General features: G+C 72.8%; 47 protein-coding genes. 22 read left to right on the plus strand and 25 right to left on the minus strand.

Annotated features, from left to right (window positions below):
* Window positions 1-1493: helix-turn-helix domain-containing protein (locus AKI01S_RS29795; protein WP_218009869.1), on the plus strand; the 1493-nt coding region annotated here is incomplete at its 5' end.
* A gap of 1 nt (window position 1494) precedes the next feature.
* Here the strand turns inward: AKI01S_RS29795 and AKI01S_RS29800 are convergent.
* The 3 genes from AKI01S_RS29800 to AKI01S_RS29810 form a co-directional block, all read right to left on the minus strand.
* Window positions 1495-2394 carry an alpha/beta fold hydrolase gene (locus AKI01S_RS29800; RefSeq protein ID WP_245681832.1) on the minus strand — a complete coding sequence of 300 codons (900 nt, stop codon included), beginning with the start codon at window positions 2392-2394 and terminating at the stop codon, window positions 1495-1497.
* 71 nt (window positions 2395-2465) lie between these two features.
* Window positions 2466-5099 (minus strand): helix-turn-helix transcriptional regulator, encoded by a 2634-nt coding sequence (locus tag AKI01S_RS29805; protein WP_067825210.1) that lies wholly within the window; start codon window positions 5097-5099, stop codon window positions 2466-2468.
* Window positions 5100-5265: 166 nt separating this feature from the next.
* Window positions 5266-5586: a hypothetical protein gene (locus AKI01S_RS29810; protein ID WP_067825212.1), complete on the minus strand. Its 321-nt coding sequence runs from the start codon at window positions 5584-5586 to the stop codon at window positions 5266-5268.
* Between the two features lie 517 nt (window positions 5587-6103).
* On the opposite strand from AKI01S_RS29810, the gene AKI01S_RS29820 reads away from it, so the two are divergent.
* Window positions 6104-6967, plus strand: a complete 864-nt coding sequence (locus AKI01S_RS29820; RefSeq protein WP_067825216.1) for a helix-turn-helix domain-containing protein — start codon at window positions 6104-6106, stop codon at window positions 6965-6967.
* A gap of 19 nt (window positions 6968-6986) precedes the next feature.
* Window positions 6987-7193, plus strand: a complete 207-nt coding sequence (locus AKI01S_RS29825; protein WP_084000385.1) for a DUF397 domain-containing protein — start codon at window positions 6987-6989, stop codon at window positions 7191-7193.
* Between the two features lie 8 nt (window positions 7194-7201).
* On the opposite strand, the gene AKI01S_RS53750 is transcribed toward AKI01S_RS29825, so the two are convergent.
* Window positions 7202-7948, minus strand: coding sequence for a DUF6879 family protein (locus tag AKI01S_RS53750; RefSeq protein ID WP_245681833.1), 747 nt, complete (start codon window positions 7946-7948; stop codon window positions 7202-7204).
* Between the two features lie 56 nt (window positions 7949-8004).
* The gene (locus tag AKI01S_RS29835) at window positions 8005-8886 is read right to left on the minus strand and encodes a helix-turn-helix domain-containing protein (protein ID WP_067825220.1); all 882 of its coding nucleotides are present in this window, start codon (window positions 8884-8886) and stop codon (window positions 8005-8007) included.
* Between the two features lie 66 nt (window positions 8887-8952).
* Here AKI01S_RS29835 and AKI01S_RS29840 point away from each other — a divergent pair, with 66 nt between their 5' ends.
* The 4 genes from AKI01S_RS29840 (at window position 8953) to AKI01S_RS50965 (ending at window position 11097) form a co-directional block, all read left to right on the plus strand.
* Window positions 8953-9228 carry a hypothetical protein gene (locus AKI01S_RS29840; RefSeq protein ID WP_067825223.1) on the plus strand — a complete coding sequence of 92 codons (276 nt, stop codon included), beginning with the start codon at window positions 8953-8955 and terminating at the stop codon, window positions 9226-9228.
* 198 nt (window positions 9229-9426) lie between these two features.
* Window positions 9427-9879 carry a glycine-rich domain-containing protein gene (locus tag AKI01S_RS29845; RefSeq protein WP_067825225.1) on the plus strand — a complete coding sequence of 151 codons (453 nt, stop codon included), beginning with the start codon at window positions 9427-9429 and terminating at the stop codon, window positions 9877-9879.
* Window positions 9880-9889: 10 nt separating this feature from the next.
* Window positions 9890-10723, plus strand: coding sequence for a protein kinase family protein (locus AKI01S_RS29850; RefSeq protein ID WP_067825227.1), 834 nt, complete (start codon window positions 9890-9892; stop codon window positions 10721-10723).
* 71 nt (window positions 10724-10794) lie between these two features.
* Window positions 10795-11097: a hypothetical protein gene (locus tag AKI01S_RS50965; protein ID WP_157420241.1), complete on the plus strand. Its 303-nt coding sequence runs from the start codon at window positions 10795-10797 to the stop codon at window positions 11095-11097.
* A gap of 110 nt (window positions 11098-11207) precedes the next feature.
* Here AKI01S_RS50965 and AKI01S_RS29855 read toward each other — a convergent pair whose 3' ends face one another.
* Window positions 11208-12125 carry a zinc-binding dehydrogenase gene (locus AKI01S_RS29855; RefSeq protein WP_084000382.1) on the minus strand — a complete coding sequence of 306 codons (918 nt, stop codon included), beginning with the start codon at window positions 12123-12125 and terminating at the stop codon, window positions 11208-11210.
* 184 nt (window positions 12126-12309) lie between these two features.
* Here AKI01S_RS29855 and AKI01S_RS29860 point away from each other — a divergent pair, with 184 nt between their 5' ends.
* A complete protein-coding gene (locus tag AKI01S_RS29860) occupies window positions 12310-13080 on the plus strand; it encodes a MerR family transcriptional regulator (protein WP_067825228.1) in 771 nt (256 codons plus the stop codon).
* Between the two features lie 21 nt (window positions 13081-13101).
* Here AKI01S_RS29860 and AKI01S_RS29865 read toward each other — a convergent pair whose 3' ends face one another.
* The 6 genes from AKI01S_RS29865 to AKI01S_RS29890 all read right to left on the minus strand — a co-directional run bounded on the left by AKI01S_RS29865 (window position 13102) and on the right by AKI01S_RS29890 (window position 20503).
* Window positions 13102-14316 carry a serine hydrolase domain-containing protein gene (locus AKI01S_RS29865; RefSeq protein ID WP_067825230.1) on the minus strand — a complete coding sequence of 405 codons (1215 nt, stop codon included), beginning with the start codon at window positions 14314-14316 and terminating at the stop codon, window positions 13102-13104.
* 127 nt (window positions 14317-14443) lie between these two features.
* A complete protein-coding gene (locus tag AKI01S_RS29870) occupies window positions 14444-15904 on the minus strand; it encodes an aldehyde dehydrogenase family protein (protein ID WP_067825233.1) in 1461 nt (486 codons plus the stop codon).
* A gap of 103 nt (window positions 15905-16007) precedes the next feature.
* Window positions 16008-16466: a carboxymuconolactone decarboxylase family protein gene (locus AKI01S_RS29875; protein WP_245681834.1), complete on the minus strand. Its 459-nt coding sequence runs from the start codon at window positions 16464-16466 to the stop codon at window positions 16008-16010.
* Window positions 16467-16480: 14 nt separating this feature from the next.
* Window positions 16481-16939 carry a carboxymuconolactone decarboxylase family protein gene (locus tag AKI01S_RS29880; protein ID WP_067825237.1) on the minus strand — a complete coding sequence of 153 codons (459 nt, stop codon included), beginning with the start codon at window positions 16937-16939 and terminating at the stop codon, window positions 16481-16483.
* Between the two features lie 74 nt (window positions 16940-17013).
* A complete protein-coding gene (locus AKI01S_RS29885) occupies window positions 17014-17481 on the minus strand; it encodes an RrF2 family transcriptional regulator (RefSeq protein ID WP_174567429.1) in 468 nt (155 codons plus the stop codon).
* Window positions 17482-17497: 16 nt separating this feature from the next.
* Window positions 17498-20503: an AfsR/SARP family transcriptional regulator gene (locus AKI01S_RS29890; protein WP_067825240.1), complete on the minus strand. Its 3006-nt coding sequence runs from the start codon at window positions 20501-20503 to the stop codon at window positions 17498-17500.
* A gap of 97 nt (window positions 20504-20600) precedes the next feature.
* Between AKI01S_RS29890 and AKI01S_RS29895 the strand changes: the two genes are divergently transcribed.
* From AKI01S_RS29895 to gdhA, 3 genes are all read left to right on the plus strand, one after another.
* Window positions 20601-21491, plus strand: coding sequence for an NAD(P)-dependent oxidoreductase (locus AKI01S_RS29895; protein ID WP_067825242.1), 891 nt, complete (start codon window positions 20601-20603; stop codon window positions 21489-21491).
* Window positions 21492-21659: 168 nt separating this feature from the next.
* A complete protein-coding gene (locus AKI01S_RS29900; protein WP_067825244.1) occupies window positions 21660-22988 on the plus strand; it encodes an MFS transporter in 1329 nt (442 codons plus the stop codon).
* Between the two features lie 73 nt (window positions 22989-23061).
* Complete coding sequence (gene gdhA / locus AKI01S_RS29905) at window positions 23062-24384, plus strand: NADP-specific glutamate dehydrogenase (protein ID WP_157420247.1); 1323 nt, start codon at window positions 23062-23064, stop codon at window positions 24382-24384.
* Here the strand turns inward: gdhA and AKI01S_RS29910 are convergent.
* Entirely contained in the window at window positions 24377-24733 is a 357-nt protein-coding gene (locus AKI01S_RS29910; protein WP_067825246.1) for a winged helix-turn-helix transcriptional regulator, read from the minus strand. The genes gdhA and AKI01S_RS29910 overlap by 8 nt on opposite strands.
* Window positions 24734-24792: 59 nt before the next feature.
* Here AKI01S_RS29910 and AKI01S_RS29915 point away from each other — a divergent pair, with 59 nt between their 5' ends.
* Entirely contained in the window at window positions 24793-25407 is a 615-nt protein-coding gene (locus AKI01S_RS29915) for an NAD(P)-dependent oxidoreductase (RefSeq protein ID WP_067825248.1), read from the plus strand.
* 206 nt (window positions 25408-25613) lie between these two features.
* On the opposite strand, the gene AKI01S_RS29920 is transcribed toward AKI01S_RS29915, so the two are convergent.
* Window positions 25614-26846: a GNAT family N-acetyltransferase gene (locus AKI01S_RS29920; RefSeq protein ID WP_067825250.1), complete on the minus strand. Its 1233-nt coding sequence runs from the start codon at window positions 26844-26846 to the stop codon at window positions 25614-25616.
* Window positions 26847-27003: 157 nt separating this feature from the next.
* Here AKI01S_RS29920 and AKI01S_RS29925 point away from each other — a divergent pair, with 157 nt between their 5' ends.
* Window positions 27004-27702, plus strand: a complete 699-nt coding sequence (locus tag AKI01S_RS29925) for a DUF5995 family protein (RefSeq protein ID WP_067825252.1) — start codon at window positions 27004-27006, stop codon at window positions 27700-27702.
* A 21-nt stretch (window positions 27703-27723) separates the two neighbouring features.
* Here AKI01S_RS29925 and AKI01S_RS29930 read toward each other — a convergent pair whose 3' ends face one another.
* Complete coding sequence (locus AKI01S_RS29930) at window positions 27724-28305, minus strand: TIGR03086 family metal-binding protein (protein WP_067825254.1); 582 nt, start codon at window positions 28303-28305, stop codon at window positions 27724-27726.
* A 126-nt stretch (window positions 28306-28431) separates the two neighbouring features.
* Between AKI01S_RS29930 and AKI01S_RS29935 the strand changes: the two genes are divergently transcribed.
* Window positions 28432-28995 (plus strand): PadR family transcriptional regulator, encoded by a 564-nt coding sequence (locus AKI01S_RS29935; protein WP_067825256.1) that lies wholly within the window; start codon window positions 28432-28434, stop codon window positions 28993-28995.
* On the opposite strand, the gene AKI01S_RS29940 is transcribed toward AKI01S_RS29935, so the two are convergent.
* The 3 genes from AKI01S_RS29940 to AKI01S_RS29950 all read right to left on the minus strand — a co-directional run bounded on the left by AKI01S_RS29940 (window position 28985) and on the right by AKI01S_RS29950 (window position 31306).
* Window positions 28985-29755, minus strand: coding sequence for an SGNH/GDSL hydrolase family protein (locus tag AKI01S_RS29940; RefSeq protein ID WP_067825258.1), 771 nt, complete (start codon window positions 29753-29755; stop codon window positions 28985-28987). The two genes, AKI01S_RS29935 and AKI01S_RS29940, sit on opposite strands and share 11 nt — an antisense overlap.
* A 69-nt stretch (window positions 29756-29824) precedes the next feature.
* Window positions 29825-30622 (minus strand): class I SAM-dependent methyltransferase, encoded by a 798-nt coding sequence (locus AKI01S_RS29945; RefSeq protein ID WP_067825260.1) that lies wholly within the window; start codon window positions 30620-30622, stop codon window positions 29825-29827.
* A 54-nt stretch (window positions 30623-30676) separates the two neighbouring features.
* Window positions 30677-31306 carry a class I SAM-dependent methyltransferase gene (locus AKI01S_RS29950; protein ID WP_067825262.1) on the minus strand — a complete coding sequence of 210 codons (630 nt, stop codon included), beginning with the start codon at window positions 31304-31306 and terminating at the stop codon, window positions 30677-30679.
* A 175-nt stretch (window positions 31307-31481) separates the two neighbouring features.
* Between AKI01S_RS29950 and AKI01S_RS29955 the strand changes: the two genes are divergently transcribed.
* The 4 genes from AKI01S_RS29955 to AKI01S_RS49555 all read left to right on the plus strand — a co-directional run bounded on the left by AKI01S_RS29955 (window position 31482) and on the right by AKI01S_RS49555 (window position 34037).
* Window positions 31482-32240 (plus strand): SDR family oxidoreductase, encoded by a 759-nt coding sequence (locus AKI01S_RS29955; protein ID WP_067825264.1) that lies wholly within the window; start codon window positions 31482-31484, stop codon window positions 32238-32240.
* A 19-nt stretch (window positions 32241-32259) separates the two neighbouring features.
* A complete protein-coding gene (locus AKI01S_RS29960; RefSeq protein ID WP_067825266.1) occupies window positions 32260-32706 on the plus strand; it encodes a nitroreductase family deazaflavin-dependent oxidoreductase in 447 nt (148 codons plus the stop codon).
* A gap of 46 nt (window positions 32707-32752) precedes the next feature.
* Window positions 32753-33214 carry a DUF7919 family protein gene (locus AKI01S_RS29965; protein ID WP_067825268.1) on the plus strand — a complete coding sequence of 154 codons (462 nt, stop codon included), beginning with the start codon at window positions 32753-32755 and terminating at the stop codon, window positions 33212-33214.
* A gap of 286 nt (window positions 33215-33500) precedes the next feature.
* On the plus strand, window positions 33501-34037 hold the full coding sequence (locus tag AKI01S_RS49555) for an ATP-binding protein (protein WP_174567430.1): 537 nt from the start codon (window positions 33501-33503) through the stop codon (window positions 34035-34037).
* A gap of 27 nt (window positions 34038-34064) precedes the next feature.
* Here AKI01S_RS49555 and AKI01S_RS50970 read toward each other — a convergent pair whose 3' ends face one another.
* Both AKI01S_RS50970 and AKI01S_RS29975 read right to left on the minus strand, forming a co-directional pair.
* Window positions 34065-34223 carry a hypothetical protein gene (locus AKI01S_RS50970; RefSeq protein ID WP_157420242.1) on the minus strand — a complete coding sequence of 53 codons (159 nt, stop codon included), beginning with the start codon at window positions 34221-34223 and terminating at the stop codon, window positions 34065-34067.
* A 239-nt stretch (window positions 34224-34462) separates the two neighbouring features.
* On the minus strand, window positions 34463-34729 hold the full coding sequence (locus AKI01S_RS29975; RefSeq protein ID WP_067825270.1) for a hypothetical protein: 267 nt from the start codon (window positions 34727-34729) through the stop codon (window positions 34463-34465).
* 191 nt (window positions 34730-34920) lie between these two features.
* Between AKI01S_RS29975 and AKI01S_RS29980 the strand changes: the two genes are divergently transcribed.
* The gene (locus AKI01S_RS29980) at window positions 34921-35871 is read left to right on the plus strand and encodes a GlxA family transcriptional regulator (RefSeq protein WP_067825272.1); all 951 of its coding nucleotides are present in this window, start codon (window positions 34921-34923) and stop codon (window positions 35869-35871) included.
* Window positions 35872-35884: 13 nt separating this feature from the next.
* Complete coding sequence (locus AKI01S_RS29985; RefSeq protein WP_067825274.1) at window positions 35885-36469, plus strand: DJ-1/PfpI family protein; 585 nt, start codon at window positions 35885-35887, stop codon at window positions 36467-36469.
* On the opposite strand, the gene AKI01S_RS29990 is transcribed toward AKI01S_RS29985, so the two are convergent.
* The 4 genes from AKI01S_RS29990 to AKI01S_RS50975 all read right to left on the minus strand — a co-directional run bounded on the left by AKI01S_RS29990 (window position 36470) and on the right by AKI01S_RS50975 (window position 40593).
* The gene (locus tag AKI01S_RS29990; protein ID WP_067825276.1) at window positions 36470-39721 is read right to left on the minus strand and encodes an NACHT domain-containing protein; all 3252 of its coding nucleotides are present in this window, start codon (window positions 39719-39721) and stop codon (window positions 36470-36472) included.
* A gap of 133 nt (window positions 39722-39854) precedes the next feature.
* Window positions 39855-40178: a hypothetical protein gene (locus AKI01S_RS51870; protein WP_067825278.1), complete on the minus strand. Its 324-nt coding sequence runs from the start codon at window positions 40176-40178 to the stop codon at window positions 39855-39857.
* Window positions 40175-40441: a hypothetical protein gene (locus AKI01S_RS30000; RefSeq protein WP_067825280.1), complete on the minus strand. Its 267-nt coding sequence runs from the start codon at window positions 40439-40441 to the stop codon at window positions 40175-40177. The genes AKI01S_RS51870 and AKI01S_RS30000 overlap by 4 nt, the downstream gene beginning before the upstream one ends.
* Window positions 40438-40593 carry a hypothetical protein gene (locus tag AKI01S_RS50975; protein WP_157420244.1) on the minus strand — a complete coding sequence of 52 codons (156 nt, stop codon included), beginning with the start codon at window positions 40591-40593 and terminating at the stop codon, window positions 40438-40440. Before AKI01S_RS50975 ends, AKI01S_RS30000 begins: the two co-directional genes overlap by 4 nt.
* 230 nt (window positions 40594-40823) lie before the next feature.
* Here AKI01S_RS50975 and AKI01S_RS30005 point away from each other — a divergent pair, with 230 nt between their 5' ends.
* Together AKI01S_RS30005 and AKI01S_RS30010 are read left to right on the plus strand one after the other, a co-directional pair.
* Window positions 40824-41681 (plus strand): helix-turn-helix domain-containing protein, encoded by an 858-nt coding sequence (locus tag AKI01S_RS30005; RefSeq protein ID WP_067825282.1) that lies wholly within the window; start codon window positions 40824-40826, stop codon window positions 41679-41681.
* Window positions 41638-41829, plus strand: coding sequence for a DUF397 domain-containing protein (locus tag AKI01S_RS30010; protein ID WP_067825284.1), 192 nt, complete (start codon window positions 41638-41640; stop codon window positions 41827-41829). Before AKI01S_RS30005 ends, AKI01S_RS30010 begins: the two co-directional genes overlap by 44 nt.
* 327 nt (window positions 41830-42156) lie before the next feature.
* Here the strand turns inward: AKI01S_RS30010 and AKI01S_RS30015 are convergent.
* On the minus strand, window positions 42157-42935 hold a 779-nt coding region (locus tag AKI01S_RS30015; protein ID WP_218009870.1), incomplete at its 5' end, for a hypothetical protein.

Here is a 42935-nt window from a genome sequence, read left to right on the forward strand (position 1 = left end):
TGGCGCTGGCCGCGCACGCCGCCGCCGACGCGGGCCGGGCCGAGCAGGCCGTCGCGCTCGCCGAACGCGCCGCCCGCGACGTCACCGACCCGGTCGCCCGCGCCGACCTGGTGATGATCCACGCGACCCTCGCCGACGAGCAGGACCGGGGACGGGAGGCGTTCGGGATGCTGGGCGAGGCCGCCGGGACCGTCGCCGACCGCGATCCGGTCACCGCCGGTTACCTGCTGTTCCAGGCGGCGATGGCGGCGTCCAACGCCGGGGACCTGCCCGCCCTGCGCGCCACCGCCGACCGCGCCGAGCGCCTCGGCCTGCCGCGCGCCGAGAACGTGCGGGCGCTGGCGGACCTGTTCGAGGGGCAGAGCCCGCTGTCCCGCCTGGACCCCGCCCGGAGCGTCGCGGCGCTGCGCCGCCTCATCGACGTCAACGACTCCTGCTACGGCCCCCGCGACCTGCTGCGCGCCGTGATGTGGCGACTGATGATCGCGGACGTGGCGGAGGCGAACGCGAGCGCCCGCGCCCTGGAGCGCCGCTTCCGCGCCGAGGGCTCGATCGGGCTGCTGTCGTTGACGCTGATGCCGCTCGCGCGCACCGAGCTGATGCTCGGCCGGACCCGCGACGCGCTGGCGCTGGCCACCGAGGGCATGCGCATCGCCGCCGACACCGGCCAGCACCGCATCCGCGTCTACCAGGCCACGACGCTGGCGCACCTGGCCGCGCTCGGCGGCGACGAGGAACGCTGCCTGGAGCTGACCGCCGAGCCGCTGGCCCGCGACATCCCGCCCAGCAGCGTCCACGCCGTCGCCGCCCGCAGCCTTCTCGACCTGGGGCTGGGCCGCCACGAGGCCGCGTTCGACCGGCTGGCGGGGGTGCTCACCGCCGAGAACCGCGCCGGCTCCATCGCCAGCGTCCCCGACCTGGTCGAGGCGGCCGTCCGGTCCGGGCAGGCCGGGCGCGGCCGGGAGGCCGCCGCCTGGTACGGCCGCTGGTCGGCGCAGGTCGGGCAGCCGTGGACCGAGGCGATCGCCGCCCGCTGCGCCGCCCTGCTGGACGACGACGAGGCGTCCTACGAGCGGGCCGTCGCCCTGCACCGCAAGGACGGCGGCATGCCGTTCGAGAGGGCCCGCACCGAGCTGCTCCACGGCGAGTGGCTGCGCCGCAACCGCCGTCGCAACGACGCCCGCGCGCCGCTGCACTCGGCGCTGGAGACCTTCGAACGGCTCGGCGCGGCCCCGTGGGCCGACCGCGCCCGCGCCGAGCTGCGCGCGACGGGCGAGGCGATCGCCGCCGAACGCCCCTCCGACGCGCTCGCCGCGCTCACCCCGCAGGAGATCCAGGTCGTGAAGCTGGCGGCGGCGGGGCTGAGCAACCGGGAGATCGGCGCGCAGTTGTTCCTCAGCCCCCGCACGGTCGGCTACCACCTGTACAAGGCGTACCCGAAGCTCGGCGTCGCCTCGCGCGGCGAGCTCGCCCGCCTCGACCTGGCATCCTGACTCACCGGGCCGTGTGGCGGAGGATCGCCTCCGCCACCGCCCCGTGGACGGGCGCGGGGAACATGTGGCCCATGCCCTCGACCATGAACAGCTCGCCGCGCTGGACGCGGTCGGCGATGAGGGCGCTGTGGCCGGGCTTGGCGGGCTCCTCGGTGCCCTCGATCGCCAGCGTCGGCGCGGTGATCCTCCCGAGGACGTCCACCGGCTCGAACGTCGGGTCGGCGGCGAACGCGCGCTGGTGGTTGGTCTCCGAACCGGGCCGCCGCGCCCGGTCGAAGATCTTCTCGGCGAGCGCGCGCTCGGCGTCCTCGTCGAACGGCAGCGCGGTGCCGTGCAGGACGCGCGCCGTCGCCACCGCGAAGTCGATGAGGCTCTTGCGGTCGGGCGCGGGCGGGTTCACGGCCGCGCCGGTGAAGAACTCGACGAACTCCTCGCGGGGGAAGGGCAGGTCGTCGGGGCCCGGCGCCTGCCCGGTCAGCGCGTTCATGATGGTGCGTCCCTCGCCCGCGCCGAGCGGCGACGAGCCGACGGTGGTGAGGGTCAGGACGCGTTCGGGGTGCTCGGCGGCGACCCACTGCGCCAGCACCCCGCCCGCCGAGTGCCCGACCAGGTGGACGGCGTCCAGCCCGTACCCGTCGACGACGGCCAGCAGGTCGTCCTTCAGGTCGGTCCAGGTGTAGGGGGCGGCGTCGAAGTCGAGGGTGCTGGACCGCCCGGTGTCGCGGTGGTCGTACCGGATCACCCGGCGCCCGCCCGCGGCCAGCCGTCCGACCAGCGCGTCCGGCCAGGTGATCCCGGACGCCATGGAGCCGGGGACCAGCAGCACCGGCGGGTGCGCCGGGTCGCCGAACTCCTCGGTCCACAGCTCGACGGTCCCGTTGGTGATGAATCGTTCGGTCAAGTCCGGCTCCTTCGGTTCGTTCCTGATGATGGAGAGAATGCCGGTCCCGGCCGCCCGTGCCATCAGTGGTACTACTGGGGACCACCGGCCCAGTACCGGGCCAGCTCGGTACGGGAGGACACCCCGAGCTTCGGATAGATCCTGTACAGGTGGTACTCGACGGTCCGGGTGCTGAGGAACAGCCGGGCCGCGACCTCCTTGTTCGTCGCGCCCTCGGCCACCAGCGCCGCGATGCGCCGCTCCTGCGGGGTGAGGGCGTCGCGCGCGTCGGGCCTCGGCTCGGCCGACTCCCCGGCGGCGCGGAGCTCCTCCCGCGCGCGCCTCTCCCAGGGGTCGGCGCCGAGCCGCCCGAACGTCTCCGCCGCCGTCCGCAACGGGTGCCGCGCGTCCCCGGCCCGATGGGCGCGCCGCAGCCGTTCGCCGTACAGCAGCGCGGTCCGCGCCCGCTCGAACGCGGAGCCCCCCTCGTGCAGCCGCATCGCCTCCTCGAACATCGGCAACGCGAGCTCTCCCTCCGCCACCAGCGCCCGGCACCGGGCGAGCAGCGCCCGCGCCTCGTCGCTGCGGGCGTTCGCGGCCCACCGCTCGTACCGCCCGACGGCCTCCTCCGCCGCGCCGGTCTCCCCGCACCCCACGGCGGCCTCCACCCGGTCCGGCGTCGACCGCCACACCGTCGTCGGATGCCCCGCCCCGGGCCCGGCCGCGACCATCGCCGCGAACTTCGAGTGCGCCGCCGCGAACCGCCCGAGGCTCAGGTCCAGCAGGCCGAGCGCGTACCGCGCGACGCTCACCCGCAGCCCGATCCGGTGCGGGATGGCGATGGCCAGGGCCTCCCGCGCGTACCGTTCGCACTCCTCCTCCCGTCCCCGCACGGCCGCGACGGCGGCGAGGTTGGCCAGATGGGCGGCGACGGAGTTGGTGTAACCGGCCTCGCGCGCCAGCATCAGGCCCTCCTCCGAGACGGCGGCGCTGTCGGCGAGGCGGCCGTCGACGCGTTCGGCGGTCGCGACGTACTCCAGCACCACGGGAAGCTGCCCGGCCAGCCCCGACACCCGCGCGACCCGCCCCGCGTCCACCGCCAGCCTCGCCGCCGTGTCGGCCTCACCGAGATAACTCGCCGCCGCCGTCGCCCACAGGAAATCGGCGGCCTCCTCCGGCTCGGCGTTCCGGAGACCCTGCCGCAGGACGGCCGCGCCGCGTTCGGGGTCCCCGGCCAGCATCGCGCCGATCCCGACGAGCATGTTCCGGTGGAAGGAGTCGCCGTACGCCTCGGCGCGTTCCCCGGTCTCCACGATGGCGGCGACGTCCCCGTGCACCGACGCGGCCTCCGCCGCGTCCGCGAGCAGTCCCACCACCAGCTCCGCCGGAAGCTCCGGCCGCGCGGCCGCCAGGAGGATCCGCTGCGCCTCGGCGACGTCCCCGGAGTTCAGCTCGAACCGGCCGCGCAGCCGTTCGGCCTCGGCCCGCGTCAGCTCGTCTCCGGCCAGCTCCCGCGCCTCGGCCAGGCAGCTCTGCGCCTGCCCCGGCCGCCCGCCCAGCCACGCCGCCGTCGCCGCGTCGATGAGCCGCCGGGCCCGCGTCGCGCGTTCCGGCGTCAGCTCGGCGGCCCGCGCGAACGCCGAGGCCGCGTCGCCGTACCCGCTGCGCTCCCTGGCACGTTCCCCGGCCCCGGCCAGCTCGGCGGCGACGCTCTCGTCCCGCACATAGACCGACGAAGCCCGATGCCAGGCCCGCCGATCCGGATCGTCGAGAACGTCGGCCAACGCCGCGTGGGCCCGCCGCTGTTCCGCAGCCTCGACAGCGCCGTACACGGCGGACCGCACCAGCGGATGCCGGAACCGCAGCGCCGCGCCCTCCACCCGCACGAGCCCGCTGGCCTCAGCCTCCTCCAACGCGCTCACCGGAACGCCCGCCGCCCGCAGCACGACATCGACGTCCCCACGTCCCTCGGCGGCCGCGACCAGCAACAGCTTCCGCGCGTCCGCCGACAGCGCCGAGACCTGCTCCCGGAACAGCTCGGCCCCCACCGGCAACGGATCGGGCAACGGCACCCGCCCGGCCAGCCGCTCAGCTCCCAGAACCTTCGCGGCCTCCTCCAACGCGAGAGGATTCCCGCCGGTCAGTTCAACAAGCCGCTCCACAACCTGAGCCGGAACGCCCTCACCCAGCACGCCCCGAGCCCCGTCGGCGTCCAGCCCGCCGACCACCAGCTCGGGCACTCCGCCGACGACCCCGTCGCCGCGCACCGCGATGAGCATGGCGACGCCGGTGTTCTCCAGCCGCCGCGCCGCGAACGCCACCGCGTCGGCCGACGCCCGGTCGAACCACTGGAAGTCGTCGACCAGGCACACCAGCCCGTCACCCGCCTCCGCCAGCAGCGACACGACCCCGGCCGCCACCAGGAACCGCGCGTCCTCAACCGCCGGGGCCAGCCCCAGCGCACCGCGCACGGCGTCCCGCTGCGGCCCCGGAAGCTCCTCGACCAGATCGGCGACCGGCCACACCAACTGGTGCAACGCCGCGAACGCGAGCCCCTGCTCGGCCTCGTTCCCGATGGCCCGCAGGACGCGCGTTCCCCGGCCCGCCGCGTACTCCAGCAGCGCCGACTTCCCGACCCCGGCCGGACCCCGCACCACCAGGGCCCCGCCGGACCCGTCCAGCAACGCGTCGATCGCCGCGAGCTCTTTCCCCCGCCCATGAAGCATGAACGGAATTGTTCCCCACCCCCGAGACCGTGGGGCCGCCCCCACCACCAGGAACGGCCCCACGCCGTCAAGGAGCTTGCGTGGATCTCCCTCTACAGAACAGCCGCCGCGACGTGCACTCCATCCGAAGCCGTTCCACGAGCCAACGCGGCCACTGCCCGAAAGGTCACGTCCGCACGCGCAGGTCGCTCCGCTCGGCTCCGAGCCACGGACCGAAGAAGCCCTCCAGAACGGCGACAGCCGCTCCCGCCCGCGCGCACGGGGCGAGCACCGGCCCACCCACGCACACGAACCACGGCACAACGCCGCCCGCGCCGTCCGCCCGCACCATGACCTGAACGGTCACGCCGATCCGCGAACTCTCCGGATGCAGCACCCGGAGCCCGGGCGGTTCGTCCCCGAACCGGATGGACGTTCCCCATCCCGCCGCCCCGAGCACGCCGTTGAGGACTTCGAGGTGCCGCACGGCGACACCCCGTCCCGTCACCGAACGGCTCCAGAACGCTCCCGCGCGTCCTGCTCACCCAGACGCTCGGCCAGCTCATCGGCGCTGTCGCACACCAACGACTGGTCGAGGCCCCGCTCGATCTCCCGGAACGACAGATCCCGACGTCGTGTGGCACCCCACATGACGCCCTGCCGCGACCGCCACACGGCCCATCCCGGATGCGCCGCCTCCAACGCGGCGATCCTCTCTGCCGCCGTCACCGCTCCGTCTACCATGACGACACCACCTCCTAGCGAGGTCGGAGCCGCGCGGCCAGGCCGGTTTTCCAGGCCAGGGCCCTGGCCGCGCGGCGGTCTTCCACTTCTCCGCGCACCCTGCCGGGGCCGGATCGCCCCCTCGTCCGCAAGCGGCCAAACCGCATCGCGCACGCCGTCATAGGCGTCAATCCCTGCACACGGTCAGTGACTTGGTGCACACTGAGAGCATGAATGATCCATTGCTTGCGTGCAAGTGCACATAAGAAATTTGAAAAGGATCTCGTGAGAGGTGTGAGGCTATGACGCGTCGCAGCAGCCAGACCGTTCGCAGGCGACGACTGGGAGCGGAACTCCGTCGCCTGCGCGAGAGCCGTGGCATCTCCGCCGAAGACGTGATCCGGCACATGGACTGGTCGGCGTCCAAGCTCAGCCGCATCGAGACCGGTCGCATCGCGGTCCTCTGGGAGGCGGTCGCGGCGCTCCTGGACTTCTACGGCATCAAGGACGGCGAGGAGCGGGAAGCGCTGATCAGGCTGGCGCGCGAGGCCAAGCAGGTCGGCTGGTGGCAGCCCTACAGCGACTTCCTCAGCAAGGACTACCGCACGTACATCGACCTGGAGACGGCCGCCTCCGAGGCGAACATCTTCCAGCCGCTCGGCGTGCCGGGCCTGCTCCAGACGCCCGACTACGCCCGCGCCGTCATCTCCGACGCCGGTGCCCTGGACCTGGACGACGAAGCCATCGAACGCCGCGTGAACCTGCGCATGGAACGCCAGCAGGTGCTCGACGGGGACCACCCGCTCAAACTCTGGGCGATCCTCGACGAGGCGGCCCTGCGACGTGAGATCGGCGGCAGAGAGACGATGAAGGGACAACTTCGCCGACTGGCGGAGGTCGCACGCCGACCGGGGGTCACCCTTCAGGTGATCCCCTTCGAGGCAGGAGTGCACGCGTCCCTGACGAGCACGTTCGGGATCTTCCGTTTCGCGGAGGAGGACGAACCGGACGTGGCGTACATCGAGTCCTTCGCGGGAACCCTGTATCTCGAACGTCTCAGCGAAATACAGGCCGCTAACCTGACTTTTGATCATCTGCGCGCGACGGCCAAGAGCGCGGCTGACTCGTTGAGGCTCATCAGGGCCATCGCTGAGCAGTACGGATGACCGGGAGATGGGGAACCAGATGCTCGTGTCGGACTTCGCTCAAGCTGACTGGTGCAAGTCGAGCCGCAGCCTCGGCCAGAACGACCAGTGCGTAGAGGTGGCGGCGGTGCACGGCCTCATTGGAGTCCGCGACTCCAAGAACGTGCACGGCCCTCTGCTCGTTCTCCCGCGTTCCGCGTTCCGTGTCCTCTCAGCGGAGATCCGCAACGGAACGCACGACCTGTAGCCCGACGTTCAGAGGCGGTATTCCTCGTGCGGGACGGCTCGTTCCCACACCATCTCGAACGCCGCGACGACCTGGGCCACTCTGCGTGGGTCGGACACGAACTCGTACTCCTCCAGCATCGTTCCGTCGCCCGCGTCGAAGTGGAACCGCACGAGACGTTGGTCGAACATCCAGAAGTCCGCGCCGGGAAGCATCAGATCCCATGCCTGACGGCGAGGCAGCCAGCGGACCTCCTCTCCCGCCTTGATGTTCACGTCCGTGACCATGTGCAGCCAGCGAACGTAGTCCGAGACCGGTTCGCTCACGACACGCGCCCGCCTCATCCTCACCCCGCGAGCCACGGCCTCCTCGACCAGCGAGACCCACTTGGAACGGTCGGTACGGCCCGATCCACCGTTCTTCCAGTCATCGAACCCCGGCGAGGGCCGGTAGAAGTCCCGCATCTCCAGATGCATGGCTGACCGCTTGGTATTGGCCAACAGCTCAGCGAAGGTCGGAATGCCGTGCCCGTGGCGGCCCTTCTCGTAAGCTCCAGTCGCGGCCTCGACGAGTTGGTCGGCCATGCGGGCGGGCTGCCAGATGACGGCCTCGTCCGGAGCGAGCGCCACGTGTTGGCCGAGAGCCTTCAACAGGTCGGGATCGGTCACGCGCCGACCTTGCAGATAGAAGTCCCCAGTATCGGGATCACGGAAGACCGCAGGGCAACGTTCGTCCTCTGATCCGGGATCGGAGCCGACGAAATCGATGTCGCGCACGGGAGCCTCCACGACAGCCGGGAACGGGCCGACTCTCGCCGACGCATCGACGTCCGTCAAGCTCCCGCCAGGGCACTCAAAGGTGCCTTGACGAGTGCTCGTGCCCTGTCGCCGTGGACCGCCAAGCCGAACAGCCGCTCCCAGGCTTCGGCGTACATGCGCGTCTCGTATGGCTGCGTGAGTGTGAGCGTGCCGGACACCAGCTCCACGGTGACCACCACCGACGCGGGTAGCTCGGACATGGTGAACGACTCCTCGGGGTTCACTCCGCGCCGGTCGATGGCTCGGGGGATCACACCGAAAGAGACCGTGGGCCGTCTCATGGACGCCAACAGGTGCCGGAGCTGTTCGGCATGCACCTCGGCAGGGCCCGGGCGGTACCACAGCACGTCTTCCTCCAGCAGGAACAGCCAGCGGGCGTCGGGACGGTTCAGGCATTGCTGGCGTTCGAGGCGGGATTCCACGGCTTCGGCCACGTCGTCCAGGTCGAGGTGCTGTTCCAGACGCGCCGTGGTCAGGTAGTGGGTCATCAGCGCCGGTGTCTGGAGCAGGCCGGGGATCACCTTGGTCTGGTAGACGCGGTGAAGGCGGACGGTTTGGTACTTGTCCCGCAACTTCTCCTGGCGGCCTCTGAGTCCGGCGCGGTTGCTCTCCTGATGGGTCTGCCACATGTCGATGACCGTGCGTTGCTCGGCCAACAACTCCGCCGTCACATGCTCGGGAACCCGGCAGATCCGGCACCACAGCCGCACATGGTCGGGGGTGATGGTGCGTTGTCCGCGTTCGACCATGCTGACCTGCGACGACGCGCGCCATCCGGCCAGCTCGGCGAAGCGCACGCCGGAGACGCATGCCTCCTGACGCATCCGGCGGAGCTTGTCGCCGAGGCGCTGACGTGCGGCCTGGGCACTGGACGAGGGTGAACGTGACGAAGGCATCTCGCGAGGTGTGAAAGACAGTGAAATCCCTGGTCTTCCACGTTACGAGGGGGCCATGGTCGAGTCATGGGCTTCGACGGCATCAAGCGTGGTGAACCGGAGCGGAGGCGCGGCCCGATGGCGGAGGAACGCGGGGCGTTCATCGCGGCGGGGCAGAGAGCGGCGATGGCGCTGACGACGCAGATCGTCAAGGCGGCCTACGAGGAGGCCATGCGTGAGCACGGGTTGCTTCCGTTCACGGTGGCTCTGATCAGCGGCTGTGCGGAACGGAAACTCGCGGCCCTGGACGAGGTCCCGGACGGCCCTCCCGCCTCCAGCGGCGTGCGGGCCCCACTTGGTTGAAAGGCAAGAGCCGGAACGGCTTGAGCGGAGCAGGCGCGTGGTCAGGCCGGGACGTTGCGCACCGGGCCGACATCGGATGTGACTTCGGCCGGGACGAGGGGCGTTCGTTCACCTGGGCGGCCGTGCCCTTCCGGATACGGCAACCAGCCATGCTCCAAGGCTTCTCTGCCCCCCATGCCTCTCAAGGAGGAAGCGAAGATGACCACTGCTCCGGACGTGACGGCTTCGGTCGTCGCTCACGACCCGAGGGAGCTGATCTCTCGGGACCTGTATGCCAAGCTCGTGGCCCGCGTGACGGAGGACGAGGACGTCTCCCACGAGCGGGCGCAGCGGATCGTCACGCAGGCGTTGATCTTCCTCAAAGCCTGCGCCGACAACCCCGGTCGCAACCTGTCGCCCACCGAGGCCGTGGACCCCGGCTGGCTTGCCTTCATCCTGCATACCGAGGAGTACGCGGCTTTCTGCGACACCTACGCCGGGGCCTTCATCCACCACCGCCCCGTCTGCAACGACGACATCCGGTCGGGCGCGACGCTGGGGAGCACTGTGGACGCGATCAAGTCGACGGGCTATCCCATCGATTGGGAGCTGTGGACCGTGGACGCCGCCAACTGCAACCAGTGCTGCGCCGGTTGCCACGACTCGCCGTAAGGACAACCGCATGAGTCGCGTCAGTTGGAAGGACCTGCCTGTCCCGGTGCGCCGTGCCGTCACCGAACGGGCGGGACGGGTCCTCTCGATGGACCCAGCTCCACGTGGTGCGGGCTCGGATCTGGTCGCCACCCTGCACACCTCGGGCGGCCGGATCTTCCTCAAGGGCAGCCGCCTGGAAGGTCCGCGCGCCGATGTACGGCGGATCGAGACCAGGGTTCAGCCGTTCCTCCCCGAGCGTGCGCCTCGGATGCTGTGGCATGCCGAGGCCGCCGGTTGGCTGCTGATGGCCTTCGAGCATGTGGACGGCCGCCACGCCGACCTGTCACCGGGTTCGGCGGACCTGGGAGAGGTGGCGGCCCTGCTGGCCGAGCTGTCGCACGAAGCTCGACCCGACCTTCCGGTCCTGCCCGTGAAACGCCGCTGGGCTCCCTTCGCGGCCTCCGCAGAGCTGGATCTGTTGCGCGGGGACATCTTGGCTCATATGGACCTCAACGCCGGGAACATCCTGATCGGGCCACGGTCGTGGGTCGTCGACTGGGCATGGCCGAGCCGGGCCGCCGCTTGGCTGGACACGGCGAGCATGGTCGTTCGCCTGATCGAGGCCGGGCACAGTCCACAAGGGGCCGAGAGGTGGGCACAGCAGGTCCCGGCATGGAAGCAGACCACGTCAGAAGCGCTGAGGGTTTACACGGGCACACGGCTGGCCCTCGCCGATTCACAAGGCAGCGCCGATCTGGCGGTGGCCCTGAGAGCCTGGCGCGCGTACCTGGACACCAGCCCGGTGGCACGGCCGCGCTCCGCTGATCCGGGGCCGGGCTCGTTCGGTGTTCACTCCGTCTGAGTGGCGAGGTTCATCCTGGATGTGAAGGCCGGAGAGTTCGACACCTGATCGCGAGCATCACGGGGCGGCCGATGAGTGTTCCGCGTTTCGACTATGACGCCAGCTGGCGTGGCAGCGAGCCGACGGCCTGGGAGGCCAAGGGGCTGCACTGGCACTGCCACTCGTCCCGGATGGACGGTCAGGAGTACGGGAACGAGTCGGCGCGTCAGGATCTGTCCACCGGCTACGCGCCGAAGCTGCTGCGGGACTGGCTACGGAAAGCCGCGCGGACGATCCGGCACGTCGCCACCACCCCCGAGGACGGATGTTCGGTGGCTGCGGTCGCAGTGGGAGCCCGTCAAGGACCAGAGCGGCGAGGCGCGCGTGGTCCCTGACGAGGTCCGGTTCGGTCGTGCGTTGTACGACCTGCGGTGCGGCAACGATCTGTGCTGGGGGTTCTGGCTGGGCGGGACGGCGGAGCGGTGTCACCGGTGAGCCGGACGGCTCAGGCGTCGAGGTCGAAGACCGCCTTGCCCGTGACGCGGCGGCCGCGCAGCGCGTCGGTCGCCTCGGCGAAGCGCTCCCACGGGCCGCGCCAGCCGATCTCGGGCACCAGGACGCCGTCGGCCGTGAGCCGCACCAGCTCGGCCAGGTCGGCGGCGGCCGCGAACTCGTTGACGTAGGACACGAGCGTCTTGGGCGGGCCGACCGTCGCGTAGGGCGGGAAGACGGCCGGTTCCCCCGAGGCCCATCCGACGGACTGGAGGCTGCCGCCGGGGGCGAGCAGTCTCCAGGCCGTGACCAGCTGGGGGCCGCCGACCGTCTCCACGACGATGTCGACGGGCTCCTTGACGTCGTCCAGGCCCACGACCACCTCGTCGGCGCCCAGGTGGGCGAGGCCGTCGCCGCGCGCGGGGGAGCCGACCGAGGCGATGACGTGCGCCCCGGCGTGGGCGGCGAGCCGCACGGCGTACCGTCCCACACCGCCCGAGGCGCCGGTCACCAGCACGCGCTTGCCGGGGGCGACCGCGGCGGTCCGCAGCGAGCGGAGCGCGGCCAGGCCCGCCGTCGGCAGCGCCGCCGCCTCGGCGAGCCCGACGCCGTCCGGGACCTCGGCCACCGACGCCACGTCGACGGCCACCCGCTCCGCGAACGCGCCGTCCGCGAACAGGACGACGCGGGTCCCGGCGGCCGGGCCGGAACCGTCCGCCGCCTCCCGCACGACGACCCCGGCCGCGTCGAGGCCCAGCGCCGCTCCGGCCGGGAGGCGTCCGTTGCCCGCGTTGTTGAGGTCGGCGTAGTTGAGCGAGGCGTGCCGGACCTCGACGAGCACCTGTCCGGGACCGGCGACGGGGTCGGCGATCTCCCCGAAGCCGATGCTGTCGTGAGCGGACGGGTCGACGATGAGGGCGCGCGTGGACATGGCATCTCCCGTGGGTCAGGGGTCGTGGCGACAGCAACGACTCTAACAGATAGTCTATTAAAAAACTATCTGCTTTCTTACCTCCTTCCCAGCGGAGATCCGCGGCGGCGCGCACGGCCGGTAGCCTCGGCGGTCGGCGGCCTGGACGAACGCGGCCGCGCACGTTCAGGAGGTTGCCGGGGCGATGGCCGAGGGGCTCACGATCGGGCAGGCGGCGAGGTTCGTCGGAGTCACGATCAAGACGGTGCGGCACTACCACCGGCTCGGCCTGGTCGCCGAGCCGGAACGCGACGGCTCCGGTTACCGGCGCTACCGGTCGACCGACCTGCTGCGGCTGGTCCAGGTCCGGACCCTGGCGGAGGCGGGGGTGCCGCTGGCGGAGATCGGCGACCTGCTCGACGCCGACCCCGAACGGTTCGCCGCCGCCCTGGACGACGTCGAGCGGCGGCTCACCGAACGGATCGAGGACCTGACCGCGCGCCGCGACACGCTGCACCGGCTCGCCCACGGCGACCGGGTCCTGCTGCCGGAACGCGCCTGCGCGGTCCTGGACCGGCTCGCCGGGCTGGGCTTCCAGGCCGGCTACGTGGACGCGCAGCGCGAGGCCCTGGTGCTGACCCGGGCCCTGGTCCCGGAGATCTTCGAGGTCTTCGTGGCCCGGCTGGAGCAGTGGCTCGACGATCCCGAGTGGATCGAGCTGACCAAGCGCGGCTGGGAGGCGGCGTCCTGGGATCCAGAGGATCCGCGGATCGAGGAGCTGGCGTCCGCGCTGGCGGGCAGGGTGCTGGCCGACCGTGAGCGGCTGACGATGCCGGCCGGTTTCCAGGCCCGGTCCGACGCCGCCGCCCGGTACGCCACGGTCAACCGCCACCGGGCCGACCCACCGGCCCTGGTCCGGTTGAACGCGCTGGTCGAGGCGAACCTGCGCGCGGCCGGCGTCGAGGTCCCCCGGTAGCGACGCCGGCCGCGAACGGTCTCAGCCCGCCGTCCGCCCGTCGCAGAACACCTGCTTGACGAGGTTGTCCGCCAGCTTCTCGAAGTCCTTCGCCGGACCCCTCGTGGCCTCGTCCACCCAGGTCACCGCGCCGGTCACGGTCTTCCTGCCGTCGAGCGAGCTGTACATCAGCGCGCCGTAGCCGTGCGGCGGGCTGCCGTTGTGGCGGAGGACGGGAGCGCAGCCCGGGCCCAGGTTCTGCACGAACATCCCGAGGCCGTAGCCCATCTTCGGGTGCGGCGTGCGCATCTCGGTCAGCAGCTTGGGCGGCAGGAGCCCGCCGCCGTTCAGCGCGGAGAAGAACCGGTGCAGGTCCCGCGTGGTCGAGATCAGATCACCGGCGCCGGCCAGCAGGGAGAGGTTCTGGCGGCTGATGTCGACGACCTTCCACTGGCCGGTGGCGTCCTGGTAGCGGTAGTAGCCGTGGGAGTGCGGACCGGGGAGCCGCGTCCGGTAGCCCGGCACCACGGTGCCCGTCAGCCCGAGCGGCCGCAGGACGCGCCGCTTCATCTCCTCGGCATAGGAGCGGCCGGTGACCTTCTCGACCAGCAGCATGGCCAGCGTGTAGTTGGTGTTGGAGTAGTCCTGGTCCGCCCCCGGCGCGAAGACGGGTCCCTTGGACAGCGCGAACCGCACCAGCTCCTCGGGCCGGTAGCTGCGGAACCGGTTGTCCAGCCACTCCTTGCCCGCGGAGGGGAGGCCCGGCACCCACTTCCCGTCGGGGCCGAAACCGCCGGTGTAGCTGAACAGGCCGCTGGTGTGCTGGAGCAGCATCCGCACGGTGATCCGCCGGTCCAGCCCGAACCGCGGCAGGTGGTCGGCCACCGGGGCGTCCAGCCCGATCCTGCCCTCGGCCACCAGTTGCAGCACCAGCGTCGCGACGAACGTCTTGACGTTGCTGCCCGCCCAGAACCGGCCGTTGACCGGCGGCTTCGCGGCGCCGCCCAGCTCGCGGACCCCGGCGCTGCCGACCCACTCGCCCCGCTCGTCGTTCACGCGCACCTGCACCCCGGTGAAACCGGCGTCGACGAACGCCTGCGTGGCCTTCCGCAGCTCCGGGCGGTCCTGCCCGGCGGCCCTGGTGTCGGCGGCGGCCACTCCGGGCGCGGTCACCCCGGCCAGCAGCGCGGCCGTCACCATCGTGACCGCCGCCCGCCGCGGGATCCTGCTGTTGACGGTGTGGGGGGACTCGCCCATGGTCGTTCCTCGTCTCGCGTCAGGTGGTCATCGGCCCCTTCCCGGCGGCCATGCGATGATCGTGGACCTTGACCCAAGGTCAAGGTCAACACCGGTCGCGATCGAGGACGTTCCGCGGGCGTCGCGCTCAGAACGGGTAGTGCGCCTGCTGGGTCGCCAGCGTCAGCCAGCGCGTGTTCGAGAACGCCTCCAGGCCCCAGCGCCCCCCGAAGCGGCCGTAGCCCGACGCCTTGAAGCCGCCGAACGGCGCCTGCGGCTCGTCGCCCACCGACTGGTCGTTGACGTGCACGATCCCGGTCTTCAGGCGGCGCGCCACCCGCAGGCCGTGGGTGCCGTTCTCGGTGATGATCCCCGCGGTGAGGCCGTGTTCGGTGTCGTTGGCCTTGGCCACCGCCTCGTCGTCGGTCGCGAACGTGTCCACCACGCACACCGGCCCGAACGCCTCGCCCCGGTACAGGTCGGCCTCCGGCGGGACGTCCGCCAGCACCGTCGCCGGGTGCACCGCCCCGGCGGGCTCGCCGCCGCCCGTCACGACCGTCGCGCCCTTGTCCACCGCGTCCTTCACCAGCGCGGCGACCCGGCGCGCGGCGGCCGGGGAGACCAGCGGGCCGATCACCGTCGTGGGCTCGGTGGGGTCGCCGGACGGCAGCGCGGCGACCTTCGCCGCGAACCTTCGGGTGAACTCCTCCGCCAGCGACTCGTGCACCAGGACCCGGTCGCCCGACATGCAGATCTGCCCGGCGTTCATGAACACGCCGAACGTCGCCGCGTCCACCGCGTAGTCCACGTCCGCGTCGTCCAGCACGATGATCGCGTTCTTGCCGCCCAGCTCCAGCAGCGCGGGCTTCAGGTGCCGGGCGGCGTGCACGCCGATGATCCGCCCGACCTCGGTGGAGCCGGTGAAGTTCACCGCCCGCACGCGCGGGTCGGCGATCAGCGCCTCGGCGACCTCGGCGGCGTCGGCCGGGTCGTTGGTGACCACGTTCAGCACGCCGTCCGGCAGGCCCGCGTCGCGCAGCACGTCGGCGACGAACAGCCCGCACGCCACCGGCGCGTCCTCGCTGGGCTTCATCACGACCGTGTTCCCGGCGGCCAGCGCGGCGGCCACCGAGCGGACGCCCAGGATGATCGGGGCGTTCCACGGGGAGAACGCCGCCACCACGCCCACCGGCTCGCGCACCGCCAGCCCGAGGACGCCCTCCTGCTGCGCGGTCAGCACCTCCCCGCGCGGCGCGGTGATCGCGGCGGCGGCCTCGCGGAGCATCCCGGCCGCCAGCATCACGTTGAACCCGGCCCACGGGCGCGTCCCACCGACCTCGGCCGCCATCAGCGCGATCGCCTGCTCGGCGCGCTCCTCCAGCAGGTCGGCGGCCCGCAGGAAGAGCGCGCGGCGGGCGGACGGGGACAGCGCCGCCCACTCCTCGAACGCGGCCGCGGCCGCGTCCACCGCCGCCGTGACGTCCTCGGGTCCGGCCGCCGCGACGGTCGCGTACACCTCGCCGGTCGCGGGGGAGACGTCCCGCGCCCGCCGTCCCGAACGGGCGGGCACGTCCTTGCCGCCGATCAGCAGCTCACGGTGGATGGCCATGGGTCTCCTCACGAGGGTCGTCCTCCCCACAGCCTGTGGCCCGCGCCGACACCACCGCGCCCGTTCTTTCCACTGGGCGGAAAGAACGGGCGGCGGATCGCGGTCAGAGCCGGTAGAACCCGGCCGGGATGTGGGCGGTGACGCCGATGCGGTTCCAGGCGTTGATGAGGGCGATGGCGGCGACGAGCGCGGCGAGCTGCTTCTCGTCGAAGTGCTCGGCGGCCTCGTTCCACACGTCGTCGGGGACGCCGTCCGGGTTGTCGGCGATGCGGGTGGCGGCCTCGGCCAGTGCCAGCGCCGCGCGCTCCTGGTCGGTGTAGAACGGCGCCTCGCGCCAGGCGGCGACCGACCACAGCCGCTCGTCGGTCTCCCCCTCCTTCCTGGCGTCGTGGGAGTGCATGTCCACGCACAGGGCGCAGCCGTTGATCTGGCTGACCCGCAGCTTCACCAGGTGCACGATCGTGTTCGGCAGCTCGCTGCGGTGCAGGAACCTGTCGACGCTCGCGAACCCCTGGTAGCCCTCCCCGATCAGCTCGGGGATGTTCGCCATACGGATCGACACGGTGTTCTCCTCTCTCAGGGGCGGTGGGAGCCCGCCGGGTTGCGCAGGGTGACGTTGATGCGGTTCCAGGCGTTGATGTTGGCGATGGCGGCGATCAGCGCGGCGAGCTGCTTCTCGTCGAAGTGGTCGGCGGCCTCGTCCCAGATCTCGTCGGGGACGCCGTCCGGGTCGTCGGCGATGCGGGTGGCGGCCTCGGCCAGCGCCAGCGCCGCGCGTTCCTCGTCGGTGTAGAACGGCGCCTCGCGCCAGGCGGCCAGCGACCACAGCCGCTCGTCGCTCTCGCCCGCCTTCTTCAGGTCGTAGGCGTGCATGTCCACGCAGTACGCGCAGCCGTTGATCTGGCTGACCCGCAGCTTGAGCAGGTGCAGGAGCGTGTCCGGGAGAACGCCGCCGTGCAGGAACCGCTCGACGGCGAGGAAACCCTTGTAGGCGTCGGCGGCGTGGGTGGTGAAGGTGGTCATCCGTTTCTGCATCACGGTCTCCTAATTGGATATTCAGTATCCAGATTGAGGGCCCGCGAAGGGCCGGGGTGGTCGGGGAGCGGAGATCAGACCCGCGCGCGGTACCGCTCGGGGAGGTCGGGGGCGGCGCGGGCGACCTGGTCCCGGATGTCGGCGAGGGTCTGATCGGCCAGGGCGCGGCGCCAGGCGGTCTCGGCCCGGCGGAACGCCGTGTTGATCTGGCAGGGGGAGTCGAACATCGACGCGGGCGTCGTCGCGCCGAGCCCGCGCTGCCGGATCTCGGTGCACTGGAAGGCCGGGTCGGGCCCCTCGATCGCCGTGACGACGTCCATCAACGTGATCTTCTCCAGCGGCCGGGCCAGCCGGAAGCCGCCCCGGGCCCCCGCGGTCGAGGTGGCGACGCCCGCCTTGACCAGGGCCTGGAGCTGCTTGTTCAGATACGGCGCGGGAAGGTCGTAGGCGGCCGCCAGCCGGGCCGTCGAGACCGGCCTGCCGTCGTCCAGCCAGTCGAGGAGCAGGCAGACGTGCGCCGCCCACTCGACTCCCTCGCTCATCCGCATAACCTAGATGTTAGGTGTCTAGATTGGCCGACGCAAGCCGGGCGCGGATCCGGTCGACGTCGCCGCGCTCGGCGGGCGGCAGCGGCGCGCCCGTCCCCTCCCGCAGCGCGGTCGCCTCCGCCAGCAGCGCGGCGGCCCGCGCCAGGTCCCCCAGCAGGGAGTACGCCCCGGCCAGCCCCTCCTTCGCCAGCGCCACCGCGCGCGGGTCACCGGTCGCCTCGGCGGCCCGCAGCCCCTCGGAGTGCAGGTCGAGCGCCGCCTTCCCGTCCCCGCGCTGCTCGGCGACGAACCCCAGCTCCGCCAGCGTGAACGCCGTCCCCGCCGTCCCGTCCACCGACCGCAGCCACTCCAGCCAGGGCCGCAGCAGCGTCTCGGCGGCGTCCAGGTCGCCGCGCCGCCGCGCCACCAGCGCCAGCCCGACCGCCGCGAACTCCTCGGCGGTCTTGCCCGAATGCGCCACCCCCAGCTTCAGGGCGCGTTCATGCAGGTCATGGGCCTCGTCGAGGTCGTCGCGCAGCAGCGCCAGCCGGCCGAGGTGCGACAGCTTGAACGACACGTCCGTCCACAGCCCGAGCTCCTCGGTGATCCGCAGCTCCTCGCGCCGCAGCCGGACGGCCCGCTCCAGGTCGCCGACCGTCTCGGCGTGCCGGGAGAGCGCGTCGGTCGCCTCCTGCCGCCCCCAGTCGTCGCCGAGCTCGGTGAACAGCGCCAGCGCGCGTTCCCCGTGGTCGCGCAGCATGGTCAGGTCCCCGTGCATGATGACGATCTTGGCGAGGACGGCGAGCGCGGCGGCCTCGCCCCACCGGTCCCCGCACGCGCGGAACGTCTCCAGGCACTCGCGCGTCCGCGCCTCGTTGGCGGCCAGGTCGCCGTAGTGCCAGTGCAGGAACGTCAGCAACCACTGCGCCCGCGCGCGGGGCAGCGGGTCCCCGCCCGCCGGGAACGCCGCCAGCGCCGCCCGCGTCAGCTCCTCCGGATCGCCGATGCCCAGGGAGATCGTCATCCCGGCGTGCCAGGCCCCGGCCACCGCGCGTTCGGTGGGGGAGCCGCCCGGCCGCGTCAGCGCGTGCGCCAGGGAACGGCGCGCCTCGTTGAACCGGCCCCGCAGATGCCAGTACCAGCCCAGCGCGTTCACCAGCCGCAGCGGCTCGTCGCCGTGTTCCAGCGCGAGGCGCAGGTTGGCGGACTCACGGTCCAGGCGCGTCAGCCAGTCGCGCTGCTCGGGGCCGTGCAGGAGGGCGCGTTCGGCGAGGCCGGTGTAGTAGCGCGCGTGGCGGCGCCGGTACTCGTCCTCCTCCCCGGCCTCGCGCAGCCGCTCCAGGCAGTACGCCGCCACCGACTCCAGCAGCCGGTACCGCCCGTCCGCCCGCGCCACCAGCGAACGGTCCACCAGCCGCGGCAGCACCTCCAGGTCGGCCCCGCTCACCGCCTCGGCGGCGTCGAGCGTGCAGCCGTCGGCGTGCACCGCCAGCCGCCGCAGCACCGCGCGCTCGGGCTCGGGCAGCGGCTCCCAGCTCCAGTCGATCATCGCGCGGAGGGTGCGCTGCCGGGCCGGGCCACCGCGCTTGCCCGCGTTCAGCAGCCGGAACCGGTCGTCGAGCCGCGCGGCCAGCTCGTGCACGCCGAGCGCCCGCACCCGCGTCGCGGCCAGCTCCAGCGCGAGCGGCAGCCCGTCCAGCCGGCGGCAGATCGCCGCGACCGGCGCGGCGGTGCCGGCGTCCAGCGCGAACCCCGGCGACGCGGCGGCGGCCCGCGCCACGAACAGCCGCACCGCGCTGTAGGTCCGCAGCGTCTCCGGCGCGATGTCGGCCCCCGGCAGGTGCAGCGGCCGCACGGCCCGGACGTGCTCGGCGGAGACCCCCAGCGGCTCCTGCGAGGTCGCGAGGACCCGCAGCCCCGGCGCGGCGGCCAGCAGCCGTTCCACCAGCTCGGCGACCTCGTCGACCACGTGCTCGCAGTTGTCCAGCACCAGCAGCGCCCGCTGGTCGCGCAGCGCGTCGCCGAGCCCCCGCGCCGAGCCGTCGCGCACCTCCAGCGTCGCGGCGACCACCTCGACGGGCTCGGCGTTCGACGCGGCCAGCTCCACCAGCCACACCCCGTCGGGGAACGCCATCCCCGCCGCGACCTCCAGCGCCAGCCGCGTCTTGCCGACCCCGCCCGGCCCGGTGAGCGTGACCAGGCGTTCGGCGTCCAGCAGCGCGCGGGTCGCGGCGACCTCCTCGTCCCGCCCGATCAGCTCCCCGGACACGGCGGGCAGGTTGCCGCGCGCCCGCCGCGGCGGGGCCAGCGACGGCGACTGCTCCAGGATCGCCTGGTGCAGCGCGGCCAGCCCGGGCCCCGGATCGAGCCCGAGCTCCTCGGCCAGCCGCTCCCGGACGTCGGCGTAGCCCGCCAGCGCCTCGCTCTGCCGCCCCGCCCGGTACAGCGCGAGCAGGTGCGCGGCGCGCAGGCGCTCCCGCAGCGGATGCCGCGCGACGGCCTCGGCCAGCTCGTCGGCCAGCACGGCGTGCTCGCCCAGTTCGAGCCGGGCCTCGGCGTGCTCCTCCAGCGCCGTCAGCCGCTGCTCCTCCAGGTGCGCGATCACCGGCTGCGCGAACGGCAGGTCCGCGAAGTCCGCGAACGCGGGCCCCCGCCACAGCCCCAGCGCCTCCGCCAGCAGTCCCGCCCGCGCCCCCGGGTCCCCGGCCTCGCGCGCCCGCGCGACCAGCGCCGCGAACCGTCCCGCGTCCACCGCCTCCGGATCGACGTCCAGCGCGTACCCCGGCGGCCGCGCCACGACCAGGGACCGGTCGCCGAGCGCCGACCGCAGCTGCGACACCCGCGCCTGGAGCGTCCCGACCGGGTTGCGCGGCGGCCGGTCACCCCACAGGTCCTCGACCAGGCGGTCCACCGACACCGGCCGTCCCGGCGTGATCAGCAGGTCGGCCAGCAGGGCCCGCACCTTCGCCTCGCGCACCGCGACCGGCGAGCCCCCGACCGACCAGACCGCCAACGGCCCCAGCACCCCGAAACGCACCGCGCCAGCCTAACCGTGGCGCGCCCGTAGCTGACCCGAAGAGCCTCCGTAGCGCCCTCGCCGAAGGTGGAGCCACCGAACAACGAAGGAGCACACCATGTCGGAGAAGAAGCACGTCGCGGTGGTCGGCCTCGGCCCGATGGGCGCGACGATGGCCGAGACGTTCCTGAAGGCGGGCCACCCCGTCACCGTGTGGAACCGCACCGCGAGCAAGGCCGACGCCCTGGTCGCCCAGGGCGCGACCCTGGCCCCGTCCGCCGCCGCGGCCGTCGCCGCCGCCGACCTGACGGTCATCAGCCAGACCGACTACAAGGCGATGTACGCCTCGTTCGGCGACCCGGGCGACGCGCTGCGCGGCCGGGTCCTGGTCAATCTCAGCTCCGGTTCCCCCGCCGAACTGCGCGAGGCCGCCATCTGGGCCGAACGGCACGGCGCGACCCTCCTCACCGGCGGGATCATGGTGCCGCCGCCCGGCATCGGCCAGCCCGGCGCCTACGTCCACTACAGCGGTCCCGAGGAGGCCCTGGACGAGCACCGCGCGACGCTCGCCGTCCTCGCCGAGCCGGTGCACCAGGGCGCGGACCACGGTCTGGCGATGGCGTTCTACCAGGCCGAGCTGTACGTGTTCTGGTCCACGCTGACCGCCTACATGCACTCGGTGGGGATGCTCACCGGATACGGGGCGAAGCCGGGGGCGCTGCGGCGGTTCACCGCCAAGATGCTGACCGACCTCGCCGGGGACGGCCCGATGGGCTTCGTCGGCCACCTCACCCGGGAGATCGAGACCGGCGAGTACGAGTACGCGGAGAACACGCTGCGGATGCAGGCGGTCGGCATGGACCACATCGTCGAGACCAGCGAGGACGCCGGGGTGGACACGACCGTCCCGAAGGCGCTGCGCGACCTGTTCTGGCGCCCGGTGCACGAGATCGGCGAGGAGACCGGCCTCGGCTCGGTCTACGAGGCCATCCGCAAGCCGCAGGGCTGACCGGCCCAACCCTCCGGTCCCCGGACGCGCCCGGGGACCGGAGGGAAACACAGGTGCCCCGCAACCCCGCCCGTCACAACGGGGTTCCGAACAGCACGCAACCCGGCCGGAACCGAATCCCAACGCCCCCCTCCGAAGCTGGGATCCACCGCGCCAGAGGAGCCCCCCATGACGATCGCCCTTCCCCTCGCCGTGCCCGTGCCCGTCGCCGGGCCGGTGCGGTCCCGGTGGGCGTTGCCGCTGCTGCTGTCCGCCGTGTTCATGACGACGCTGGACTTCTTCATCGTCAACGTCGCGCTGCCGTCCGCCCGCCGCGACCTGGGCCTCGGCCCGAGCCTGACGCAGCTGACCGCCGCCTCCTACGGGCTGGCCTACGCCGCGTTCCTGGTGGTGGCGGGGCGGCTGGGCGACCGCTACGGGCGGCGGCGCGTCTTCGGGATCGGGCTGGCGCTGTTCACCGCGGCGTCGGCGGCGTGCGGGCTGGCCCCGACCGGCGCCGCGCTCGTCGCGGCCCGCACCGCGCAGGGCGTCGCCGCCGCCCTGCTGGCCCCGCAGGTCCTGGCCCTGCTCGGAACGCTGTACCCGGGCGCGGAACGAACGCGCGCCTTCGGCTGGTACGGGACGGCGGTGGGGCTGGCCGGGGTGAGCGGGCAGGCGCTCGGGGGACTGCTGATCGCCACCGGGCCGGGCTGGCGGACCTGCTTCCTGGTGAACGTCCCGGTCGGGCTGGCGGCGTTGCTGGGACTGCGGCGGGCGGTGCCCGAGTCGTTCGGCACGGCCCGGCCGCTCGACCTGCCCGGCGCGGCGCTCCTGGCGGCGGGCCTGGCGCTGGCGGTGCTGCCGTTCACCGCGCCGGAGTGGTGGCCCGTCGCCCTGCTGGCCGCGCCCGCCCTGGCCGCGTTCGCGGTGCGGCAGCGCCGCGTCGCCGACCCGCTGCTGGAGCTGGCGCTGCTGCGCGACGGCGGGTTCGCGGCGGGACTGGCCGCCGTGGCGCTGCTGTTCGCGACGTCGGCGGGCCTGTCGTTCGCGCTGTCGCTGGCCCTCCAGGACCGGCACGGCCTCTCCCCGCTGACCGCCGGGCTGATCTTCACGGCGCTCAACGCGGGCTTCGTGCTGGCGGCCCCGCTCGCCCGCCGCCTGCCCGAACGCCGCGCCCCGGCCCTCGGCGCGCTCGTGCTCGCGTCCGGCCTGGCACTGCTGCCCGCCGCCGACGACCCGTTCCACCTCCCGCCCGGCCTGCTGCTGGCCGGGGCCGGGATGGGCCTCACGATGGCCCCGCTGATCTCGACGGCCCTCGCCCGCGTCGCCCCCGGCTCCTCCGGCCAGGCGTCGGGCCTGCTCGGCACCGTCCAGGAACTCGGCGGCGTCCTCGGCGTCGCCGCCACCGGAACGGCGCTGTCCGCGCCGGGACACGGCCTCGCGGTGCCGCTGGCGCTCGCGCTGGCGCTGCTGGTCCTCGTCCTCCGGGTGAACGGCCGCACGGCCGTTCGCGTATGAACCCACAGCCAACGAAGGGAACACCGTGACGCTGTCCTACCGCCGCCCGGTCCCGGCCGCCGCCGCCGACGCACTGGAGGCGCTGTACCAGCGGATCCTGCGCCGCGACCCGGGCGAGCCCGAGTTCCACCAGGCGGCCCGCGAGGTCCTGGAGTCCCTGGCCCCGGTGGTCGCCGCCCGTCCCGAGCTCGCCGACGTGGTCGACCGCCTCGCCGAGCCCGAACGCCAGGTCCTCTTCCGCGTCCCCTGGCAGGACGACTCCGGCGCCGTCCACGTCAACCGCGGCTTCCGCGTCGAGTTCAACGGCGCGCTCGGCCCCTACAAGGGCGGCCTGCGCTTCCACCCGTCGGTGAACCTCGGCATCGTCAAGTTCCTCGGCTTCGAGCAGATCTTCAAGAACGCGCTGACCGGACTGAACATCGGCGGCGGCAAGGGCGGCAGCGACTTCGACCCGCGCGGCCGCTCGGCCGCCGAGGTGATGCGGTTCTGCCAGTCGTTCATGACCGAGCTGTACCGGCACCTCGGGGAGCACACCGACGTCCCGGCCGGGGACATCGGCGTGGGCGTCCGCGAGCTGGGCTACCTGTTCGGCCAGTACCGCCGCGTCACCGGACGCTGGGAGGCGGGCGCGCTCACCGGCAAGGGCGAGGGCTGGGGCGGCTCGGCGGGCCGCGCCGAGGCGACCGGCTACGGGACGGTCCTGTTCACCCGCGCGATGCTGGGCGTCCGGGGCGAGGACCTGGAAGGCCGGCAGGTGATCGTCTCCGGGTCCGGCAACGTCGCGGTGCACGCCGTCGAGAAGGCCCGCGACCTCGGCGCGCACGTGCTCACCGTCTCCGACTCCGCCGGGTACGTCGTCGACGAGAAGGGCATCGACCTGGACCTGCTCAAGCAGGTCAAGCTGGCCGAACGCGGCCGCGTCGCCGATTACGCCGAGCGCCGGGGCGCGTCGGCGACCTACGTGCCCGGCGGCCGGGTCTGGGACGTGCCCGCCGACGTCGCGCTGCCGTGCGCGACGCAGAACGAGCTCGACGCCGACGCCGCGCTCACCCTCGTCCGCAACGGCGTCAAGGCCGTCGCCGAGGGCGCGAACATGCCGACGACCCCCCAGGCGATCCACCTGTTCCAGGACGCGGGGGTGGCGTTCGGCCCCGGCAAGGCCGCCAACGCGGGCGGCGTCGCGGTCAGCGCGCTGGAGATGCAGCAGAACGCCGCCCGCGAGACCTGGACGTTCGCGCAGGTCACCGCCAAGCTCGCGCAGATCATGAACGACATCCACGCCACCGTCGCGCAGACCGCCGAGCGGTACGGCTCCCCCGGCGACTACGTGGCCGGCGCGAACATCGCGGGCTTCGAGCGCGTCGCCGACGCGATGCTCGCCCAGGGCCTCACCTGACGTCGGCGGCCTCGCGGGCGTCGAGCATCTCGTCCCAGTGGTCCTCGGCCCACTCGCACAACGCGTTGATCGGGCCGAGGAGGCTGCGGCCGAGCGGCGTCAGCGCGTACTCCACGCGCCGCCCGTCCGCGTTCCGCACGACGTACCCGTCGCGTTCCAGCCCGCGCAGCGACTTGGTCAGCGCCTTCGCCGTGACCCCGCGCAACGGCACCCGCAGCTCCGAGAACCTCCGGGGCCCGCCCTCCAGGCAGCGCACGACCATCCCCGCCCACTTGTCCCCGAACCGCAGCGGCACGAGCCGCGACGGGCACACCGGGTCGAACATGTCGGGATCCAACGGCTCGTTCATGCGCCCACCGTAGACGGGGTATCCGATCGGAAACCATCCCCTGTCCTACCGTCGCGGACATGAGCAGAATCGTCATCTTCGGCGCGGGCGGACGCGGCGGCCGGGCGGCCGTCGCCGAGGCCCGCCGCCGCGGCCACGAGGTCACCGCCGTCGTCCGCGACCCCGCCGCCCACCCCGACCTGGACGCCCACGTGATCGCCGGGGACGTCACCGATCCCGCCTCGGTCGCCGCCGCCTCCCGCGGCCACGACGCCGCGATCAACTCCACCTACGCGGCGGACGCCGACCCCGCCGCGTTCTTCCCGGCCGCCGCCCGCGCCCTGCTGGCGGGGCTGGCCGCGCCCCGCCTGGTCAGCGTCGGCGTGGCCTCGGTCATCCCGGCGGCCTCCGGCGAACTCCTCATGGACACGCCCGGCTACCCGCAGGAGTACCGCGCGTTCCTCCTGGCGCACCAGGCGGGCGACGAGGTGTTCCAGAAGGCGGACACCGACCTGGACTGGCTGGTCATCAGCCCGTCCGGCGACTTCGACCACGAGGGGACGCCCACGGGCCGTTACCGCCTCGCCCCGGGCGACGCCGCGTCCCGCATCACCTACGCGGACTTCGCCCTCGCCCTCCTGGACGAGATCGAAACCCCCCGCCACCACCGCACCCACATCGGCGTGGAGGCCTAGAACCCGCCGCGCAGCGGCCCCGCCGCGACCTGGTCGGGCGGTCGTCGAAGACGCCTCGATCCACCCCGGCGACATGTGACTACGAGCCCGCGAGGTGTTCGAGGCGTGACAGGAGATGATCGGCCGACACCGTGACCTCCGCCTCCGCCAACGCGGTCAACCCGAAGTCGTCAGTCCTGTCCCGCACAGGGCTTCTGGAAAGGGGCTTAGAACTCGTCGACCGTGTGCGGCAGGTAGCCGGTCGCCAGTGCGGTGTCCAGCAGGGTCGCCGCGCCGGGTGTGTGCTCGGCGGCCACGCCCGCTTGGACCGCGTGCGCGGCGCGCATGCCGCCCAGGTAGCAGGCCGCGAGGTCGCGCACCTCGAACGTGAGGTCGGGCGCGTCCCCGGACGGCCGGCAGGACGCGACCCCGTCCTTGACGGTGAGCCGGTGGACGCCCGCGTTGCCGGGCGCCCAGTCGTCGCGGACCTCCAGCACCAGGTCGACGTCGGCGGCCCACGACCGGCTCTCCAGCGCCGTCCGCGCGTCGACCAGCCGCACCCACAGCCCCGGCCACTCCGCGGTCACCTTCACCTGGTCCCGGTCGGCGGCGAACAGCAGCAGCGGGTCGTCGGCCGGGCGTCCCCACGCCTTGACGACTCCGATCAGGTCGATCGAGATGAGGTAGCGCCACAGCGCCGCGGCGACGTGCGGCGAGTCGGCCTCGATCTCGTAGACCCAGAGCACGGCGGGCCTGCCGGTGTCCTCGTCGCCGCTCCTGGTCCGGTAGATCGCGTATCCGGCCAGGGGCTCGCCGAGGGCGACGATCCGGGGCGGCGACAGCTCCTCGTCGTCGGAGTCCTTCTCGGCCAGCCACTCCTCGCGCCACCACCGCTCGGTGCGGGCGATCCGCCCGGCCCGCCCGGCGCGCGTGCGTTCGTAGTAGGGGGCGAGCAGTTCCGGGGCGTCCTCGGGGGAGACCAGCCGCAGGGGCCGTCCGTCGGGCTCGATCCGCAGCGCCAGCGGGCGCCGCGCGTCGATCTCCACCAGGAGCCCCCGGGTGCCCTCCCCGTACCCGAACCGCCCGTAGATCACCGATTCCGACGCCCACAGCGCCGCCATCGGCCGCCCGTCGGCCGCGCAGCGCCGGAAGAGCTCCCGCATCATCCCGGACAGGACCCCGCGCCGCCGGTGCGTGGGCGCGACGGCCACGAACGTCACGCCGGGGCAGGGCAGCTCCCCGCCCGGAACGGACATGGTGAAGGGGAACGCGCAGAGCGTCCCGACCAGGGTGTCCCCGTCGTAGGCGCCGATGCGCTCGCACCCCTGGAGCAGCTTGTGGTGGTGTTCGCGCCGCTCCTCCTCGGGTCTGCCGTGGAAGGCGAGGTAGACGAGCTCCAGCGCCCGTTCGATGTCGGCCTCGGGGATCTCACGGAAAGCGACGTCGTTGTCCACCGGCATCACGCTAGGTGCGAACCTCCGCCCGCGGCCATCGAATTTCCACCGCCCTGACCGCCTTCGCCGAGCTCATGGCCGCGCCCGGCCAGGGTTCTCCTCCTTGCCGGAGCCCCCGTCGGCCTAGGGTTCGGAGCAGGGAACCCCCCACGGAAGGCCGGCCATGGGCACGATCACGGACGTCATCGACCGCATGCGGGAGATCGACCGGGGGCTGGACCCCCACGACGGCGTCGCCTGCTTCAACCGCGTCTACCTGAAGGTCACCGAGCGGATCGCCCACGAGCTCACCACCGGCCTCTTCGCCGACCCGCCGTTCGTCGAACGGCTCGACGTCGACTTCGCCGGCTTCTACCTCGCGGCCGTGGACGCCGCGGGCCGTCCCGCGCGGCCCTGGCGCCCGCTGTTCGCGGCCCGCGCGGACCGCTCCGTCTGGTCCCTGCAGTTCGCGCTGGCCGGGATGAACGCCCACATCAACCACGACCTGGCCCTGGCCGTCATCACCACCTGCGCGGCCACCGGCCGCGACCCCGACGACGACCCGATCCACCACGACTTCCTGCGGATCAACGAGATCCTCGAGGACGTCGAGTCCGAGGTCCGCCGGAGCCTCGAACCCGCCCTCCTCAAGCTCGCCACCAAGGACGCCGAGACGCTCAAGCACATCGTCGGGACGTTCTGCGTCGCCCGCGCCCGCGACCTGTCGTGGTGCTCGCTCCAGACCCTCTGGCCCCAGCGCGGGCACCCCTTCCTCTACGACAACTCCGTGGCCCTGCTCGCCCAGACGGTGAGCGTGATGGGCCGCCTGCTGGTCACCCCGGTCACCGACGTCCCCGACCTGTGGGACCTCGACGGCGACTGACCGCCCCGCGCCGCCGGGCGGTCAGAGGGAGGGGTTCCGGCCCAGGTAGCGCAGCAGGTCGGCGACCGGGTCGCCGTCCTCGCCCGGCACCACGTCCGCGTAGGCGCCGTACGCCCGCAGCGGCTCGACGAACCGCACGGCCGCGGCCTTCAGCTCCCGCGCCAGCTCCGGCGTGAGCGGCGACGGCCGCCCGATCGCGACGGCGACGTCCCAGGCGTGCACGGCCGCGTCCAGCGCGCACGCGTCCGCGCCGAGCCGCGCGGTCATCTCGTTCGGCGGCACCGGGACCGCGACCTTCGCGGCCTCGGGGTCGACGGCGACCCACGCCTCGGCGGAGGCGGCCACGGCGCGCTCGACCAGCGCGGGAATGTCCGCCCCGCCCTCCGCGGACGGGTCGAACGGGTCGAAGTCGGGCCCCTGCCCGCCGGTGAGGAACGCGGCGAACCCGAGCTGGTCGCCCGCCGCGTGCCGGAGCACCTGCGCGACGTTCCACCGGGCGCAGGGCGTCGGACGATCCCAGGCGTCCGCCGGGACTGCGGCGGCGACCTCCCGCAGGGCGTCGAGCGAGACGTCGAGCGAGGCGAAGCCGGTGGCGAAACCCATGGAAATCTCCTGTCCGGAGGGAACGCCGTCCGCGTCCCGAGGGGACCAGTCTATCAGAACGGAACGATCTATTCCACTATGACGGTCAAGGAGTTGGCTATTCAAAAGCGCGCTACGCTGGCCGCCATGGCACTGCGCAACGCGCTCCTGGCGGCCCTCCTGGACGGCGAGGCGTCCGGCTACGACCTGGCCAAGTCGTTCGACGCCTCGGTGGCCAACTTCTGGATGGCCACGCCCCAGCAGCTCTACCGGGAGCTCGACCGGATGGAGTCCGAGGGCCTGGTGCGGGCGCGCGTCGTCCAGCAGGAACGCCGTCCCAACAAGCGCCTGTTCGCCCTCACCGAGGAGGGGCGGCGGGCGCTGCGCGCGTTCACGGCCGCGCCCACCAGGCCCGGCGCGATGCGCGAGGAGCTGATGGTCAAGGTCCAGGCCGTGGACGCCGGCGACGTCGAGGCGGTCCGCGCGGCCGTCGCCGAGCGCCTGGAGTGGTCCCGCGCCAAGCTGGCCCGTTACGAACGCCTGCGCGACCGCATGCTCGACGGCCGCGCCGAGGACGACTACCTGGCCACCGCCGACCGCGTCGGCCCGTACCTGACCCTGATGCGGGGCCGGTCCTTCGAGGAGGAGAACATCCGCTGGGCCGAGCGCGCCCTGGCCGTCCTCGCCCGCCGCGCCGCCGCTACGGCCTGACGGGCAGCAGCGACGGCCGCTTGGCCGACCGCCCGTCCCCCGACGACCGCCCCCGGATCCGCCGCACGACCCACGGGCCGAGGAACGTCCCGACCCACACGACCTCGCGCCGCCACGACATCGCCGGAGGCGGCCCGGCCAGCTGCTCGGCCCACGCGGAGTCGCTGCCCGGCAGCCCCAGCGCCTCGGCCGCGGCGGCGGCCATCAGCGCGTGCCCGAGCGGCGTGGCGTGGATCCGGTCGGCGCTCCACAGCCGGGGGTCGCAGGTCACCGGCAGGTGGAAGGCGTCCACCACGACGGCCCCGTGCCGCTCCGCCGCGTCCCGGATCCGCGCGTTGAGCTCCACCACCCGGGGCCGCAGCCCCCGCGCGACCGGCGCGATGCGCCCGACGTCGGGGAAGGTGAACGTCAGCACCCGCGCCCCGGCCCCGCTCAGCGCCGCGTACATGGCCTCCAGCTCGCCGGCCACGCGCCCGACGTCGCACCCCGGCCGCACGAGGTCGTTCATCCCGGCCATCACCGACACCAGGTCCGGGCGCAGCGCCAGCGCCGCCGCCAGCTGCTCGGCCCGCACCTGCCCGGCGAGCTTGCCGCGCACCGCGAGGTTGGCGTAGCGCACGCCGGGCTCGGCGTCGGCGAGCAGCTCGGCGAGCCGGTCGGCCCACCCGCGATACCCGGTCGTCTCGTCCCCGTCGTTCAGTCCCTCGGTCTGGCTGTCCCCGATGGCGACGTACCGCAGATAGCTCACCGCACCCCCCATTACTCAACTTGTTGAGTAATGTACTGCGCTACCAGGAAGCCCGCCAGGGGGAGTCCGGGCCCGGCCGCGTCAGCGGGTGCCGTGCGCCAGCAGCGCGCAGGCGGGCAGCGCGACCCTTTCGTTCCCGACGGCGTACTCGGCCACCAGCCGGTCGTACTCCCGCCGGATCCGCGCGACGGCGTCCGCCGGCTGCCGCCCGATCATCGCGCCGTTGAGCGCGGTCCCGTCGACCACGCCCTCCCACCAGGCGTCCGGGTCGACCTCGTGCGTCCACCGCACGGTGTCGGCGGCCGCCCCGATGAACCCGGCGCCCTTCAGCAGCCCGGCGAACGCCCGGGGCTCGGCGTACTCCCGGAACGGGGACTCGGGGACGTCGGCGGGCCGCTCGACCCCGGCCGCCGCCATGGCGTCGGCGAACACCGAGTTCACCACCGCGCCCGGATACCGCCAGCAGGTCAGCGCGATCCGCCCGCCGGGCCGCAGCACCCGGTACAGCTCCGCCAGCGCCGCGGCCGGGTCGCTCACGTTGTTCACGACGAAGTTCCCGACCACCGCGTCGAACGACTCGTCCGGGAACGGCAGCGACGGCAGCGACGCCAGCCGCACCTGCGCGTGCGCGTGCCGCCGCGCGACGACCTCCATCATGTCCAGATCGGCGTCCACCGCCGTGACCTGCGCGCCCCGCGCCAGCGCCGCGGCCGTGACGTCCCCGGTCCCGCAGCCGACGTCCAGCAGCCGGGTCCGCGGTCCCGCCTGCACGCTCCCGAGCAGGGACTCGACGAGGAACGCGGTCAGCCGCGCGTACCCGCGTCCGTACGCCTCGGCCCGCCCCTGCCAGTTCTCCCGTTCGAACGCGTCGAAATCCACGCCAACCGCCCTTCCCAGACTGTCCGGCAAGCCTAACGACCTGCCCGGACGCGGCTAGCGGGGCTTGCGCCAGACCAGCGAGTAGCGCCAGAGGACGTGACGCCGGAACACCGCGCCCGGCAGCAGCCGCGCGGCCGCCTCCCGCACCTCCGCCCAGGTCATCTCGGGATCGGTCAGGGGGACGTCCGGGCCGCCGACGAGCCCGCGCCGCCGCAGCCGGTGGTAGTAGTGCGCCGGCAGCCCCGGCGCGCCGGCCACGTAGTCGCCGAGCCCGCCGTTGCGGGCCAGCCCGACCACCGCGAGGCTCCCGCCCGGCCGCAGCAGGTCGCGCATCCTCGACAGCCCCGCCGCGAAGTCCATGTGGTGCAGCGCCGCGACGCTGCACACGAAGTCGAACCCGTCCTCGGGCGGCTCGTAGCCGAGGAAGTCGGCCGCGACGAACGTGACGTTGTCGAACCCCTCGCTCAGCCTCCGCGCCCTGGCGATGACCTCCGGCGAGCGGTCCACCCCGGTCACCCACTGCGCCCGCCGGGCGAGCCGCCGCGCCAGCAGCCCGTCCCCGCACCCCACGTCGAGCGCCTGCACGCACCCGCGCGGCATCGCGGCCAGCAGAAGCGGGTGGTAGTGGGTGTTGTGGTTCCAGTACTCCCCGCCCGGAACGCCCCGCGCCGCCACACGCGCCATGACTCCCCCTCCGCCGACAGAACCCGCCCTCCCACACTGCCAGATCCCGCGCCCGGCGGTGCTCTCACGGTTCCTCGGTAACCCCAAAGTGCCTACTTCCCCTCTGTCCGCCGCTGGCGCAGGATGAATACGGTTCTCAAAGAGAACTGACAGCACCTATCGGAACGAGGGAACGATGAGTAACAAGAAGGCGGTCGTGACCGGCGGAACGCACGGCATGGGCCTGGCGATCGCCCGGGCGCTGCTCGACCGGGGCGCGGAGGTCGTGCTCACCGGACGCGACGCGGCCAAGGTGGAGGCCGCCCGCGCCGAACTGGCCGCGTTCCCCGGAGCACACGTCCTGCGTTCCGACGCCGCGGACCTCGACGACATCGCGGAGCTCGCCGCGTTCACCGGCGACACCCTCGGCCGCATCGACGCCCTGTTCGTCAACCACGGCCTGGCCGTCCTCGAACCCCTCGACCAGGTCACCGAGGAGTCCTACGACCGGTCGTTCGCCGTGAACGCCAAGGGCTCGTTCTTCACCGTGCAGCGCCTCGCGCCGCTGCTCGCCGACGGCGGCGCGATCGTCTTCACCACCGTCGCCAACGACCTGGTCTTCCCCGGCATGAGCGTCTACTCCGGTTCCAAGGAGGCGGTGCGCGGCTTCGCGCAGGTCCTGGCCGCCGAGTTCCTGCCGCGCCGCGTCCGCGTCAACTCCCTCGCCCCCGGCTTCATCCGCACCCCGACCATGGGCGTTCCCGGCCTGACCGCCGAGGAGCGCGCCGCGTTCGAGAAGCAGGGCGAGGAGCTGACGCCGCTCGGCCGCAACGGCACCGTCGAGGAGGTCGCGGCGGCGGCGCTGTTCCTGGCGTTCGACGCGACGTTCACCACCGGCACCGAGTTCCCCGTCGACGGCGGCTGGGGACAGGGCGTCTCGGCCGCGGCGCACTGACACCGAACAGGAGACGACCATGTCCATCTGGGACGCCCCCGTCCTCGACAGCCCCGAGCCCAGCGTCGCCGAGCACGTCGCGCGCTACCTGCGCACCGACGGCGAGAGCGGCTACCTGGAGGCCGGGGTCACCAACCTCGTCCTCACCACCGTGGGACGGAGGACCGGCAGGCTCCGCCGGACCGGCGTGTTCTTCGGGGAGGACGACGGCCGCTACGTCCTGATCGCCTCCTCGTTCAGCGGCGGCCCGCGCCACCCCTCCTGGTACCTGAACCTGCGCGCCCACCCCGAGGCGCAGGTGCAGATCAAGGGGGAGAGGTTCCTGGTGCGGGCCCGCACGGCCGAGGGCGAGGAACGCGCCCGCCTCTGGCGGCGGATGACCGACGTCTGGCCCGCGTACGACACCTACCAGGCCCGCTCCACCCGCGAGATCCCGGTGGTCGTCCTGGAACGCGTCCCGGGCTGACCGCCGGGCCTCGCCGCCCGCCCGCCGCCTGCGGTAGACAGCACCCGTGACGTACTACGAGGACCTCAGCGTCTACGAATACTTCGACGAAGAGGACGTGATCTCGACCGAGGACGGCGGCTACATCGTCGTCAGGCCCACCTACACGCGTCTCAACGTCGGCTGGCTGAGCGACGAACACCCGTTCCCCCGGGGAACGCCCCCGGGCGACCTGCTCCCCGCCCTCCGCTGGCTCACCGGAGGCCAGGGGGTCAACCTGACCCGGGGCTGGCACTGGTGCGAGCTGTGCGCCCCGAAGGGAGAGGAGGTGACCGGCAACGGCGAGATCCGCGTCCCCGGCGCCCCGGGCGTCGTGTACGCCGCCCCCGTGATGATCACCCACTATGTGGCGGAGCACGGCTACCTCCCGCCCGCGGAGTTCGTCACGGCCCTGCTGGCCTACCACCGGACGGGCGACGACCTGGCCCTCCCCTCCTGGGTCCCCGCCGACGCGGAGAGGATCCTCTGAGCGTGAGGTGACAGGAGGGGCGGGCGGGCACCGTGTCGCCTTCCGCGATGGGAAGAACGTCACCCCGCCCGCTGTTGAGCGGGCAGCCGAGGAACGTTCGAGGCGGCCTTGAACGGCGGACGCCCGCCCAGCCGTAAAGCGGGGTGAGGGGCGACTCCGAAGGAGGGCAGCCGTCGTTGCTGACGCCGCGAACGCGATTCGAACGGTTGGTCCGGTTGGCGTGGAGGCTGCGTGCGGTCCCGGTGACCCCGCGGGCGGCCGCGCCCGGCGACGGGGAGGCTGTGCTGTGGGTGACGGGAACGCGTGGGCGCGGTGGAGCCGTGCCGCGGGACCTTCGGACGGGCGGGCGGCGGCCCCGGCGCGGGACAGGGCGGGAACGCCGGTCCGGCGCGGCGCGGCGGGCGGCGGGGGCGACGGCGTGACCAGGGTGCTCGGGACCATCACGCTGCCGGGCGTGCGGCCCTCGGTCGGGTCCGTGCGCCGGTTCCTGCGGGACCTGCTGCCGGAGGACCACCCCCTGCGCGACGACCTGGTCGCCGTCGGCAGCGAGACCGTCTCCAACGCCATCACGCACACCGCGTCCGGCCGGGAGGGCGGCGAGGTCACCGTCGTGCTCGCCGCCGAACGCGGCCGCTACCGGCTGGAGGTCGCCGACGACGGGGCCGGGGGGATACGCCCGCACGTGAAGGCCGACTCCCTGGCCGAGAACGGGCGCGGCATGCGGATCGTGGAGGCGCTCGCCTCCCGGTGGGGCTACCGGGAGGACGGCGAACGGACGGTGGTGTGGGTGGAGTTCGAGAGGGAGGCCGCCCCGGGCCGCTGAACGGCGGCCGGGGCGGCCCCGCCGGGGTCAGCGCCCCCGGTTGAGCTGCCGCGTGGGCAACTGGCGGGCGTTGCGCCGCGCGTTCGCCGCGTGGCTCGCCGCCCTGGCGTCGAAGCCCTTGCGCCGGTTCTTCCTGGCGAGGGCCTTCTGGAACGGGTTGTTGTTGTCCTCATGAATGGCGCGCATAAAGAAACCACCTCCGGGAAAGCGTGAATTCGGCCGCACGAGGGGCCGACGGGAAATGACGGCGGGAAAAGCGCGCGCACGGGTGCCGTGGAACCCCTGGAACCCGTTCGACCTGGTCGCGGGCGTGCGAACGCCCGCGTGGACGGCGCGGTGAACGCGCCGGACCAGCGTGTGAACGAAGGGGGGTGCGCCCGTGGCGCCGGAGGGTGGGAGCGGGCCGCAGTCACGCTGCGGGCGGCTCAACCGTGGGGATCAGAGCTCCATGCGAGAAATATTAGCCCGACTCCCGGCAGTGGTGTCAACTGCTTTGTGCCGCGAATTTCCTCGTCCCGCTCGATCCGCTTCCGCAATTCCCGCACGCGCTCGGCGGGAACCGTCATCACGGGCCGCTTGAGGTACACGTCCAGCCGCATCGGGGGACCCGAGGGACGGCACCCCGGCGACACGGCGGGCAGCGCGACGAGCGCCGCCACCGCTCCCGCGGCCGCCAGCGTCCTGATCCTCATCGCTCACCTCCCGGGCTCCAGGCTCCTCCGCGCGCCCGCTCCGCGCGTCACCCGCCGGAATGATCCTCGTCCCCTCCGATCCGGGGAGGCGCCGTCGACCAAGGTCGCGAGGGCGCATCGACCAAAGGATGGCGCGAATCGTGGGATGGGCGGCGTTGACGCCATCACCGGGGCGCCGCGAGCCTGGAGGCATGCAACGCGTCGTCTTCGTCGTCTATCCGGGCTTCCAGTCGCTCGACCTGACCGGGCCGTTCGAGGTCTTCCAGACCGCGGGCGGCTACGAGTGCCTGGTCGTCGCCCCCACCGCCGGGCCGGTGCGCGCGGGCAGCGGCCTGCCCGTCCACGCCGGGCACGGCGTCGCCGACCTGCCCCCGGACGGCGTCGACACCCTGGTCGTCGTCGGCGGCGACGGCGTCGACGCGGCCTGCCACGACACCGCGCTGCTCGACTGGACCGTGCGGGCCGCCGCCGGCGCGCGCCGCGTCGCGTCGGTGTGCAGCGGCGCGTTCCTGCTGGCCGCCGCCGGGCTGCTGACCGGCCGCCGCGCCACCACCCACTGGAGCCGCGAGGAGCAGTTCCGGCGCGAGCACCCGGACGTGGCCCTGGACTGCGACCCGATCTTCATCCGGGACGGGCGGATCTGGACCTCGGCGGGCGTGACCGCCGGGATGGACCTGGCCCTCGCGATGGTCGAGGAGGACCGCGGCCGCGACGTCGCGCACGCCGTCGCCCGCGAACTGGTGCTGTTCCTGCGGCGGCCCGGCAGCCAGTCGCAGTTCAGCGTCCCGCTGTGGTCGCGGCAGCCGGCCACCGACCCGATCCGCGCGGCCGTCGCCGCGATCCACGCCGACCCCGGCGCCCGCCACACCATCCCCGACCTGGCCGACCGCGCCGGGCTCAGCCCCCGCCACCTGCAACGCCGCTTCACGGCCGAACTCGGCGTCCCGCCCGCGACCTACGTCGAACGGGTCCGCGTCGAGGCCGCCCGCCGCGCGCTGGCCGAGGGCGCCGACCCCGTCGAGACCGTAGCCCGCCGCCTCGGCTTCGGAACGGCCGAGACGCTGCGCCGCGCGTTCCACCGCCGCGTCGGTGTCGCCCCCACCGACTACCGCGACCGCTTCCGCGCCGCGATCCCCCACTGAGAGAGGAACCGCCATGACGACCTACGGCCTGCTGATCTTCGAGGACGTCGAGGAACTGGACTTCGTCGGCCCCTGGGAGGTCTTCGGCACCTCGGCGGCCCTGCGCGAGGCGGGCGACCGCACCGTCCTGATCGCCGAACGCCCCGACCCGGTCCGCGCCGTCAAGGGCATGCGGGTGCTGCCGGACCACACCTTCGACGACCACCCGCCGCTGGACGTCCTGCTGGTCCCCGGCGGCGACGGCCGCCACCAGATCTCCCCCGAGACCCTGACCTGGATCGCGAAGACCGCCGCCGGGACGCCCTGGGTGACCAGCGTCTGCACCGGCTCGATCCTGCTGCACCAGGCGGGCGTGGCGAAGAACCGCCGGGTGGCGACCCACCATGCCTCGGAGGACGAGCTGGAGGCCCGCGGCGACGTGACGGTCGTCCGCGGCGAACGCTGGGTGGTGGACGGCAACCTGATCACCAGCCAGGGGGTCTCGGCGGGGATCGACATGTCCCTGTGGCTGGTGGACCACCTCCACGGCCGCGACCACTTCAAGCAGGTCCGCGGCTACATGCAGTACGACCCGGCCCCGCCCTACGCCGACGAGTAGTCACTCCCGCACGAGGATGAGGCGGTCGGGACCGGGAGGTGGGCTCTGCACCAGTTCCTCCAGGCAGCCCACCGACCGGTAGACGTTGAACAGCATCCTGCTCTTGGCGCTCTCGTTCTCCGTTTCCCACATGAGCGCGCACGCGGCGAGCAGGGCGAGACGGGCGGCGGCGAACGTCAGGGCCTCCCCGCCGGACCGTCGCTCCAGCACCGGGGTGAGCAGGCGGTACGTGTCCTGGAGCAGCGTCTGCACGCAGGAGAGGTCGGCCTCCCTCGCGTAGGGCGCCGGCGAAGCCGGTGGACAGGCCAGCGCCTCGCGGAGCCTTGCCTCCGTGTCCTGGCCGGTGACGGGCCCGTCGAGAGAGCGGGAGACCAGGGAGTCCAGATAGGGAACGAAGGAGTCACCGGTGCGCTGCCGTCGCAGGATCCACCTGCCGATCAGGATGCGCGTCGCCCAGCGGGCGAGCAGCAGGCTCTGCGGCTCGCCCTCCCGGGCGGACCCGCGTCGGCGCATCTCCTCCAGGCCGGGCCCGCTCAGGGTGAACGGCTCGTACGGCCCGCCCAGCCGGAAGGTCTCGTGACGCGTGATGTCCCCCAGGCTCTGGAGGGACAGCCCGGGGTAGTAGGAGCGGGCGTAGCGGGCCGGGGCGGGGATCTCCCAGAGCTGGACGTCGGGCAGCTCCCGCAGGAACGCGGCGACCTGCTCCCGCTCCTCGTCCAGGTGCACGAGGGAGTTCACGGCTTCGAGAGCGCTCCTCACACCGGGCTCCCACGCCTCGTCGGCGTACGCCCTCTCCTCGCGGACGTCCGGCAGGGCGGCCAGACGCTCCAGGAACGCGCCGCCGCCGATCTCCGCGATGGTGCGCCACGCCTCCTCCACGGCTTCGGCGATCCGCCGGGCGGTCGGCTCCACCGGCGGACCGCCCGGCCCGGACGCCACCAGCAGGTCACGAACGTGGGAGTGGTACAGGGCCGTGACGAGCGAGGCCACGACCGGCAGGAAGGCCGAGGACTCGCGGTACCTCCTCTCCGTCGTCAACGCCAGACCCAGCCCCCGCGCGTAGTCCTCGAACACGTAGTACGGCAGGGGCGTCGTCGCCAGGGCCCCCTCCACGAGCACGAGGTGCCGTTCGGGGGAGAGGGGCGGCTCCCCCTCCAGGAGCGGCCGGTGCGCCTGCGGCAGGAGACGCAGCGAAGGCCCCGCGGCCGAGTCCTCCCATAGCGCCCCTTCGGCCGCCTCCCTGGTCAGGGCGGGGGCGACGGCCGACATCTCCCGGGATGAGGGCAGCCGGTACCTTTCCCCGGTCAGCGGCGTGTTCCGCTGGTTGACCTGCCTGTTCAGCCACTCCACGAGCCGCGTGACATCTCCGCTCCACAGCCCGCCCACCGGTTCGTCGCCGCCGCCCTGCCCGACCGGGAAGCCGCTACGACCGGCGGCCCGCTCGTCCGCCAGGAACAGCCGGTACAGCCGGTACGTCACCGGTTGCGCACACGCCCGCACCCCGTCGACGTCCTGGACCTCGCGGAGCAGCCGCGTCGCCACCACCGCGCGCACCAGCCCCGCGCGCGGGCTCCCCGGTTCGGAGGCTTCACCGAGGATCCGTTCCATGTGCTCCCGGACCGCGTCATCCACGCGCTGCGCCTCGTCCAGGCAGTCGAACGCCAACGCCATCGCCTGCACCGTTCCCGATTCCAGGCAGGCCCGCAGCACGGGGGTGGCGTCGGCGTTCGCCGCCCACAGGAGCGTGGTCTCCCGCCACCACATCTCGTCCACCTTCGAGGCCAGCACCCCGACCTGTTCGGGGCCGGTGACGTACGCGGCGGCCAGGTACTCCTGCAACGTCAGGTGCGCGAACTCGTAGAGGCCGTTCTCCCGCTCCACCAGCAGCCCGCTCTCCGCGCACGCCTCCAGGAACGCCGCCGGGCCCAACCGCCGCGACACCTGCCGCAGCGCCGGTGCGACGATCTCCCGTGCCTCCGCCGCCGTGACGACGGACTCCCGGCGGCTCATCAGCGTCCAGGCCAGATGCCGGGCGACGTGCTCCTTCTGGGAGCCGCGCAGCTCGGTCGGGTCCGGCAGGCCCTTGGCCTCCTGGCGGCGGTGCAGCAGCACGTCGCACATCTCCCGGTACAGGTCGGCGCGGCTGCCGGGCAGCGCACCCCGGAACATGTGCACGTTGGCGATCATCGTGAGGAGGAGCGGGTTGGCGGTCAGATCAGTGAGCGCCGGGTTGACGCGGAGGCGCTCCAGCAGGTCGTCGGCCTTGCGCCGGGCAGCCTCGGTCACCTCGGCTCCGGACGAGCCCGTCGCCCGCTGCTCGATCGCCAGATACCAGTTGTGCAGGAACTCGCCGACCTGCTCGGGAGTGAAGCGCCGCACCTGGAGCACGTCGGCGGTGTCGATCGGGTCGGTGCGGTAGCCGTGCGGACGCGAGGTCAGCACGAACTGGTTGCCGGGATGGCGGGCGATCTGCTGCTTCACCCAGGCGGCGACACGTACGCGGTCGTCGGCGTCGGCGATCTCGTCCAGCCCGTCGAGCAGCACCAGGCAGCGCCCCCGGTCGAGCTGGTCGCGGAGCCAGGCGGCGTCCACCTTGTCCGCCAGCCACGGGGCCTGGACGGCGGTCTCGGCGAGCGCGGGCGGAGGATCGGCGGCCAGCGTCGCGGCATGGTCGCGCAGGTACAGCAGAACGGGAAGCCGCTGCCGTCGCCGGAACCGGCGCCGCCGCGTCAGGTCGAGGGCCGTGTGCCGTACCAGGGTGGTCTTCCCGGACCCCGGCCCGCCGATCACCACCAGCACCCGCGACCCGGCCTCCAGGAACGACCGCAGGCTACGGCGTTCCCCCGGAGCGCCCCGCACCTGCCCGACGAACGGCTCACGCGCCGCCTCATGCGTACGCGGGACCAGGCTCACATCGACGTAGACCTGCCGCATGTCCAGCGAGTACGGCCCGCGCGTGGCGATCCCCACGGCCTCCATGTACCGGACGCTGGCCTGCGTCTGCCGCAGGTAGATCCGTCGCGACCGTCCCGCCGCCAGCCCCCGCGCCCCGCCCTCGGCGGACCCGAAGCGCGCCCCGAGCACGGTGACCGTCGCCAGCAGCAACGCGAAGCACGCCGCGACGACCAGCCACTGGCGGCTCCACTTGCCGTCGTTGAGGACCTGGTTGGCCGTGACGCTGCTGCCCAACATCACGGCCCCGGAGATCACGACCCAGGTGACCCATCCCAGTCCCCGCAGAACGCCGCCCACACGACCAGGGAACGGGGCGCACCACCCCTCTGTCAGGCGATCACGACGAAACCGACTGGCCGGATCAGGCCCGCCCCGGCGGCCCGTCCTCAACCCGCCGCGCACACCTCGGCTGGTAAGCACCTGCCCACGCTCACGCCCGCGTTCCCCGCGAGTCCAGGTCGGCCAGATGCCGACCAACGACATCCACGGCTTCCGCGACGTCCTTGACCGGCGCGATGAAACCCGCGTCATCGGCCCACACGAACCACCACGTGCCACCGACGTAGTCGCACCCGACCTCCACCAGCGGGCGCGGCAACGGCGCGCGGGCCTTGCGCACCACGCTCAACGTCGTGACCCCACGCCGGATCACCAGCCCGCACCCCAACGACGGCTCAGCGCTCACCGCGTCGCACAACGCGGCCAGGTGCCCGTGGCGCTCGTTGCGAGGAGGCGGCACGTTCACCGGGTTCACGTGTCACCTTCCGGTGGAGTCATCCGCCGCATGGCCTGACCGGCCAGCGCGTCGGGGGTGGCGGCCTCGATCAGGCGGCCGAGCCCGTCACCCGGCAGGTACGCCCACCATCGGCGCGTGTGGCTTCCCCACCAGCACCGGACGCCGGGGAACCGCTCGCGTAGGGCGAGAACGAACGGCGGCGCGGCCGGTGTATCCGGGGGGACATCCACCGGCCGCGCCACCTCCCCCCAGCGGCCCGCGCCGTCACCGGTCAGGGTCACCGTTCGCCCTCCGGCTTCGCGGTGTCCTGTCCGGCGGCCACCAGCGCGGCCCGCAGCTCCTCGGCGGTGTCGGCGTCGAAGGCGTCCCGCTCGAACAGCCGGTCGGACGGCAACGGCCCCCGCAACGCCCACCACCGCCCCCGATCACTCACCAGGAAGCGCCAACGGGGGAACTCGGCGCGGAGCCGGGAGAGAGCTTGGTCATCAGACCTGGCACATGCGTCCATGGCAGAGGAAACCTTCGCGTCCGGTCGGGTCTGCGGAACCTCGTGACCAGCTTCCCGGCTCGAACTACGGTGGGCTACGAACCCCTGACCACCAGTCCGCAACCCCCGGCCCCGATCGACGAAACCTCCGTCGGGTTCCCACCCTGGAGGCATGCGTGCCTGCACAGCGTGACCCCTACGCCTCCCCGGCCATCCGGGCGTTCGCCAACGAGCTGACCGCCTACCGCGAACAGGCGGACTTGAGCATCCGGGAGTTGGCCAAGCTCCTCGGCTACACGCCTCAGTTCGTGGGACAGATCGAGGCGTGCAAGAACAAGCCCTCGCGGAAATTCGCCCTGGACTGCGACACGTTCTTCAAAACCACCGGCGTCTTCCTGAGGCTGTGGAAGAACATCGACGATTCACAGGACCTCATGACACTCCCACCGGGGTTCACCGACTACCTCGGCCGCGAGACGCTCGCCGATGAGTTGCGCATCTACTGCGCTCTGCTGGTCGTCGGCCTCTTCCAGGAGGAGAGCTACGCGCGGACCATCATCGGCGCCAACCAGTCCGGCGATGTCGATGACCTGGTCACCAAGAGAATGGAGCGAAGGCACATCCTCGATCGTGAGGATCCGCCGCAGGTCTTCCTCGTCCTCGACGAAGGAGTTATCCGGCGGGAGATCGGCGGACCTGTGGTCATGCGGAACCAACTCAGATATCTCTACGAGCTTTCGCTCCATCCCAGGGTGCAGATCCAGGTCATCCCGTTCCGCGCGGGCTACCACCCTGGCCTCGGGGGGAGCCTCACCATCCTCGGGTTCCGGGACGCCCCCAGTGTCGGCTACACCGAGTCGTCCGGGATCGGCCTGCTGGTCGAGAATCCCGACGGGATCACAGGACTGGCCATGCGATATGACTTGCTGCGGGGCCACGCCCTCGACATCGACGGATCGCGGGCCATGATCAAAAATGTGATGGAGAGCTATGAGCGACAAGCAGCCGATCAGGTGGCGCAAGAGCAGCCATAGTGACCACCAGGGCGGCGACTGCGTCGAGGTCGCGGAGGTCGCCGCCGCGATCGCGGTGCGGGACTCCAGGGACCCGAACGGTCCGAAGTTGATCCTTGGTGCTGATGACTGGCGTGTCCTCGGCCGGCGCATCAAGGACGGCAACTGATGCGACAGCGAATCAGCCGTTGCCCCTGCGCCGGACCGGGTGCCGGAATGTCGCTGCGACATCGGTCCGGCGGTGCGTAGATGCCGGGCGGGCTCAGAGCCGCCCGTCGCAGGCAGCCAGCACCTTCAGGTTCATGTCGGTGGCAACGCAGGTCATATGGCCAAGGGCGAACGCGACAACGGCGATGAGGCGTGGTGGACGCACGTGAAGTCTCTGGTCGTGGGGCGATGTTCTTGAGAGGTCACCCGTCCTGCCGGGGGTTCTCCCGCTTCCGCCTTTCCTCGCGCCGTTGGCGGGTCCTGTGCGGTACGCGTTCGGGCGCAGGTCTCAGAGGCGTGCGGTGAGGCGTTCACGGAGTGGCGCGTAGTCGTGTTCGGGGAACAGGACGGGCAACGCCTCAAGCATGCCCTCCACCCGCCTTCGCACCGGCGTGAACTCCTGTTCGCCGAGCGGTGCCCGGGTGAACAGGAACTGCCAGTCGAAGGCGCCCATGGTCACCTTCAGCGCGTCCAGGTATTCGCGATAGCCGATGTCCATCCTCCAGGCGCCGTAGCGCGGGGTGGCCACCCACCAGACCTCGGGTTCTCCTCCGCCTGGAAGCAACCGCAGTGCGGCGTAACGTCCTGTCCCCGTGACCGGGTGCTCGTCGATGATGCGTAGCTCCGATGACGGAAACCGCTCGTCGTCCTCGTCCGAAGGAAGCCATGTCGGATCCGCTGGGCTGGCCGCTCGCGCGATGTGGGTCAGGTAGAACTCACCGTCGACGTTCGCCTTTGCGGCACCCCACTGCCGTCCCAGCTCCTGGAAGCGCAAGTAGCACTGCTCCAACCCGGTGGGCGCCTCGATCCGCTGGGGACGCACCAGCGCGTCCCATGAGGCGGCGGCGTCCGCGAAGTCCGTGTCGAGTCGCCCCTCCAGGCGGTAGGAGACCCCGATCCCGGGGTGGGCGTCCAGGCCGTCGCAGATCTCGCGCCATCCGGCCTCGTACGCCGTCAGTTCCGCCATCACGCACCGTTCCGACACCCAGTGATCATCTGGCTGGTGGAAAGAGTACGAGGCGGCAACCGCCACCGCAGCCTGATCGATGGCTTTCCCGGACCGGCCGG

This window comes from Actinomadura kijaniata NBRC 14229 (assembly GCF_001552175.1).
GTDB lineage: Bacteria > Actinomycetota > Actinomycetes > Streptosporangiales > Streptosporangiaceae > Spirillospora > Spirillospora kijaniata.

Bases quoted from the DNA above. Each gene is read 5' to 3' on its own strand.
- AKI01S_RS29805 (WP_067825210.1), bottom strand. From the start codon at position 5,099: ATGCTTCATGGGCGGGGGAAAGAGCTCGCGGCGATCGACGCGTTGCTG.
- AKI01S_RS29820 (WP_067825216.1), top strand. From the start codon at position 6,104: ATGACGCGTCGCAGCAGCCAGACCGTTCGCAGGCGACGACTGGGAGCG.
- AKI01S_RS29825 (WP_084000385.1), top strand. From the start codon at position 6,987: ATGCTCGTGTCGGACTTCGCTCAAGCTGACTGGTGCAAGTCGAGCCGC.
- AKI01S_RS29835 (WP_067825220.1), bottom strand. From the start codon at position 8,886: ATGCCTTCGTCACGTTCACCCTCGTCCAGTGCCCAGGCCGCACGTCAG.
- AKI01S_RS29840 (WP_067825223.1), top strand. From the start codon at position 8,953: ATGGGCTTCGACGGCATCAAGCGTGGTGAACCGGAGCGGAGGCGCGGC.
- AKI01S_RS29845 (WP_067825225.1), top strand. From the start codon at position 9,427: ATGACCACTGCTCCGGACGTGACGGCTTCGGTCGTCGCTCACGACCCG.
- AKI01S_RS29850 (WP_067825227.1), top strand. From the start codon at position 9,890: ATGAGTCGCGTCAGTTGGAAGGACCTGCCTGTCCCGGTGCGCCGTGCC.
- AKI01S_RS50965 (WP_157420241.1), top strand. From the start codon at position 10,795: ATGAGTGTTCCGCGTTTCGACTATGACGCCAGCTGGCGTGGCAGCGAG.
- AKI01S_RS29855 (WP_084000382.1), bottom strand. From the start codon at position 12,125: ATGTCCACGCGCGCCCTCATCGTCGACCCGTCCGCTCACGACAGCATC.
- AKI01S_RS29860 (WP_067825228.1), top strand. From the start codon at position 12,310: ATGGCCGAGGGGCTCACGATCGGGCAGGCGGCGAGGTTCGTCGGAGTC.
- AKI01S_RS29865 (WP_067825230.1), bottom strand. From the start codon at position 14,316: ATGGGCGAGTCCCCCCACACCGTCAACAGCAGGATCCCGCGGCGGGCG.
- AKI01S_RS29870 (WP_067825233.1), bottom strand. From the start codon at position 15,904: ATGGCCATCCACCGTGAGCTGCTGATCGGCGGCAAGGACGTGCCCGCC.
- AKI01S_RS29880 (WP_067825237.1), bottom strand. From the start codon at position 16,939: ATGCAGAAACGGATGACCACCTTCACCACCCACGCCGCCGACGCCTAC.
- AKI01S_RS29885 (WP_174567429.1), bottom strand. From the start codon at position 17,481: ATGAGCGAGGGAGTCGAGTGGGCGGCGCACGTCTGCCTGCTCCTCGAC.
- AKI01S_RS29895 (WP_067825242.1), top strand. From the start codon at position 20,601: ATGTCGGAGAAGAAGCACGTCGCGGTGGTCGGCCTCGGCCCGATGGGC.
- AKI01S_RS29900 (WP_067825244.1), top strand. From the start codon at position 21,660: ATGACGATCGCCCTTCCCCTCGCCGTGCCCGTGCCCGTCGCCGGGCCG.
- AKI01S_RS29910 (WP_067825246.1), bottom strand. From the start codon at position 24,733: ATGAACGAGCCGTTGGATCCCGACATGTTCGACCCGGTGTGCCCGTCG.
- AKI01S_RS29915 (WP_067825248.1), top strand. From the start codon at position 24,793: ATGAGCAGAATCGTCATCTTCGGCGCGGGCGGACGCGGCGGCCGGGCG.
- AKI01S_RS29920 (WP_067825250.1), bottom strand. From the start codon at position 26,846: ATGCCGGTGGACAACGACGTCGCTTTCCGTGAGATCCCCGAGGCCGAC.
- AKI01S_RS29925 (WP_067825252.1), top strand. From the start codon at position 27,004: ATGGGCACGATCACGGACGTCATCGACCGCATGCGGGAGATCGACCGG.
- AKI01S_RS29930 (WP_067825254.1), bottom strand. From the start codon at position 28,305: ATGGGTTTCGCCACCGGCTTCGCCTCGCTCGACGTCTCGCTCGACGCC.
- AKI01S_RS29935 (WP_067825256.1), top strand. From the start codon at position 28,432: ATGGCACTGCGCAACGCGCTCCTGGCGGCCCTCCTGGACGGCGAGGCG.
- AKI01S_RS29940 (WP_067825258.1), bottom strand. From the start codon at position 29,755: ATGGGGGGTGCGGTGAGCTATCTGCGGTACGTCGCCATCGGGGACAGC.
- AKI01S_RS29950 (WP_067825262.1), bottom strand. From the start codon at position 31,306: ATGGCGCGTGTGGCGGCGCGGGGCGTTCCGGGCGGGGAGTACTGGAAC.
- AKI01S_RS29955 (WP_067825264.1), top strand. From the start codon at position 31,482: ATGAGTAACAAGAAGGCGGTCGTGACCGGCGGAACGCACGGCATGGGC.
- AKI01S_RS29960 (WP_067825266.1), top strand. From the start codon at position 32,260: ATGTCCATCTGGGACGCCCCCGTCCTCGACAGCCCCGAGCCCAGCGTC.
- AKI01S_RS50970 (WP_157420242.1), bottom strand. From the start codon at position 34,223: ATGCGCGCCATTCATGAGGACAACAACAACCCGTTCCAGAAGGCCCTC.
- AKI01S_RS29975 (WP_067825270.1), bottom strand. From the start codon at position 34,729: ATGAGGATCAGGACGCTGGCGGCCGCGGGAGCGGTGGCGGCGCTCGTC.
- AKI01S_RS29980 (WP_067825272.1), top strand. From the start codon at position 34,921: ATGCAACGCGTCGTCTTCGTCGTCTATCCGGGCTTCCAGTCGCTCGAC.
- AKI01S_RS29985 (WP_067825274.1), top strand. From the start codon at position 35,885: ATGACGACCTACGGCCTGCTGATCTTCGAGGACGTCGAGGAACTGGAC.
- AKI01S_RS30010 (WP_067825284.1), top strand. From the start codon at position 41,638: ATGAGCGACAAGCAGCCGATCAGGTGGCGCAAGAGCAGCCATAGTGAC.